At 71.2% G+C, this 57,671-nt stretch carries 50 protein-coding genes and 1 pseudogene (1 of these 51 running past the window's edge); 33 read left to right on the top strand and 18 right to left on the bottom strand.

The window, feature by feature from the left end; genetic code table 11:
* The 5 genes from dnaK to EG812_RS19290 all read left to right on the top strand — a co-directional run.
* Window positions 1-1,812, top strand: the 3' portion of a protein-coding gene (gene dnaK, locus EG812_RS19310; RefSeq protein WP_013730815.1) for a molecular chaperone DnaK. 72 nt of this gene lie to the left of the window's left edge; only the last 1,812 of its 1,884 coding nucleotides appear in the window; its start codon lies beyond the left edge, outside the window; its stop codon occupies window positions 1,810-1,812.
* A gap of 46 nt (window positions 1,813-1,858) precedes the next feature.
* The gene (grpE, locus tag EG812_RS19305) at window positions 1,859-2,635 is read left to right on the top strand and encodes a nucleotide exchange factor GrpE (protein WP_013730816.1); all 777 of its coding nucleotides are present in this window, start codon (window positions 1,859-1,861) and stop codon (window positions 2,633-2,635) included.
* Window positions 2,636-2,720: 85 nt separating this feature from the next.
* Entirely contained in the window at window positions 2,721-3,908 is a 1,188-nt protein-coding gene (gene dnaJ, locus EG812_RS19300; RefSeq protein ID WP_013730817.1) for a molecular chaperone DnaJ, read from the top strand.
* A 29-nt stretch (window positions 3,909-3,937) separates the two neighbouring features.
* Complete coding sequence (locus tag EG812_RS19295; protein WP_013730818.1) at window positions 3,938-4,375, top strand: heat shock protein transcriptional repressor HspR; 438 nt, start codon at window positions 3,938-3,940, stop codon at window positions 4,373-4,375.
* Between the two features lie 211 nt (window positions 4,376-4,586).
* The gene (locus EG812_RS19290; protein WP_013730819.1) at window positions 4,587-4,859 is read left to right on the top strand and encodes a hypothetical protein; all 273 of its coding nucleotides are present in this window, start codon (window positions 4,587-4,589) and stop codon (window positions 4,857-4,859) included.
* Between the two features lie 106 nt (window positions 4,860-4,965).
* Here the strand turns inward: EG812_RS19290 and EG812_RS19285 are convergent, their stop codons facing one another.
* Complete coding sequence (locus EG812_RS19285; RefSeq protein ID WP_126712391.1) at window positions 4,966-5,394, bottom strand: hypothetical protein; 429 nt, start codon at window positions 5,392-5,394, stop codon at window positions 4,966-4,968.
* A gap of 269 nt (window positions 5,395-5,663) precedes the next feature.
* Between EG812_RS19285 and EG812_RS19280 the strand changes: the two genes are divergently transcribed.
* From EG812_RS19280 to EG812_RS19245, 8 genes are all read left to right on the top strand, one after another.
* Window positions 5,664-6,785 (top strand): hypothetical protein, encoded by a 1,122-nt coding sequence (locus tag EG812_RS19280; protein WP_126712390.1) that lies wholly within the window; start codon window positions 5,664-5,666, stop codon window positions 6,783-6,785.
* A gap of 100 nt (window positions 6,786-6,885) precedes the next feature.
* Window positions 6,886-9,477 (top strand): ATP-dependent chaperone ClpB, encoded by a 2,592-nt coding sequence (clpB, locus tag EG812_RS19275; protein ID WP_126712389.1) that lies wholly within the window; start codon window positions 6,886-6,888, stop codon window positions 9,475-9,477.
* A gap of 142 nt (window positions 9,478-9,619) precedes the next feature.
* A complete protein-coding gene (locus EG812_RS19270) occupies window positions 9,620-9,997 on the top strand; it encodes a hypothetical protein (RefSeq protein ID WP_126712388.1) in 378 nt (125 codons plus the stop codon).
* A gap of 152 nt (window positions 9,998-10,149) precedes the next feature.
* On the top strand, window positions 10,150-11,058 hold the full coding sequence (locus EG812_RS19265; RefSeq protein ID WP_043719203.1) for a collagen-like protein: 909 nt from the start codon (window positions 10,150-10,152) through the stop codon (window positions 11,056-11,058).
* A 137-nt stretch (window positions 11,059-11,195) separates the two neighbouring features.
* Window positions 11,196-11,858: a hypothetical protein gene (locus tag EG812_RS19260; protein ID WP_126712387.1), complete on the top strand. Its 663-nt coding sequence runs from the start codon at window positions 11,196-11,198 to the stop codon at window positions 11,856-11,858.
* Window positions 11,859-11,872: 14 nt separating this feature from the next.
* A complete protein-coding gene (locus EG812_RS19255) occupies window positions 11,873-12,682 on the top strand; it encodes an SDR family NAD(P)-dependent oxidoreductase (RefSeq protein WP_043722509.1) in 810 nt (269 codons plus the stop codon).
* A gap of 169 nt (window positions 12,683-12,851) precedes the next feature.
* Entirely contained in the window at window positions 12,852-13,382 is a 531-nt protein-coding gene (locus EG812_RS19250; protein ID WP_013730827.1) for an orotate phosphoribosyltransferase, read from the top strand.
* A gap of 57 nt (window positions 13,383-13,439) precedes the next feature.
* On the top strand, window positions 13,440-13,817 hold the full coding sequence (locus tag EG812_RS19245; protein ID WP_007454255.1) for an ArsR/SmtB family transcription factor: 378 nt from the start codon (window positions 13,440-13,442) through the stop codon (window positions 13,815-13,817).
* A gap of 49 nt (window positions 13,818-13,866) precedes the next feature.
* Here EG812_RS19245 and EG812_RS19240 read toward each other — a convergent pair whose 3' ends face one another.
* The 4 genes from EG812_RS19240 to EG812_RS19225 all read right to left on the bottom strand — a co-directional run bounded on the left by EG812_RS19240 (window position 13,867) and on the right by EG812_RS19225 (window position 19,228).
* Window positions 13,867-14,802: a DUF368 domain-containing protein gene (locus tag EG812_RS19240; protein WP_126712386.1), complete on the bottom strand. Its 936-nt coding sequence runs from the start codon at window positions 14,800-14,802 to the stop codon at window positions 13,867-13,869.
* A 119-nt stretch (window positions 14,803-14,921) separates the two neighbouring features.
* Complete coding sequence (locus tag EG812_RS19235; RefSeq protein ID WP_126712385.1) at window positions 14,922-17,447, bottom strand: polynucleotide kinase-phosphatase; 2,526 nt, start codon at window positions 17,445-17,447, stop codon at window positions 14,922-14,924.
* 67 nt (window positions 17,448-17,514) lie between these two features.
* Window positions 17,515-18,936, bottom strand: coding sequence for a 3' terminal RNA ribose 2'-O-methyltransferase Hen1 (locus EG812_RS19230; protein ID WP_126712384.1), 1,422 nt, complete (start codon window positions 18,934-18,936; stop codon window positions 17,515-17,517).
* A 79-nt stretch (window positions 18,937-19,015) separates the two neighbouring features.
* Window positions 19,016-19,228 (bottom strand): hypothetical protein, encoded by a 213-nt coding sequence (locus EG812_RS19225; protein ID WP_013730832.1) that lies wholly within the window; start codon window positions 19,226-19,228, stop codon window positions 19,016-19,018.
* 162 nt (window positions 19,229-19,390) lie between these two features.
* On the opposite strand from EG812_RS19225, the gene EG812_RS19220 reads away from it, so the two are divergent.
* Together EG812_RS19220 and fbaA are read left to right on the top strand one after the other, a co-directional pair.
* Complete coding sequence (locus EG812_RS19220; RefSeq protein WP_043722518.1) at window positions 19,391-19,774, top strand: phage holin family protein; 384 nt, start codon at window positions 19,391-19,393, stop codon at window positions 19,772-19,774.
* A gap of 165 nt (window positions 19,775-19,939) precedes the next feature.
* The gene (gene fbaA, locus EG812_RS19215; protein WP_013730834.1) at window positions 19,940-20,965 is read left to right on the top strand and encodes a class II fructose-bisphosphate aldolase; all 1,026 of its coding nucleotides are present in this window, start codon (window positions 19,940-19,942) and stop codon (window positions 20,963-20,965) included.
* An 81-nt stretch (window positions 20,966-21,046) separates the two neighbouring features.
* Here the strand turns inward: fbaA and EG812_RS19210 are convergent, their stop codons facing one another.
* A complete protein-coding gene (locus EG812_RS19210; RefSeq protein ID WP_013730835.1) occupies window positions 21,047-22,294 on the bottom strand; it encodes an LOG family protein in 1,248 nt (415 codons plus the stop codon).
* A gap of 369 nt (window positions 22,295-22,663) precedes the next feature.
* Here EG812_RS19210 and EG812_RS19205 point away from each other — a divergent pair, with 369 nt between their 5' ends.
* Complete coding sequence (locus EG812_RS19205; RefSeq protein ID WP_013730836.1) at window positions 22,664-23,092, top strand: DUF3151 domain-containing protein; 429 nt, start codon at window positions 22,664-22,666, stop codon at window positions 23,090-23,092.
* A 251-nt stretch (window positions 23,093-23,343) separates the two neighbouring features.
* Here EG812_RS19205 and EG812_RS19200 read toward each other — a convergent pair whose 3' ends face one another.
* Window positions 23,344-25,533, bottom strand: coding sequence for a MinD/ParA family ATP-binding protein (locus EG812_RS19200; protein WP_126712383.1), 2,190 nt, complete (start codon window positions 25,531-25,533; stop codon window positions 23,344-23,346).
* A gap of 69 nt (window positions 25,534-25,602) precedes the next feature.
* Window positions 25,603-26,601, bottom strand: coding sequence for a diacylglycerol kinase family protein (locus EG812_RS19195; RefSeq protein WP_013730838.1), 999 nt, complete (start codon window positions 26,599-26,601; stop codon window positions 25,603-25,605).
* Between the two features lie 124 nt (window positions 26,602-26,725).
* Here EG812_RS19195 and EG812_RS19190 point away from each other — a divergent pair, with 124 nt between their 5' ends.
* The 13 genes from EG812_RS19190 (at window position 26,726) to EG812_RS19130 (ending at window position 42,368) form a co-directional block, all read left to right on the top strand.
* A complete protein-coding gene (locus EG812_RS19190) occupies window positions 26,726-28,015 on the top strand; it encodes an adenylosuccinate synthase (protein ID WP_126712382.1) in 1,290 nt (429 codons plus the stop codon).
* 127 nt (window positions 28,016-28,142) lie between these two features.
* Window positions 28,143-29,390, top strand: a complete 1,248-nt coding sequence (gene purD, locus EG812_RS19185) for a phosphoribosylamine--glycine ligase (protein ID WP_126712381.1) — start codon at window positions 28,143-28,145, stop codon at window positions 29,388-29,390.
* Between the two features lie 150 nt (window positions 29,391-29,540).
* Window positions 29,541-30,134, top strand: a complete 594-nt coding sequence (locus EG812_RS19180; protein WP_126712380.1) for a MauE/DoxX family redox-associated membrane protein — start codon at window positions 29,541-29,543, stop codon at window positions 30,132-30,134.
* 392 nt (window positions 30,135-30,526) lie between these two features.
* Window positions 30,527-31,342, top strand: a complete 816-nt coding sequence (locus EG812_RS19175) for a hypothetical protein (RefSeq protein WP_199743910.1) — start codon at window positions 30,527-30,529, stop codon at window positions 31,340-31,342.
* Window positions 31,342-31,854: a hypothetical protein gene (locus EG812_RS19170; protein ID WP_013730843.1), complete on the top strand. Its 513-nt coding sequence runs from the start codon at window positions 31,342-31,344 to the stop codon at window positions 31,852-31,854. Before EG812_RS19175 ends, EG812_RS19170 begins: the two co-directional genes overlap by 1 nt.
* Window positions 31,851-32,405 carry a hypothetical protein gene (locus tag EG812_RS19165; RefSeq protein ID WP_126712379.1) on the top strand — a complete coding sequence of 185 codons (555 nt, stop codon included), beginning with the start codon at window positions 31,851-31,853 and terminating at the stop codon, window positions 32,403-32,405. The genes EG812_RS19170 and EG812_RS19165 overlap by 4 nt, the downstream gene beginning before the upstream one ends.
* Before the next feature lie 2 nt (window positions 32,406-32,407).
* On the top strand, window positions 32,408-32,596 hold the full coding sequence (locus EG812_RS19160) for a hypothetical protein (RefSeq protein ID WP_043719224.1): 189 nt from the start codon (window positions 32,408-32,410) through the stop codon (window positions 32,594-32,596).
* 18 nt (window positions 32,597-32,614) lie between these two features.
* Window positions 32,615-33,172 carry a hypothetical protein gene (locus EG812_RS19155; RefSeq protein WP_126712378.1) on the top strand — a complete coding sequence of 186 codons (558 nt, stop codon included), beginning with the start codon at window positions 32,615-32,617 and terminating at the stop codon, window positions 33,170-33,172.
* Window positions 33,173-33,249: 77 nt separating this feature from the next.
* A complete protein-coding gene (locus EG812_RS19150; protein WP_126712377.1) occupies window positions 33,250-33,756 on the top strand; it encodes a SigE family RNA polymerase sigma factor in 507 nt (168 codons plus the stop codon).
* Window positions 33,753-34,370: a hypothetical protein gene (locus tag EG812_RS19145; RefSeq protein WP_126712376.1), complete on the top strand. Its 618-nt coding sequence runs from the start codon at window positions 33,753-33,755 to the stop codon at window positions 34,368-34,370. Before EG812_RS19150 ends, EG812_RS19145 begins: the two co-directional genes overlap by 4 nt.
* 110 nt (window positions 34,371-34,480) lie before the next feature.
* Complete coding sequence (locus EG812_RS19140) at window positions 34,481-35,113, top strand: OB-fold-containig protein (protein WP_126712375.1); 633 nt, start codon at window positions 34,481-34,483, stop codon at window positions 35,111-35,113.
* Window positions 35,114-35,281: 168 nt separating this feature from the next.
* The gene (locus EG812_RS19135; RefSeq protein WP_013730850.1) at window positions 35,282-37,303 is read left to right on the top strand and encodes a flotillin family protein; all 2,022 of its coding nucleotides are present in this window, start codon (window positions 35,282-35,284) and stop codon (window positions 37,301-37,303) included.
* A complete protein-coding gene (locus EG812_RS19130; protein ID WP_199743909.1) occupies window positions 37,296-42,368 on the top strand; it encodes a DNA repair ATPase in 5,073 nt (1,690 codons plus the stop codon). The genes EG812_RS19135 and EG812_RS19130 overlap by 8 nt, the downstream gene beginning before the upstream one ends.
* Before the next feature lie 149 nt (window positions 42,369-42,517).
* On the opposite strand, the gene EG812_RS19125 is transcribed toward EG812_RS19130, so the two are convergent.
* From EG812_RS19125 to EG812_RS19115, 3 genes are all read right to left on the bottom strand, one after another.
* Window positions 42,518-44,083, bottom strand: a complete 1,566-nt coding sequence (locus tag EG812_RS19125; RefSeq protein ID WP_126712374.1) for an AMP-binding protein — start codon at window positions 44,081-44,083, stop codon at window positions 42,518-42,520.
* Between the two features lie 206 nt (window positions 44,084-44,289).
* Window positions 44,290-45,504, bottom strand: a complete 1,215-nt coding sequence (locus tag EG812_RS19120; RefSeq protein ID WP_126712373.1) for an acyl-CoA dehydrogenase family protein — start codon at window positions 45,502-45,504, stop codon at window positions 44,290-44,292.
* Between the two features lies 1 nt (window position 45,505).
* On the bottom strand, window positions 45,506-45,958 hold the full coding sequence (locus EG812_RS19115) for an SCP2 sterol-binding domain-containing protein (RefSeq protein ID WP_126712372.1): 453 nt from the start codon (window positions 45,956-45,958) through the stop codon (window positions 45,506-45,508).
* A 65-nt stretch (window positions 45,959-46,023) separates the two neighbouring features.
* On the opposite strand from EG812_RS19115, the gene EG812_RS19110 reads away from it, so the two are divergent.
* Complete coding sequence (locus tag EG812_RS19110; protein ID WP_126712371.1) at window positions 46,024-46,662, top strand: TetR/AcrR family transcriptional regulator; 639 nt, start codon at window positions 46,024-46,026, stop codon at window positions 46,660-46,662.
* Between the two features lie 45 nt (window positions 46,663-46,707).
* On the opposite strand, the gene EG812_RS19105 is transcribed toward EG812_RS19110, so the two are convergent.
* The 7 genes and pseudogenes from EG812_RS19105 to EG812_RS19075 form a co-directional block, all read right to left on the bottom strand.
* Complete coding sequence (locus EG812_RS19105) at window positions 46,708-47,337, bottom strand: DedA family protein (protein WP_126712370.1); 630 nt, start codon at window positions 47,335-47,337, stop codon at window positions 46,708-46,710.
* 25 nt (window positions 47,338-47,362) lie between these two features.
* Window positions 47,363-48,677, bottom strand: a pseudogene (locus tag EG812_RS19100) (adenylosuccinate synthetase).
* Window positions 48,678-48,685: 8 nt separating this feature from the next.
* Window positions 48,686-49,648 carry a hypothetical protein gene (locus tag EG812_RS19095; RefSeq protein WP_043719232.1) on the bottom strand — a complete coding sequence of 321 codons (963 nt, stop codon included), beginning with the start codon at window positions 49,646-49,648 and terminating at the stop codon, window positions 48,686-48,688.
* Between the two features lie 10 nt (window positions 49,649-49,658).
* Window positions 49,659-50,633: a protein kinase family protein gene (locus tag EG812_RS19090; protein ID WP_013730859.1), complete on the bottom strand. Its 975-nt coding sequence runs from the start codon at window positions 50,631-50,633 to the stop codon at window positions 49,659-49,661.
* Window positions 50,630-51,385 (bottom strand): NUDIX hydrolase, encoded by a 756-nt coding sequence (locus tag EG812_RS19085; protein WP_013730860.1) that lies wholly within the window; start codon window positions 51,383-51,385, stop codon window positions 50,630-50,632. Before EG812_RS19085 ends, EG812_RS19090 begins: the two co-directional genes overlap by 4 nt.
* Window positions 51,386-51,468: 83 nt before the next feature.
* The gene (locus EG812_RS19080; protein WP_233579551.1) at window positions 51,469-52,590 is read right to left on the bottom strand and encodes a MaoC/PaaZ C-terminal domain-containing protein; all 1,122 of its coding nucleotides are present in this window, start codon (window positions 52,588-52,590) and stop codon (window positions 51,469-51,471) included.
* Window positions 52,590-53,963 (bottom strand): 3-oxoacyl-ACP reductase, encoded by a 1,374-nt coding sequence (locus EG812_RS19075; protein ID WP_126712368.1) that lies wholly within the window; start codon window positions 53,961-53,963, stop codon window positions 52,590-52,592. Before EG812_RS19075 ends, EG812_RS19080 begins: the two co-directional genes overlap by 1 nt.
* Window positions 53,964-54,017: 54 nt before the next feature.
* On the opposite strand from EG812_RS19075, the gene EG812_RS19070 reads away from it, so the two are divergent.
* The 3 genes from EG812_RS19070 to purB all read left to right on the top strand — a co-directional run bounded on the left by EG812_RS19070 (window position 54,018) and on the right by purB (window position 57,628).
* Window positions 54,018-55,310, top strand: coding sequence for an acetyl-CoA C-acetyltransferase (locus EG812_RS19070; RefSeq protein WP_126712367.1), 1,293 nt, complete (start codon window positions 54,018-54,020; stop codon window positions 55,308-55,310).
* Window positions 55,311-55,437: 127 nt separating this feature from the next.
* Window positions 55,438-56,061, top strand: coding sequence for a hypothetical protein (locus EG812_RS29105; RefSeq protein ID WP_158632523.1), 624 nt, complete (start codon window positions 55,438-55,440; stop codon window positions 56,059-56,061).
* 142 nt (window positions 56,062-56,203) lie between these two features.
* Complete coding sequence (gene purB / locus EG812_RS19060) at window positions 56,204-57,628, top strand: adenylosuccinate lyase (protein ID WP_126712365.1); 1,425 nt, start codon at window positions 56,204-56,206, stop codon at window positions 57,626-57,628.
* The last annotated feature ends 43 nt before the right edge of the window (window positions 57,629-57,671 follow it).

Here is a 57,671-nt window from a genome sequence, read left to right as displayed (position 1 = left end):
ACCGTCATCGCCAACGCTGAGGGCTCGCGGACGACCCCTTCGATCGTCGCGTTCGCCCGCAACGGCGAGGTGCTCGTCGGTGAGGTCGCCAAGCGCCAGGCGGTGACGAACCCGGACCGGACGATCCGTTCGGTCAAGCGGGAGATCGGCACCAACTGGTCCGTCGACATCGACGGCAAGAAGTACACCCCGCAGGAGATCTCGGCCCGGACGCTGATGAAGCTCAAGCGGGACGCCGAGGCCTACCTGGGCGAGCAGATCACCGATGCGGTGATCACCGTCCCGGCGTACTTCAACGACGGCCAGCGTCAGGCCACCAAGGAGGCAGGTGAGATCGCCGGCTTCAACGTGCTGCGGATCGTCAACGAGCCGACCGCGGCAGCCCTGGCGTACGGGCTGGACAAGGGCTCCAAGGAGCAGACGGTCCTGGTCTTCGACCTCGGTGGTGGCACCTTCGACGTGTCGCTGCTGGAGTTGGCCGAGGGCGTCATCGAGGTCAAGTCGACAAGCGGTGACAACCTGCTCGGCGGTGACGACTGGGACCAGCGGATCATGGATCACCTGGTCAAGACCTTCCGTGGCGAGCACGGCATCGACCTGTCGCAGGACAAGATGGCGATGCAGCGGCTCAAGGAGGCGGCCGAGAAGGCCAAGATCGAGCTGTCCGCCGCCACCACCACCAACATCAACCTGCCGTACATCACCGCCGGTGCGGCCGGTCCGCTGCACCTGGACGTGACGCTGAGCCGGGCCGAGTTCCAGCGCATGACGCAGGACCTGCTGGACCGCTGCAAGGTCCCGTTCGAGCAGGCCGTCAAGGACGCCGGGATCAAGGTCTCCGACGTCGACCACGTGATCCTGGTCGGCGGCTCGACCCGGATGCCGGCCGTGACCGACCTGGTCAAGCAGCTCACCGGCCGGGACCCGAACAAGGGCGTCAACCCGGACGAGGTCGTCGCCGTCGGCGCCGCCCTGCAGGCCGGCGTGCTCAAGGGTGAGGTCAAGGACGTCCTGCTGCTCGACGTGACCCCGCTGAGCCTGGGCATCGAGACCAAGGGCGGCATCTTCACCAAGCTGATCGAGCGCAACACCACCATCCCGACCAAGCGCTCGGAGGTGTTCACCACCGCCGACGACAACCAGCCCTCGGTGCTGATCCAGGTCTTCCAGGGCGAGCGCGACATCGCCGCGTACAACAAGAAGCTCGGCACCTTCGAGCTGACCGGTCTTCCGCCGGCCCCGCGTGGCGTGCCGCAGATCGAGGTCACCTTCGACATCGACGCGAACGGCATCGTCAACGTCCACGCGAAGGACCTGGGCACCGGCAAGGAGCAGAAGATGACCATCACCGGCGGTTCCTCGCTGCCGAAGGATGACATCGAGCGGATGCGCCGGGACGCCGAGGAGCACGCGGAGGAGGACAAGCGTCGTCGCGACGAGGCGGAGGCCCGCAACGTGGCCGAGGCCCTGCAGTGGCAGACCGAGAAGTTCCTCGCCGAGAACGGCGACAAGCTCCCCGCCGAGAACCGCGAGAAGCTCAACGAGGCCCTCGGTGAGCTGCGTGGTGCCCTCGGTGGCAGCGACATCGATAAGATCAAGTCGGCGCACGAGCGGCTGGCGCAGGTCTCCCAGGAGGCGGGCTCGCTGCTCTACGCCCAGCAGGGTGAGCAGGCTGAGGCGGGCGGCGCTGCTGGTGGTGCCGGTGCCGGTGCCGGTGGTGCGGCCGGTGCGGCCGGCGCTGGTCAGGCCGGCGGGCGGCCCGGTGCCGACGACGTGGTCGACGCGGAAATCGTCGACGAGGACAAGAAGTGACGGTCCGGACGACGCAGGCTCACGGGCAGAGGGATGAGGTAGTCGTATGACGGAGCAGCCACGAGCCGCTGACCCGGGTGACACCGGGTCGGCGCCGGGTGGCTCGGCGTCGGAGCCGGCCGCCGGCGATGCGCCGCGGGTCGTCATCCGCAACAACCGCAAGATCAGCCAAACCTCCGAGCCGGAGGGCGCGGCTGCCGACGCCGGGTCGGACGTTCCGGCCGAGGGCCTGGTCGAGGATGCCGAGGTGGTGGTCGACGCCATCCAGGTCGAGGCCGCCGCGTTGAGCGAACCGGCCACCGACGGGCCACCGGTGGTGGACTCTCCGGCGAGTCCGGTCGGCGAGTCCACGGCCGAGAAGGGGTCGGACGGGGCGGCCGGCGGGCTCGGTGCCGAGTTGGCGGCGCTGCGCTCCGATCTCGACGAGCGCACCCGGGACCTGCAGCGGGTCACGGCCGAGTACGCCAACTACCGCAAGCGGGTCGAGCGTGACCGCGCGCTGGTCACCGAGCAGGCGACCGGCTCCGTGCTGGCCGCGCTGCTGCCGATTTTGGACGACCTGGACCGGGCCCGGGAGCACGGTGATCTGGTCGGTCCGTTCGGTTCGGTGGCCGAGCAGCTGATCGCTGCGTTGGGCAAGTTCGGCCTGACTCCCTTCGGTGAGCAGGGCGACCCGTTCGACCCGACGCGGCACGAGGCGGTGGCCCACCAGACCTCGCCCGACGTCACCGAACCGACCTGCGTGCAGGTGATGCGACGGGGTTACCAGATGGGCGAGCGACTGCTGCGGCCGGCGATGGTCGCGGTGGCCGATCCGGAATAGTGCGCGACGGTGACCGGGGGCGTCTCCTCCGCCGTTTGACGGCGGACGGGACGGCCCCGGCCCGGCAGTGGGGAGGAGGTGGACGTTGAGTTCCAAGGACTGGATCGAGAAGGACTACTACGCGGTCCTGGGCGTGGCGAAGACCGCCTCCGCTGATGAGATCAAAAAGGCGTACCGGAAGCTGGCCCGGGAGTCGCACCCGGACCACAACCCCGGTGACCCCAAGGCTGAGGAGCGCTTCAAGGCGGTCTCCGAGGCGTACGCGGTGCTGGGCGACGACACCAAGCGCCGTGAGTACGACGAGATGCGGTCGCTGTTCGGCTCGGGCGCGTTCCGCCGGGGCGCCCGCCAGCCTGGCCAGCCCGGCGGGATGCCCTTCGACGTCTCCGACCTGTTCGGCGGGGGAACTCCCGGCGGAGGTGGTCGGTTCGCCGGCGGCAACATCTCCGACCTGTTCAGTTCGATCTTCACGGGCGGCCAGGGTGGCGGCGCCGGGGGCGGTGCGCCCGGTCCGGCGCGCGGCCGGGACGTCGAGACCGAGGTGGCGCTCGACTTCGACGACGCGGTGCGGGGCGTGACCCTGCCGCTCACGCTGCGGGCCCCCGGGGTCTGCGACACCTGCCACGGCAACGGTGCCAAGCCGGGCACCCAGCCGAGGGCCTGTCCGGTCTGCCACGGTGCCGGGGTGACCACCCGCAACCAGGGTGCCTTCAGCTTCTCCGAGCCGTGCCGCAACTGTCAGAGCGTCGGCACCGTCGTCGACGAGAAGTGCCCGGAGTGCCAGGGCACCGGCGGCGTCACCAAGACCCGTACGCTCAACGTCCGCTTCCCGGCGGGGGTGGCCGACGGCCAGCGGATCCGGCTGGCCGGCCGGGGCGAGCCGGGCACCCGCGGCGGCCCGGCAGGTGACCTGTTCGTGCACGTCAAGGTCCGGCCCGACGACCTGTTCGGGCGCACCGGCGACGACCTCACCCTGACCGTCCCGATCACCTTCACCGAGGCGGTACTCGGCACGGATCTGCGGGTACCGACCCTCGACGGCGCGGTGACCCTGCGGGTGCCGCCGGGTACGCCGAGCGGGCGGGTGCTGCGGGCTCGGGGCAAGGGAGTGGGTCGCCGGGACGGGCAGACCGGCGATCTGCTCGTCACGCTGGACGTGGTGGTGCCCGCCGGGATCTCCGACGAGGCGCGGACGGCCCTGGAGACGTTCGCGGCGCACACCCCGCCGGCGGCTCGGGAACATCTCGACGCCCGGGTGCGTCGGTTCAGTTGACTCGGTGAAGCGGTGCGGAGGTGAGCGGCATGGACGGGTTCGTCGGTTCGGATGACCCCGCCTACGAGGCCAAGGTGCTGATGATCTCGGTTGCGGCGCGGATGGCGGGGATGCACCCGCAGACGCTGCGTCAGTACGACCGGCTGGGCCTGGTGCAGGCCGGCCGGGCAGCAGGCGGCGGGCGGCGGTACAGCGTCCGGGACGTGGTGCTGCTGCGCGAGGTGCAGCGTCTCAGCCAGGACGACGGGGTGAACCTCGCCGGGATCAAGCGGATCATCGGCCTGGAACGGCTGTTGGAGCAGGCGCAGCAGCGGGTCGCCCAGTTGGAGGCCGAGCTGGAGGCCGCGTACCGGCGGATGGCCGAACTGGAGTCGCTGGCCCGCTTCCCCGGTCGCGATCTGGTGCCGACCAACCAGACCTCCACCGCCTTGGTGGTCTGGCGTCCCCGCCGCAACCCCGACCGCTGACCATCAATTCGAAGATCGCGCTCGATCACGGATCGGGTGGCTCTGCACGACCGCCGGGCCACTCGATCCGTGATCGAGCGCGATCACTTTTCTGGGCGGGTGGAATTCGTTTCGGACCTGTTTCGGCAAATCCGAGCGGGAGACAGGTTGTCTTCGTTAGCCTCCACGTTAATGGTCTAACTGTCCCAATCCGGACTCGGCGGGGGGAGCCATGGCGGATTCGGCGAAGAAGGTGGCCGAAGCGGCGGAGCACCGGCTCGACAACCTGGCCGAGGACGTACGGGAACGGTTCAACCGGCTCACCAAGGGCCGCTTCTCCGACCAGGTCAAGTCCGGCCGCTTCGGCGGCGACACCAACAGGCCCGGCGACCGGAATGCCAGCGGCAGCCGGAGCGTTCGGCCTGTGCAGAGCGGTCGTGGCGGTCACGGCGCCGGCCAGGCGCGCACCGACCAGCATCGACGCGAGCGAGGCGGATCGCGCTGACGATCCGCCGACGTGCGGGCCGGGAGCCACGGGGGGTCCCGGCTCGTTCGCGTGAGCTCACCTCACCGACTCGACCGGCCACCCAGCTGCCCCGCCCTGAGCAGGCTCAGAGTCGGCGGCCCTCGCGGACGAGGCCGCCCTCACACCACTCGCGGTAGACGAACAGCTCCGGACGGGTCAGCAACACCCGGCTGTTGTGCGCCCAGGTGCGCATCATGTCGTCACCGTTGCGCTCGGCCTGGTCCACCAGTTTGCGGAAGCGCCGCCGAGGATGCGCCCGGAAGTCCGTCCGGATCCCGTCCGCGGCGTAGATGTAGAGGCAGTGCAGGGCGAACCGTCGCGCCGGACAGGTCGGGTCCATGGCCAGGTCGAACAGCGTCATCACCAGCCGGTCGCCGGAGACCAGCAGGTCCCAGTCCGGTGGCATGGAGGTCAACGGCACCGAATCGGGGTTGTAGGCCCACGACCGCAACTCCGCCGGGGACGGGTCGACGGGGTTGGCGAAGCCGTGGAACGTTGACTCCTGCACGCTCACCGGCCAACCTTCCGCTCTGCCCGCGGGGGCGTCGTCCGCTCTCCGCGAACCCTGGCTGCTGGGGCGACACGGTAACGCGGTACCCGTCAGTACGGGTAGCCCCTCCCGGAAGCAAATCTCCGCCCGTTGGCCGGGCCGCATCCTCCGGACGGCCGACCCGCGGTAGCCGATGGCCGGACTCCGTCATCATGTCGTGGCGTACCCCGACGCCTGGTAGGGCGGCCTGACGCAACGAACAGGGCTCGGGCTACTTCCGTGACGGAGGCTGAATGACTACCCGCCGACATCGTTGGATGGCGATGGCCGCCCTGGTGCCGACGCTGGCGGGCTGCTCGATCGGAGACATCCGCCGCCCGCCGCCCACGCCGACCCCGGTGCCGTCGAGTGCGGCGCCGTCGAGTCCGCCGCAGATCGCGGAGGTCCGCGGGAGTCGGCTCGCGGTACCGCGACAGTACGACCGGCCGTACGTCGAGTTCGTCGACGCCTACCGCGGTTACGCCCTCTTCGGCTCCTGCGACGGCCAGCCACCCGGCCGGAACTGTCCCGCCCTGCTCTGGTCCACCGGCGACGGGGGACGTTCCTGGCAGCGGCTGCGGCATCCGAAGCCGGTGGCGGACAACCAGCAGATGTACACCGCGCCGGGACTGCTGGCCCTGTGGGCCGAACCGTACGGCTGGTGGACGTCCACCGACGACGGCCGGACCTTCCGGCACAGCCCGGGTGAGGTCGCGCCCCCGCAGTGGCGGGCCACCCAGGGCAGGTTCCAGATCAGCGAGAAGACGGGCAAGGTCGGCCGCTGGACCGGCCGGACGCTGCGTCCGCTGGCCACCCAACCGCCGCTGCCCGCGCTGAACGCGGTGGTGCTGGGTGACGCGTGGCTGGTGCGGAACGGTACGAGGTACGAGGGGCCGCTGGTGGCGGCCGGGGCGGGCGAGGACGGCCGGCCGTACGCGGCGATCTCCTGGGACGAGGGGCGCAGCTGGGAGCCGACCACGCTGCCCGCACCCGACGGCGAGGTGTGGCTGTTGCGGGTGGAGTCGGTGGCCGGCGAACTCTGGCTGATCGGTGAGCGGCCGGACCGGATCAGCTTTCCGGCGCTGTGGCGACTCGAAGGCGCCTCCTGGCAGCGGGTACGCGCCGAGGGGCAGCCGGGAGCCGGCCGAGCCGTTCCGCTGGGCGCCGGGGTGGTGGCGGTGGTCAGCTCACGGGGCGCGGGAGCGCTGCTCGGCGGCCGGTACGTCGACCTGCCCCGCTGGCCGTTGACCGATCGGCACCACCTGCGACGGCTGCCTGACGGCACTCTGTTCGCCGGTACGTCGGAGACCATCCTGCTCGGCATCGGTCACCTCGGTGACCGCACCTGGGTGGAAGTGGCGCTGGAGACGGACTGACTCGCATTGCCGTGGGGTAGGTCACACCGCTAGGGTTGAGCGGAATAGACTCAACTCTGGTTCTGTCGGTACCAGTGGACACGCCGATCCAGGGGAGCCCATGAACACCGAACGCCTCACCACCCGCAGCCGCGAGACCATCACCGGCGCCGTCGCCTTGGCCAACCAGCGCGGGCACGCCACCGTGGAGCCGTGGCACCTGCTGCTGTCGTTGCTCGACACCGAGGGTTCGACCGCTGCCGGCCTGCTGCGCGCCGTCGGGGCCGATCCCGCCGAGCTGCGCCGAGTCACCCAGCGGGCCCTCGACGCGCTGCCCGCCGCCCGGGGTTCCAGCATCGCCGAGCCGACCCTGGCCCGTGAGTTCGTCAACGCCATCGGTGCGGCCGAGCAGATCGCCCGCCCGCTCGGCGACGAGTACACCTCCACCGAGCACCTGCTGGCCGGGCTGGCCCGGGTCGGCGGTGCCGTCTCCGGTGCGCTGAAGGCCGCCGGTGCCACCGAGGAGACGCTTGTCGCCGCCTTTCCGAAGGTGCGGGGTGGGGACCGCCGGGTCACCAGCGCCGACCCGGAGCAGACCTACCAGGCCCTGGCCAAATACGGCGTCGACCTGACCGCGAGCGCCCGCGACGGCAAGATCGACCCGGTGATCGGCCGGGACTCCGAGATCCGTCGGGTGATCCAGGTGCTGTCCCGGCGTACCAAGAACAACCCGGTGCTGATCGGCGAACCGGGTGTCGGCAAGACCGCCATCGTGGAGGGCCTGGCCCAGCGCATCGTCGCCGGAGACGTGCCCGAGTCGCTGCGCGACAAGAAGCTCGTCTCGCTCGACCTCGGCGCGATGGTCGCCGGTGCGTCGTACCGGGGGCAGTTCGAGGAGCGGCTCAAGTCCGTCCTGGAGGAGATCAAGAACTCCGACGGGCAGGTCATCACCTTCCTCGACGAACTGCACACCGTCGTCGGCGCCGGCAAGGGCGAGGGCTCGATGGACGCCGGCAACATGCTCAAACCGATGCTGGCCCGCGGTGAGCTGCGGATGGTCGGTGCGACCACGCTCGACGAGTACCGCGAGCACATCGAGAAGGACCCGGCCCTGGAGCGTCGCTTCCAGCCGGTGCTGGTCGGCGAGCCCACCGTCGAGGACACCATCGGCATCCTGCGCGGGCTCAAGGAACGCTACGAGGTGCATCACGGCGTACGCATCACCGACGCCGCACTGGTCGCCGCCGCCGCGCTCTCCGACCGGTACATCACCGACCGGTTCCTGCCGGACAAGGCGATCGACCTGGTCGACGAGTCGGCGTCCCGGCTCCGGATGGAGATCGACTCCCGGCCGGTCGAGGTGGACGAGATCGAGCGGGCGGTTCGCCGGCTGGAGATCGAGGAGATGGCGCTGGCCAAGGAGCCGGACGCCGCCTCCGCCGAGCGCCTCGAACGGCTGCGCAAGGAGTTGGCCGACAAGCGCGAGCAGCTCACCGCCCTGTCCGAGCGGTGGAAGCTGGAGAAGACCCACATCACCAAGCTCTCCACCGCCAAGGAGGAGTTGGAGCGCCTCGGTGGCGAGGCCGAGCGGGCCGAGCGCGACGGCGAGCTGGAACGCGCCGCCGAGCTGCGCTACGGCCGCATCCCCGCACTGAACAACGAGCTGAAGCAGGCGGCGGAGGAGCTGGCCCGGCTCCAGGCCGACGGCGCGATGCTCAAGGAGGAGGTCGGCGCCGACGACATCGCCGCCGTGGTGGCTTCCTGGACCGGCATCCCCGCCGGCCGACTGCTGGAGGGCGAGACCGCCAAGCTGCTGCGGATGGAGGATTCGCTGCGCAAGCGGGTCGTCGGCCAGGCCGAGGCCGTCGGCGCGGTCTCCGACGCGGTACGCCGCGCCCGGGCCGGCGTCGCCGACCCGGACCGCCCGACCGGCAGCTTCCTCTTCCTCGGCCCGACCGGCGTCGGCAAGACCGAGCTGGCCAAGGCGCTCGCCGGGTTCCTCTTCGACGACGAGCGGGCGATGGTCCGCATCGACATGAGCGAGTACGGCGAGAAGCACTCCGTGGCCCGGCTGGTCGGTGCACCGCCCGGCTACGTCGGGTACGAGGAGGGTGGCCAGCTCACCGAGGCGGTACGCCGCCGGCCGTACTCGGTGATCCTGCTCGACGAGGTGGAGAAGGCCCACCCGGACGTCTTCGACGTCCTGCTCCAGGTGCTGGACGACGGCCGGCTCACCGACGGTCAGGGGCGTACGGTCGACTTCCGCAACGCCATCCTGATCCTCACCTCGAACCTGGGATCGTCGGTGATCAGCGACCTGACCCTCGCCGAGGAACAGCGGCGTGAGGGTGTGCTCGCGGTGGTCCGGTCGCACTTCAAGCCGGAGTTCCTCAACCGGCTCGACGACATCGTGGTCTTCGCCGCCCTCCAGGGCGACGACCTGCGGGCCATCGTGGACATCCAGATCGCCCGGCTGCGCCGCCGGCTCGCGGACCGCCGGTTGACGCTTGACGTCACCGACGCCGCCCGCACCTGGCTCGCCGAGCACGGCTACGACCCGATCTACGGTGCCCGGCCGCTGCGTCGGTTGGTCCAGTCCGCGATCGGTGACCAGCTCGCCAAGGCGCTGCTCGCCGGCAAGATTCGAGACGGCGACACCGTACGGGTCGACCTCGCCGACACCAAGGACGGCCTGTCGGTGACGGCCGCCTGACCGCCGAACCACCCGCCACGGGCCCGCGTCCTCGCGACGCGGGCCCGTCGTCGTCAGCGGTACGGACCCGTGGTCGTCAGCGGTACGGGTCGCCCGCGGAACAGGGGGTGCGCCGCCCGTGCGTCCGGGTCAGGATGGAGACATGTTCGCGATGGGACGACAGCACGACGAGTTGGCGGATGCGGCCGCGGCCCTCGCCAACGCCGAGACGGTCACCTTCGGTGGGGTGGGGCTGGCCGGAACCATGTTGCCGGAGACCGAGGCCTACCAACGGATCGAGGAGTTGGCGGCCGACCGCCCCGAAGAGGTACGCGGGCAGCTCGAACGCCTGCTGTCGGCGGGCACACCGGCCGCCCGGGTGTACGCGGCCACTCTCCTGGAACGGCTCGATCCGGCAGCCGGACAGGCGGTCTGGGTCGGGCTGCGCGCCGATTCCGCACAGCTGCAGACCGCCACCGGGTGCGTGCTGGACAGCACTACCGTCGGTGCGTACGCCGCCGACCGGCTCGCCGAATCCTGAGCCCGTCGGTGGTCGGATCGCGCCGGAGCATGGATTCATCTCGACTGATCGACCGCCGTTGCCGCAGGTGACGCGCGGTGCGGCTGGCACCTCAGGCGTGCCGAACTGGTCGGGTGCCGATACGGTGAAGCGCGTTCCCGAGAAGGAGAGAGATGGCTGATCCTCAGAGCACTCCGACCCGGTCTCGGCCGGGTGTGGTAACCCTATCCACCTATTTGCTGTGGTTGTTCGCGATCTGCCAGCTGATCAGCGCGATCATCACCCTGGCCACCATCGGCGCCGTCCGCGACGCGATGGAGGAAGCCCTGCAGGGCAGCAGCGCCGAAGGGCTGGAGGGGATCGCCGACCTGACGGTCGCCGTCGGTGTCGGCACCTCCATCTTCATGCTGGCGGCGGCGCTGGCACTGGCCGGTCTGGGCCTGGTGAACCTGCGGGGCAAGAACGGTTCGCGGATCGCCACCTGGATCGTCGGCGGCATCCTGTTCTGCTGCAACGGGTTCAACATGCTGGGCAGCCTGGGCGGTGGCCTCGCCACGCCGAGCGACACCAGCGGGGACATGCCCAGCGCGGAGGAGATCCAGCGCCGGGTCGAGGAGGCGCTGCCCTCCTGGGCGACTCCGGTCAGCATCCTGCTCGGCGTGATCAGCCTGATCTCGCTGCTGGTGGCGCTGATCCTGCTGGCGCTGCCGAAGGCAAACGAGTTCTTCCGCAAGCCGGCGGCGCAGTGGGAGCCGCCGACTCCCGGTGCCACCTACCCCGGCTACCCGGCCCAGCCGGGTTATCCGGCTCAGCCGGGCTACCCAGGCCAACCCGGCCAGCAGGGTTACCCGGGCCAGCCGGGCTACCCCGGCCAGTCCGGTGAACCCGGCTATCCGGCGACGCCCGGCCAGTCCGCTGAGCCCGGCTATCCGGCGACGCCCGGCCAGCCGCCGCAACAGTCCGGTGAGCCCGGCTACCCGCCGATCCCGGGACAGACGTCCTCGGGCCCGTCGGGCGAGCAGGGCGGCCAGAATCCGCCGGGGCAACCGGGCGATCAGCCGCCCAGCGGCAACTCCAACTGATCGAGGCTGATCGGCTGGTTGAGGCCCCGGTCCGGCCCGGACGGCCCGCGCCGGGGCCTCGACACGCCCGAACCGAGGCGACTGTGACGGTCCCTCCGAGTAGGTTGCTTCCCGAACGCCTACCGGAGGGACTCGTCGTGTCGTACCCCGAACAGGTGCCGGTCGGTCGGCCTGGCGCGGTCCGGCTCGCTGTGGCGGTGCTGGCGGTGATGGCGCTCGGTGCCCTCGGCTACGCGCTGGCGGGCCTGATCGCGTTCGGCGGCATCGGCGACCGGCTGCGTGCCGCGGCCGCCGGCAGTTCGCAGAGCGGCAGTGAGATCGACGCGATGGCCACCCTCCTGCGGACCTCGGTCCTGCTGTCGACGGTGGTGAGTGTGCTGGCCGGGTTCCTTCTCGCCGGTCTTGCGCTCGGTGTGGCGGCAGGCCGATCCGGTGCCCGGTTGGGCACCTGGGTGGTCGCCGGCTTCGGTGTGTCGTTCGGCTGCTGCGGCCTGCTGGTTCAGCTCATCCAGTACGTCACACCCTTGAATCTCCGCAACGACCCGTCCCTCACCGAACTGTTCGGTCTGGCCGCGGACGGCTACCCGTCCTGGTGGATTCCGCTCACCGTGACCCTTTCGGTCGCCCAGGTGCTCGGTTACCTTGTGGTAGCCGTACTGCTGGCCCTGCCGTCGGTCGGTCCCTGGTTCCGCCGCCGCTCGGCACCCGCGGCGACGCCGCCTCAGCCGGGCGGGGCACCGCCGTACCAGCCTTATCCGCCGCCCGGGGCAGCGCCGCCGCCCTCTTACCCGCCGAGGTGAGCAGTTCCGTGACGTTGCCGTCCGACCAGCCGACCGCCGGTCGCTGGGCGCTGATCACCGGAGCGACCGCAGGCATCGGAGCGGCCTTCGCCGGTCGACTGGCCGCCGACGGGTGGCACCTGGTGCTGGTGGCCCGGGACGGGACCCGGCTCGCTGCTCAGGCCGCCGAGCTGACCGGCCGGTACGGCGTGGAGACCGAGACGATTGCCGCCGATCTGTCCACTGACGACGGCTGTGCGCAGGTGGAGCAACGAGTCGCCGCGACCCCGCCCGTCGAGTTGCTGGTCAACAATGCGGGGATCAGTCTGAACACGCCGTTCCTGCGATCGTCGGTGGCGGACGAGATCCGGTTGCTCCGGCTCAACGTGCACGCCGTCATGCGGCTCACCCTTGCTGCGCTGGTCACGATGACCGAACGGCGGAACGGGGCAGTGATTAATGTCTCCTCCGTCGCCGGGTTCGGCGCGCTCATGCCCGGATCGACGTACTCGGCGAGCAAGGCGTGGGTCACCAACTTCAGTGAGTCGGTGGGCCAATCCGCGCGCCCGTTCGGCGTACGGGTGATGGCGCTCTGCCCCGGCTACACGCGTACCGAATTTCATCAGCGAGCCGGCATCGACATGTCGAAAACCCCGGAATGGATGTGGCTCAACGCCGCCGACGTGGTCGACGAAGCCTTACGTGACCTGGGAAAAGGCAAGTTCGTCAGCGTTCCGTCCTGGAAGTACAAGCTGGCCGTGGCGGGCCTGCGGCACGCGCCGCGTGGCCTGCTCGACCGGGTCGCCCGGGACACCCGTGGCCGCATCGGCCGGGACCGCGGCTGACTGACGCAGCTCGGTGGTCCGGAAACGACCGCCCCGAGGGTGGATCACTCGAATCACGGTGACGGCTAACCGAGTGTAATGGGCATCGTCATTCATCGGTCGCCCGGACGGGTAGCCGCAGGTAGCCCGCGCACGCGGCGCACAGGTGTGCGCAGTACCCTCTACCCCCATGGGGGACCACGACGACCTGCGTAAATTCATCTCTGACCTGGCTGTGGTCCACGGCCGGGTGGTGCTCTCCTCGGGGCGGGAGGCCGACTGGTATGTCGACCTCAGGCGCGTCACGCTCCATCACCGGGCGGCCCCGTTGGTCGGCCGGGTGATGCGGGACCTGACCGCCGACTGGTCGTACGACGCAGTGGGTGGCCTGACATTGGGAGCTGACCCGATCGCCCTGTCGATGCTGCACGCCACCGGGCGTCCGTTGGACGCTTTCGTGGTGCGCAAAACCGGCAAGGCGCACGGACTTCAGCGACGGATCGAAGGCCCTGATGTGGCCGGTCGTCGGGTGCTGGCGGTGGAGGACACCTCCACCACAGGTGGAAGTGTGTTGACCGCCGTCGAGGCTCTTCGCGAGGCCGGGGCCGATGTCGTGGGGGTGGCCGTTATCGTTGATCGTGGTGCCGGCGATGCGGTGCGAGCCGCCGGATTGCCCTATCGGGCGGCCTATACGTTGGCTGACCTCGGCCTTGTGGCGTAAAAGTTTGCCGATTCGGATCTGCTGATATGCAGGCGGATCGATGCTGCTGGTGGAAGGATGGAATACGTGGGAACTGCGTTGGCCGAAATGACTATGCCTCAGATCTCGCCGCTTGCCGGTGAGCCGATCGAACGCGCCGACGCCGAGCGGCTGGCGGGGGTCCTCAAGGCCCTTGCCGACCCCGCTCGGCTGCGGCTGCTCAGCCTGATCCAGTCGGCGCCCGAGGGCGAGGCGTGCGTGTGCGATCTGACCGCACCGCTCGGCCTCTCCCAGCCGACGGTCAGTCACCACCTCCGTATCCTCACCGAGGCCGGCTTGCTGGAGCGGGAGAAGCGCGGTGTGTGGGCCTACTACCGACTGGTCCCGAGCGCGATCGCCACGATCGCCGACCTGCTGACCCCGCCGCGTAAGCGGGCCACCAAGAAGGCTCGCTGACTCGCAGCCGTCTGGTGGCTGCCCACGGGTAGCCACCAGACGGCGGGTGTCAGTGCCGTTGAGGTGTCTCGTACGCCTCCTCGGTGAGATCCTGGGCGGCGCGACGCAACCGTCGACGTTCGGCGACGACCATCGCCGTGACCACGGCGATGCCGACCAGGAACAGCGCGGTGATGGGCAGGATATTGTCGCCCGGCGCGTGGAGGGTCCGCTCGTCGGACTGCCACGGCCATAGTGCCCGAAGGCTGCCCAGCAGGGCACCGGACATGACCGCGAGAGTCATCCGGCGGTGCTCCTCCAGCAGCCACTGAAGCAGCTTGACGAAGAGCGACAGGCCGATCACCATGCCGGTCGCGAAGATCGCCAGGTAGCCGAAGTCGCGGTCGTTCAACGCGGTGATCGTCGGCTCGTACAGGCCGACGGTCAGCAGCAGGAACGACCCGGACACCCCGGGCATCACCAGGGCACAGACCGCGATGGCCGCTGCCATCAGCACGATCAGCGGATGCGGGTCGAGAGTGGCCTGCGGCAGGCCGGTCAGCGCGAACGCGCCCACCGCGGCGAGGACGAGGGCCGCGATCTCCTTGCGCCGCCACGGTGCGCCCACCATCGACACCGGTACCAGCACCGAGGCGAGCACCAGCCCGAGGAAGAGCCCTCGGGTCTGCTCCGGATAGTCGGTGAGCAACGGTTCGAGGGTCTTCGCGGCGATCAGCAGGCCCGGCAGCATGCCGATCAGCAGCGGGATGACCACCTCCCAGTGCACCTGGCGAAGCTGCTGCCTGGCGCGGATTCCGCCGCGCCCACGCGGCAGGTCCGACGCGGCGTACCGGATCGCGCTCACCACGTGGCCGGCGGAGGCGATGACCCGTTCGTACACGCCGGTGACCAGTGCGATCGTTCCGCCACTGATCCCTGGTACCGCCTCGGCCACACCGATGGCAGCGCCACGTACCCCGTGCCCCAACCGTTCGCCAAATGCCACGAAGAATCCGTCCTGTCGGTCGCCCGGCCTGACCGAATGGCCTCCGGCGCGGCCACCCAGGCTACCGGTACGTGATCCGACGGCCTGGGCCGGTCACCGTCGAGGGTCGGCCGACCGGGTCACAGTCGAGGGTCGACCGGCTCGGACTCGCAGGCCAGAATCGCGAAGACCAGCTCGTGTCGGCGCCACAGCGGTGCACCATCGGCCAGGGCGTCCAGCGCCGCCAGGCCGAGCCCGTGCTCGCGCAGGGCCAGCCCCCGCTTGCGACCCAGCGACCGGCTCCGCAGCGCGGCCAGTCGGGCCGGCTCGGTGTAGCTCGGGCCGTAGATGATCCGCAGATACTCCCGCCCCCGGCACTTGATGCCCGGCTGGAGCAGGGAACCCCGCTCGCTGCGGGCCGCCGGACCGGCGTACGGCTTGACGACCATGCCTTCACCGCCGTCCGCGGTCAACGCCAGCCACCAGTCGGTGGCTTCGCGTACCGCATCGGCGTCGGACAGGTCGACCACCTGACGACGGGTGGTGGTGAAGAACTCCGGATCCGCCGCGCAGAGCCGGTCGGCCAGGGCGAGGTGCCAGCCGTGATCCCGGTCGGCATAGCTCGCCTTCCGCCCCGCCAGCACCGCGAACGGTGCCAGGGTCACGCCACGCAGACCGTCCGTCGGGCGTACGTACGCGCGATAGGCCGCCGTGTAGGCGAGCAGGTCGGCACGCTGACCGGCCACCCGATCGCGCAGAACACCGACGTCCAGCCCACGGGCGGCCGCCACGTCCAACACCGCCAACGCTGCCGGCAGGGCCGTGCGGCCGGCCGCGCCGACGCTCGCGTACTGCTCGCGGATCAGGCCACCGGCCTTGGCCGACCAGGGCAGCAGCTCGCAGTCGAGCAGCAACCAGTCGGTGTCCAACTCCTCCCAGAGCCCGGCGGCGGAGACCGCCGTGCGGACCCGGGCGAGCAGTTCGGTGTCCAGCGGGTCACCGAAGAAGGGCCGACCGGTGCGGGTGTGCACCACCCCGCCACCGGGACCGAACGGGCCGCCGTCGGCCTCCCGGCAGACCAGCACGACCGCGCGGGAGCCCATGTGCTTCTCCTCGCAGACCACCCGGTCCACCCCGGCCGCCCGGTAGTCGGCGAAAGCTTCCGCCGGGTGCTCCAGGTAACCGTCCAACTTCGAGGTCGAGCACGGTGCCATGGTGGGCGGCAGCCAGGCCAGCCAGCGCGGGTCGACCGCGAAGCGGCTCATCACCTCCAACGCGGCGGCGGCGTTCTCCGCCGGCACGGTGAGCGAGCCGTACGGGTGCTCCACGTGCCGCCGGCCGACCACGTCGGTCAACTCCAGCACCTCGTCCGGCCGGGCCGGTACGGCGGTCAGCGGGCGGACCGGGGCGTACCACTCACGCTCCGCCGGCACCGCCACCAGCTCCCGTTCCGGGTAGCGCAGCGCGGTCAGCCGCCCGCCGAACACGCAGCCGGTGTCGATGCAGATGGTGTTGTTGACCCACTCCGGCTCCGGGGTGGGGGTGTGACCGTAGACCACCGTCGCTGCGCCCCGGTACTCCCGCGCCCACGGGTAGCGCACCGGCAGGCCGTACTCGTCGGTCTCGCCGGTGGTCTCGCCGTACAGCGCGAACGCGCGTACCCGGCCGGACGCCCGCCCCTGGTACTCCTCCTTCAGCCCGGCGTGCGCCACCACCAACCGGCCGCCGTCGAGCACGTAGTGGCTGACCAGGCCGTCGACGAAGGTCGTCACCTCGGCGCTGAATTCGTCCGGCTCGGCGGCCAACTGCTCAAGCGTCTCCGCCAGACCGTGGGCCACCTTCACGTTGCGCCCGCGCAGCTTGCGCAGCAGCTTCTGCTCGTGGTTGCCCGGCACGCAGAGCGCGTGCCCGGCCGCGACCATGCCCATCACCAGGCGGAGCACGCCCGGTGAGTCCGGGCCGCGGTCCACCAGGTCACCGACGAACACGGCGGTACGCCCCGCCGGGTGCGTGGCGTCCACCGCCCGGCCCGCCTCGTCGCGGTGCAGCTGCCAGCCCAGCCGACCGAGCAGCGACTCCAGTTCGGCGCGGCAGCCGTGCACGTCACCGACGATGTCGAACGGCCCGGTCAGCTCCCGCCGGTCGTTGAACAGCCGCTCGAAGCGGATCTGCGCGGCGTCGATCTCGTCGACGCCCCGCAGCACGTGCACCTTGCGGAAGCCCTCCCGGGCCAGCTGCGCGTACGTCCGGCGCAGGTCGCGGGACATCCGGGCGAGCACCTGCTTGCCGAAGGTGCGGTCGGCCCGGGCCTCGGTACGCGCCCAGGCCAGCGCCTCCGGCACGTCCAGCACGATGGCCACCGGCAGGACGTCGTGTTCGCGGGCCACCCGGACCAGGGCGGCCCGGGCGTGCGGCTGGAGGTTTGTCGCGTCGACCACGGTCAGCCGACCGGCCCGCAGCCGCTTGCCCGCCACGTAGTGCAACGCGTCGAAGGCGTCTGCGGAGGCGGACTGGTCGTTCTCGTCGTCGGCGACCATCGCCCGGAAGGCGTCGGACGAGAGCACCTGACTGGGCGCGAAGTGCCGGCGGGCGAACGTGGACTTGCCGGACCCGGAGACGCCGACCAGCGCCACCAGCGCCAGCTCCGGAACACCCAGTACAGCCACCACGCCTCCTTGAAAGGAAGGGCCCCTTATTAACGCCTCCGGTAGAGCAGGGGCCCCTTGTTAACACTCAGGTTCGGGTGAACACGGCCAACTGCGTCGGCGCGCCGACCTGCGGGTCGTCGTCGCCGACGCCGCGTACGACGGCGGAGTAGCCGTACGTCGCACTGACCCGGTCGACCCACTCGGCGAACTCGGCACGGGTCCACTCGAAGCGGTGGTCGGAGTGCCGGAACGCGCCCGCCGCGAGACCCTCGTACCGGACGTTGTGCTCGACGTTGGGCGTGGTCAGCACGACCGTGGTCGGTCGGGCGTAACCGAAGACCGCGTCCTCCAGCGCCGGCAGGCGCGGCGGATCGAGATGCTCGATGACCTCCATCAGCACGGCGGCGTCGTACCCGCGCAGCCGCTCGTCCCGGTAGGTCAGCGCGGACTGGTGCAGGGTGACCCGGTTGCGCTGCCGCTCGGGCAGCCGGTCGAGTCGGATCCGGCGAGCGGCCAGGCTGAGTGCCTGGGTGGAGACGTCGGTGCCGACGATCTCGGTGAACCGGCGGTCCCCGATCAACGTGGCCAGCAGCGCACCGCCGCCGCAGCCCAGGTCAAGTACGCGCTGGGCACCGGCCTCGACCAGCGCGGTGTGCACCGCCTCCCGGCGTCGGGCGGCCAGTGACGCCCGAGGTGCCTGGGCCGGCCGGTCCGCCACGCCGTCGTCGACACCCGGCTCGTCGGTGGGGCACTGTGCGGCCAGCCGCTCCAACGCCTGACCGGCAAGTGCCCGCCGGTGGGCCAGGTAGCGACGCACGATCAGCCCCCGCTCCGGGTGGCCGGCGAGCCAACCGGCACCGACCCGTAGCAGCTTGTCCACCTCGTCCGGGGCCACCCAGTAGTGCTTGGCGTCGTCCAGCACGGGCAGCATGACGTACAGGTGGTTGAGGGCGTCGGCGACCCGGAGGGTGCCGGTGAGAGTGAGGTCGATGTAGCGGCTCTCGCCCCACTGCGGGTGCTGCTCGTCGAGCGTGATGGCGGTGGCGGTCACCGTCCAGCCGAGCGGGCCGAACAGCCGGGTGGCCACCTCGGCACCGCCCCGGCAGCGCAGCACGGGCACCCGGATCTCCAGCGGGATGCTGGTGGCGGCCAACTCCGGCCGGTCCCGGGACTCGCCGCGCAGCGCCGACCGGTACACCCGGGACAGCGCCGAGGCGAGCAGGCTGGACGCGGCGTACGGCCGGTCGTTGACGTACCGCCCGAGGGTGAAGCTCTCCGGGGTCGCGGTCGGCTGCCGCCCACGGCCCCGGCCCCGCGCGGTGGCCAGCTTTGTCGGGTCGACGTCAAGCAGGAGAGCGGCGGTGCACCGCGCTTCGTCGGCCTGCGGATAGAACACGTGCGCCGTACCGACCGGCACGTCGAAGGCGTGCGTCCGGTCGGGATGCTTGACCAGCAGGTGACCGAGATCGGTCGCCGGTCGGTGCGTCGTGGTCAGGGTCAGCAGCACGGGCCAATGGTGTCAGCTCCGTCGATCTTGCGTCGTCCTGTTTTCGGCCAGCCCTGCAACGCTGCGGCCCCAGCACAGGTCAGCGGTAGTCGTCCTCGTCGGCGGCGACCACCCGGGCCTGCTCCATCGCGTCCCAGTCGTCGACCTCGAAGCCGCGGTGCGGCTCGTCGTCGGCCCGGGTCGGATCGACCACGGCGGCCTGCTCGATCGCGTCGGCCGGCTCAGCCTCCAGATCGCGCTCCTCCGGGCTGAGGTGGTCGCCGGGAGCGAAGTCCTCGTCAGGCTGACCCATTCGATGCCTCCGGGTAGTCGGTGGACGGTACCCACCCACGGTACGGGCTGCGCACGCACCTCGCTGGCAACCGACCTGCCGGGCGCGTGAGGGTACGCCGTGACCGCAGGTCAGTCGGCCGAACCGACCCGCCGGTGGCCGCCCCGATGCCAGGATGTGGTCGTGGGCTTCCTCATCCGACTGGCGACCACCGCCGTGGCACTGTGGGTCACCACGCTTATCGTGCCCGGAGTCGAGGTGACCGGACGCAGCGGCTACGACACCGCCTTCACCCTGCTCATCGTGGCGTTGATCTTCGGGGTGATCAATGCGGTGCTCAAGCCGCTGATCAAGGTGGTGGGCTGCGTCTTCTACCTGGTGACTCTCGGCCTGTTCGCGTTGGTGGTCAACGCGTTGTTGTTCCTGTTGACCGACTGGGTCGCCGGGGTGCTGAAACTGCCGTTCCATGTGAACGGTTTCTGGGCGGCCTTCTGGGGCGCCATCGTGATGGCAGTGGTCACCTGGCTGATCAGCGTCATCGTGCCCGACTCGACGGACCGGCGGTGAGCGCTCGGCGCGCTGGGCCGGTTGTGCCCGGCTGCACGAGCTACGGGATACTGCCCGCGGAGGACAGCGCGGTCCGGCGTGCCCAGTGGTATCAGGCGCCGTAAACCGGCACGCAAGGAGAACAGCGGCCGCACGGCCGACAGCGGCAAGTAAGGAGCGTTCGACATGCCCATCGCTTCCCCCGAGGCTTACGCCGAGATGCTGGACCGCGCCAAGGCGGGCCGGTACGCGTACCCGGCGATCAACGTGACGTCGTCGCAGACGCTCAACGCGGCGCTCAAGGGCTTCGCCGACGCGGAGAGCGACGGCATCATCCAGGTCTCCACCGGCGGCGCCGAGTACCTCTCCGGCCCTTCGATCAAGGACATGGTCACCGGCGCGGTGGCGTTCGCCGCGTACGCGCACGAGGTGGCCAAGAAGTACCCGGTCAACATCGCGCTGCACACCGACCACTGCCCGAAGGACAAGCTGGACAAGTTCGTCCGGCCGCTGATGGCCATCTCGCAGGAGCGGGTGAAGGCCGGCCAGGAGCCGCTGTTCCAGTCGCACATGTGGGACGGCTCGGCCGTGCCGGTCGCGGAGAACCTGGAGATCGCCGAGCAGCTGCTCGCCGAGGCCGCCAAGGGCAAGATCGTCCTGGAGATCGAGGTCGGCGTCGTCGGTGGTGAAGAGGACGGCGTCGAGAACGCCATCAACGACAAGCTCTACACCACCGTCGAGGATGGCCTGGCCATGGTCGAGGCGCTCGGCCTGGGCGAGAAGGGCCGCTACATGGCGGCGCTGACCTTCGGCAACGTGCACGGCGTCTACAAGCCGGGCAACGTCAAGCTGCGCCCCGAGGTGCTCAAGCACATCCAGGAGGCGGTCGGCGCCAAGTACGGCAAGGAGAAGCCGCTCAGCCTGGTCTTCCACGGTGGCTCCGGCTCGCTGCTGTCCGAGATCCGCGAGGCGCTCGACTACGGCGTGGTGAAGATGAACATCGACACCGACACCCAGTACACCTTCTCGCGCCCGGTGGCGGACCACATGTTCCGCAACTACGACGGCGTACTCAAGGTCGACGGCGAGGTCGGCAACAAGAAGCTGTACGACCCGCGGGTGTGGGGCAAGGCCGCCGAGGCCGGCATGGCCGCCCGCGTGGCGGAGGCCTGCGAGCACCTGCGCTCCACCGGCACCACGATGACCAAGTGACGTACTAGACGTCCCGACGGCGGCGGTCAGGCTCCTTCCCGGAGCCTGACCGCCGTCGCTCTGTTAACAAGGTGCCCTTCCTTACCGCAGCAGCAGGCGGACGGCCTCGTGGGCGTCGTCGGTGAGGTGCACGGTGTCGGAGAGGTCACCGAAGGGCGAGGTCGCCAGCAGCGGACGCAGCAGCGACTCCACCGGCAGTTCCTCGGTCCAGTAGGCACGGTCCAGGAACACGTAGGCGCCGCTGGCCCCGTCGGTGCCGTAGTAGGTCTTGGTGGCCGCCTGGAACACCTCCTGCACGGTGCCGGCCCGGCCGGGAGCGAAGACGATTCCGCCCCGGGCCAGCCGCAGGATGGTGTCCTCCCGGATGGCGTTCGAGAAGTACTTTGCGATCCGGCCGGCGAACAGGTTCGCCGGTTCGTGGCCGTAGAGCCAGGTCGGCACCGCCAGCCCGCCGCAGTGGGCCCAGTCCAGGTCACCGGTGGCCAGTTCGGTCGAGTCGGCCTGGTACGCCGTCGCCGGCTCGGTGCCGTCCGGCGGTGGGGTGACCGAACGGCCGAACAACTCCCGGACGCGAAGTGCCACCGCCGTGTAGCGGTCGTGGTCGCTGAAGTCGGGTGCGGTGGCGAGCAGGTCGATGGCGGCGGTCAGATCCTCGGCCGGGCGGGTCGACAGGTACGCGCCCAGGTTGGCGGCCTCCATCACGCCCGGCCCGCCGCCGGTGACCACCAGCCGGTTCGCCCGCGCCAGCTCTCGGCCGAGCACCGCGGCCATCCGGTACGACCGGCTGCCCCGGCGTACCGCGTGCCCGCCCATCACGCCGACCACCGACTGCGGCCCGTGCGCGGTCAGCCAGGCACGGGTGGCATCGGCGAGCGCGTTGTCCACGCCGTGGTCGTGCAGCCGCTGGCCGAGCGCCTCCCGGACGTCGGGCAGCGCCCCGCCGTGGGCCCGGAAGTGCGCGTACACCCGGGCGTCGTACATCGCCTCGAACCCGCCCTCGGCGAAGCCGGCGGCCAACTCCTCAGGGGTGTAGAGGTGCGGCGGCTGGGTCGGGTAGGGCAGCCCGGAGAACGGCGGCACCACGTTCGCGCCACGCCGGACCAGGTCGGCGCCGACCTGCCGGGAGGCGAAGCGGCAACCGACGAAGAGCGTCCCGGCCACCTCGACGGTGGTGAAGTCGGGGATCGGGTCGAGATCCAGCCGAAGTCCCTGGACGGTGAGACCGACCAGGCTTCCGCTGGCCAGCCGCCGGTCGAACTCGGCCCGGGTCTGAATCTCGTTTGTCCAGGTGTGCGGCTCGATGACGTCCGCGGGGGGTGGAGTCGGCACCTGATCATCCTGCCCCGCCGGCTCAACCCGCGCCGACCTGCCCCGGTCCGGCGTCGACCCGCACGCCGCTGGACGGGAGCGTCGGCGGTGTTGGGGCGAGGGCGTCGACGGCGGTGGGCGGGAGCGTCAGCAGCGGTGGAGGGGTGCCCGGCGGCGGTGGGCGGGAGCGTCAGCAGCGGTGGGCGGGAGCCCGGCGGCCTGGCCGGGCTCCCGCAATCCGGTTCCTGGGGAGGCTCCGGAGATTCAGTTGTAGTGGATTGTTCCAATTGGCGGCATGGGCCGCAGGCGTGACAGACCTCTCGGCCGTTCAGTCAGCCGGCTTGCCGGACCCGCTCGCGTACCGCCGGTCGATGCGGGTTGAATGGGGCGATGCAGAACCTCCTACCTGAGCCACCCGCCACGCTCCTGCCCGCCGACGAGGAGGCCGACGCCGCCCTGACCACGGCGGAGCAGGCCGGCAGCGACGAGGCGTACGCCGAGGCGGCGGCCCGGTTCCCGAGCCACAGCGCCGCCTGGGCCGTGCTGGCCACCCGGGCCTTCGCGCAGGATCAGGCCGTCGCGGCGTACGCGTACGCCCGCACCGGCTACCACCGTGGCCTGGACCAGCTGCGCCGCAACGGTTGGAAGGGGCACGGTCCGGTGCCCTGGTCGCACGAGCCGAACCGGGGCTTCCTGCGCTGCCTGTACGTGCTCTCCCGGGCCGCCGACGAGATCGGCGAGGCCGACGAGGCGGCCCGCTGCGCCCAGTTCCTCCGCGACTGCGACCCGGCCGCCGCCGACGCCCTCGCCAGCAACTGACCCTCAACCCCGGGTAGCCCCTCACCGCAGCGACCCGCCTGCCCCGAGGGCCGCAGTGACCTGCCGGCCCTGAGGGCCGCGGTGACGCCGCCCACCAGCATGATCGCGCTCGATCCCGGATCGAGTGGTCTCCCTCGCGTTGGAAGCCACTCGATCCCGGATCGAGCGCGCCGCGTCCCCGCCCACGCGGGTCCCCGCTCGCGCGGGTCCCCGCTCGCGCGGGTCCCCGCTCGCGCGGGTCCCCGCTCGGGCTACAGGCCCTCGGCCACGGCGGCGGCGATCTTGAGCCAGGCGTCGCGGGTGGCCGCTGACAGGCCGGCGTATCGGATGGGCTCGCCGGTGTCGATGAGCCGCTCGTACGGCGCCAGCAGCACCGCCCGGGTACGCGCGGCGAAGTGCTCCTGGATCGCCGGCAGGTCGATCTCCTTGCGCGACGGCGGCATCGAGACGACCGTGACCGCCTGCCGGACCAGCCGTTGCCGTCCGCTCTGCTCCAGGTGGTCGAGCATCCGGGCGGCGGTCTCGGCCGAGTCGTTACGGGCCGACATGGTGACCACCAGTTGGTCGGTGGCGTCCATCGCCGCCTGCCAGTTCTGTGCCCGGACGTTGTTGCCGGTGTCCACGAAGATCAACTTGTAGAACCGGCTGACCACCTCGCGGATCTCACCGAAGGCCGCCGCGGTGAGCATCTCGCCCCCGGTGGCCGACTCGTCCGAGGCGAGTACGTCGAACATCCCCTCGCCCTGCGAACGGACGTACTGCGACAGGTCGCCGACCCGGCCGTGCGCACCGTGGAACTGACCCAGATCGCGCAGCAGGTCCCGCACCGTACGGGAGTGGAAGTCCTGCTGGGCGCGCATGCCGAGGGTGCCCTGGGTCTCGTTGTTGTCCCAGGCCAGCACGTAACCGCCACGCTTCTGCCCGAAGGTCATGGCGAGCAGCAGGATGGCCACCGTCTTGCCGGCACCACCCTTCGGGTTGACCACGGTGACCTGACGCAGCCCGCCGAAGTTGCGGCGCACCATCTCGATGTCGCGCTTGAGTTCGAGTTCGTGCCGGCCCGGTGGCAGCTTCACCAGGCCCGTCTTGTTGACCACTGCGCGTACGCCCATCGTCGCGACCGGGTCGGTGGGGCGCACCTGCCGCCGTCGCGCGAAGTCCTCCGCGGTGGGTGCACCGCCGGTCTCCTGCGTCCAGCCCTGATCCGCGTACCCGGTCCGGGGCGCGGTCTCCGTCGGCTGGTACGGCACCGGCGGTGACACCGCCGGCGGGCCCTGCTGCTGCCAGGGGGCCGGTTGCCAGGCCGGCTGCGGCGGGAAGGGCCCGGGTGGTGTTGCGTACGGCGGCGTGACCTGGGGTGCGCCCGGCCCGGGGTGAGGCGCGGCAGGTGCCCTGACGTCGGCCGGCGGCGGCACCGCGGCCGTGAAGGGCCCCGGCTGGAGTACGGGCGTCTCGGGACCAGCCACGACACCCTGCTGAGGTGCGGGAGGGTGCGGTAGCGGCTCGCCGTGCGGTGCGGGAGGGTGCGGCACCGGATCGCCGTGCTGGGGTGTGGCCACACCGTGCTGTGGCACGGGGAAGCTGCCGCGCTGGGGCGGCGGAAAAGCCGCCTGATCCGGTCCAGGCTGCTGGGGTACCGCAGTGCCGGACAGCAGGGTGTCCGGCGGCGCGGACGGCACCGGCGGGAGTGGCTGAGCCGGCCCGGCCCAGGTGGGGCGAGGCACACCGACCGCGGCCTCGGCCCTGCCGCCGTTCTCCGACGGGGTGGCGACACCGGACCGCTGTGGCGGCTGCGCCCACGGTGACTCCATCGGCCGGGTCGTCGAGGTCGCGTCGCCGCTCTCCGCTGCCGCGGAGTCCGCCCCGGCGTCGGGCGCGTCACCCCGCTCCGCCGGCACGTTGTCGCTCACCGCGCGCGGCCCACTGTCCCGGCTCGGCGTGAGGGCGGTCGGTGGGTCGAGGGTGAACGGCAGGTCCAGGTTGACCTGACCGGACTCCGGCGGCGGCCCGACCGGGGTCGCTCGTCCGGATGCGGTCGGCGGCACCGAGAACGAGCCGCCGTTACCCGGCCCCCACGCGCTGGCGGCCGGACCCGGATCCGGATCAGCGGAAACGGGCGGTTGCGGCGGGGTGGGCGGCGCCGGTGCCCAGCCGGTGGCGGGCGGCCCACCGCCGGTCAACGACGGGTAGTCGGCGGGCGACGGCGGGACAGCCGGATATCCGCCCGGCGTCGCGGAGTGGGTGGCCGGCGGGTGGTCACCGGGTGACGTCGCCGGTCGACCGCCGGGCGGTGGGGCGACAGGCGGGGCGGGCGGTGGGGCGTCCCACCCCGACGTGCCGAAGCCGTCGATCTGGTCGGGTGGCCAGAGTGGTTCGATGTCCCGTTCCGGCACCCCATGCTGGCCGGGCACGTGCACCCGGTCGGCGTTCTCGTCCACCACGGTTCCTCCCCAGTCCTCCAGCCGAGGATAGGCCCACCGGACGATCTCGGCCGCCGGTGCGGGACGCGGTCAGGGCGTCCAGACCGCCCAGGCGCCCGGCTCGGTCCACCAGGACCGCTTACGGGTCAACTCGCCCTGCACACCGTCGTCCAGGTAGGGCAGCGCGGCCTCGTCGCGAGGCAGCACCGAGGCGGCTCGACCGCGGGCCCGGCGGACCTCCAGGCGTACCCGCCGACGGCCCAGCCGCGACCGGGTGACCACCGGTACGGCCACCGCCACCTCGACCAGCCCGTCGCTCGGGTCCGGGTCGGCGAGCAGGGTGACGTCGTCGAGCCGGGCGTAACCGCCCGCGTTGCCGATCACGCAGGCCAGCAGGGGATCGTCGCCGTCGGAGAGCACGGCGTCGTCCACCTCGACCCGGCCGCGCCAGTGCAGCGGTCGGCCGTCCTCGCTCGCGGCGCCGAGCAGGGCACCGTCCAGCGTGACCGAACCACCGTCGTTGCGCAGCAGGTCGAGCCGTCGGGGCGTGCCGTCGAGCACCGCGGCGGCCACCGCAGCCGGGTCACGCGGCAGGCCGAGCTGCGCGGCCAGGTCACGGTGCGTCGTGCTGCGGGCCGGGTCCAGCGGCAGTACGCCGATCGGCGGCAGGTCCGGCACGGTCCGGTTGCCGGCCAGGTCCGCCGGGCGGCGGCTGGGCGGTGGGGCGTACCGTCGGACCAGTCGGCGCAGCACGGCGCGCAACTGTGCGTCACCGGCGACGGCGACCACCAGGCGGATCTTGGAGTCGGGGTCCGGCCAGGTGAGGCCGTCGGGCCGGGCCGGACCGTCCAGCCGGGCCAGCACGTCGTCGATCTCCGCGTCCGAGCGGGCGGTCACCGCCTCCACCCGGGCGCCTCGGGCGGTCAACGCGTCCGCACAGGCCAACACGGGTACGCGGGGCGTCTCGCAGCGGTCGTCGCGGTCCTTCGTCGCTGCCACATCGCCGCCACAGCAGGCTTCGCCGCTGCCGCACCCGGCCCCGGAAGCGTCCCGCTCCGAGCCCAGAGTGAGCAGCACCACGTCGTACACGGGTAGCTCCTCCTGCTTTGTCTGCGCGACCCCTGCCGGTCGAGCCGTCACTACTTGTTAACCTGACACCCCGGGCTCGCTGACCGGTCGCCATCTGGCACCCGAGCCTTCTGGAGGCGAGAAGATGCCAGCGATCGTGCTCATCGGCGCTCAGTGGGGCGACGAGGGCAAGGGCAAGGTTACCGACCAGCTGGGTGAGCGGGTCGACTACGTCGTCCGCTACTCGGGCGGCAACAACGCCGGCCACACGGTGATCACGCCGGACGGCCAGAAGTACGCCCTGCACCTCATGCCCTCCGGGGCGCTGTCCCCGAACGCCGTGATCGTCATCGGCAACGGTGTGGTGGTCGACCCGAAGGTGCTGCTCAGCGAGATCGACGGCCTCGCCGAGCGGGGCGTCGACGTGTCCCGGCTGCGGATCTCCGGCGACGCGCACCTGATCATGCCGCACCACCGGGCGCTGGACCGGGTGGTGGAGCGCTACCTGGGCAGCTCCCGCATCGGCACCACCGGCCGGGGCATCGGCCCGGCGTACGGCGACAAGGTCGCCCGGATGGGCATCCGGGTGCAGGACCTGCTCGACCCGGGAATCCTGCGCAAGAAGCTGGAACTCGCGCTGCGCGAGAAGAACCAGGTGATGTTCAAGGTCTACAACCGCAAGGCCATCGACCTCGACGCCACCATCGAGGAGTACCTGGAGTACGCGGAGCGGCTGCGGCCGTACATCGCGGAGACCCGGGCGATGCTCTGGGACGCGCTGGACCGCGGCGACACCGTGCTGCTGGAGGGCGCCCAGGCCACCATGCTCGACATGGACCACGGCACCTACCCCTTCGTCACCTCGTCGAACCCGACGGCCGGCGGGGCGTGCGTGGGCGCGGGCATCCCGCCGACCGCGATCACGAAGGTGATCGCGGTGAGCAAGGCGTACACCACCCGGGTCGGCTCGGGCCCCTTCCCGACCGAGCTGTTCGACGACAACGGCGCCCACCTGCGCAAGGTCGGCCACGAGTACGGCACCACCACCGGCCGGGAGCGTCGCTGCGGCTGGTTCGACGCCGTGGTCGCCCGCTACGCCTGCCGCCTCAACGGCGTCACCGACCTGGTGATCACCAAGCTGGACGTGCTGACCGGTCTGGCCACGGTCCCCATCTGCGTCGGGTACGAGATCAACGGTAAGCGTGTCGACGACATGCCGATGACCCAGACCGACTTCCACCACGCCACCCCGATCTACGAAGAGCACGACGGCTGGTGGGAAGACATCACCAAGGCGCGGACCGAGGAAGACCTGCCCGACAACGCGAGGCGCTACATCGCCCGCATCGAGGAACTCTGCAACACCAAGGTCTCAGTGGTGGGCGTAGGCCCCGGCCGCGAAGAAAACGTGACCCGCCACCCCCTCCTCCCTTAGCCCCCTCCGCGCCCGCTGCCGCCGTACGCAGAGTTGATCAGGAGGTTCTGGTCGCGGACGGCCGGATCTGAGACGCAAACGTCTTGATCAACAGGGGTGGGGGTGGGGGTGGGTAGGATGCCGGGTCGTGCGGGTTTTGTTGTTGGGTGGCGGGGGGCGGGAGCATGCGCTCGCGCTGCGGCTTGCCGAGGATGCGTCCGTTTCCGAGTTGATCTGCGCGCCGGGTAACCCGGGGATCGCGGGGGTCGCCCAGCAGCGGTCGGTGGACATCGTCGATCCGGGTGCCGTCGCGGCGCTCGCCGTCGAGGTGGCGGCGGACCTGGTGGTGATCGGGCCGGAAGCGCCGCTGGTCGCCGGGGTCGCCGACGCGGTACGCGCCAAGGGCATCCCGGTCTTCGGACCGAGCGCCGAGGCGGCCCGGCTGGAAGGGTCGAAGACGTTCGCCAAGGACGTGATGACCGCCGCCGGTGTGCCCACCGCTCGGGCGTACACCTGCACCGAGGCCGAGGGCGTCGGTAAGGCGCTCGACGAGTTCGGCCCGCCGTACGTGGTGAAGAACGACGGGCTCGCGGCCGGCAAGGGCGTCGTCGTCACCGACGACCGGGCGGTGGCGCTGGAGCACGCACAGGAGTGCGGCCGGGTGGTGATCGAGGAGTACCTCGACGGCCCCGAGGTGTCACTGTTCGTGGTGACCGACGGCGAGGCGGCGGTGCCGCTGCTGCCGGCGCAGGACTTCAAGCGGGTCGGCGACGGCGACACCGGCCCGAACACCGGCGGCATGGGGGCGTACGCTCCGCTGCCCTGGGCCCCGGCCGGTCTGGTCGACGAGGTCATGCGCGACGTGGTGTACCCGACGCTTACCGAGATGCGTCGCCGGGGCACCCCGTTCTCCGGTCTGCTCTACGTCGGGTTGGCGATCACCGCCAAGGGTCCTCGGGTGATCGAGTTCAACGCCCGTTTCGGTGACCCGGAGACCCAGGTGGTGCTGGCTCTGCTGGAGACTCCGCTGGCCGGGCTGCTGCACGCCGCCGCCACCGGCACGCTGGCCGACCACCCGCCGCTGCGCTGGCGCGCCGGTGCCGCCGTGACCGTCGTGGTCGCGGCCGAGGGCTACCCGGCCACGCCGCGTACCGGTGACGTGATCACCGGGGCGGACCGTCCGGGGATCATCCACGCCGGCACCCGCCGGGCCGCCGACGGCGCGTTGCTCTCCGCCGGCGGCCGGGTCCTCTGCGGTACGGCCACCGGCGCGGACCTGGCCGCCGCACGCGATGCCGCCTACCAGTTGGTACGCGAGGTGACGCTGGAGGGCTCGCACCACCGCTCCGACATCGCCGCTGTCGCGATCGACGGGGGAGTCGTCGTCCCCCGCTGACCGCCGCTAACACCGGTTCGCCAGGTTGGTGCGGGCGGCAGCACGTCGCTGCACACCGCCGGTTCACTTCACGACCGTCGGTGGCGCCCCGACACCCTCCATGCCCACCTGGACCTGTGGATCTGGTGCCAGTCGGACCGAGGAGGCACGGTGAGTGGGTTCTCGACGCTGGTGACCGTGGTGGCTCTGGGTGGTGCGGTGCTGCTGTTCGTGGCCGGTGTCGGTCATGCCGCCCGCCCGCACCGGGTCCGGGCGCTGCTGGCCCGGCAGGCGCTGCTGCCGTCCGTCGTCCGGATCTGGACCGGTCGGCTGCTGGGTGCCACCGAGGTCGGTGTCGCCGTTGTGGTCCTTGGCGTCGTGCTGCTCGTACCGCACTTGTCGACGGTCGGATACGCCCTGCTCGCGGTCACCTACGCCGTCCTGGCGGGCTACGCCGAGGTGCTTCGACGGCGTCGCCCCGGTACACCCTGCGGCTGCCTGGCGGGTGGCCGATCCACCGGGCTCCCGGTGGTGATCCGCGCACTGATCTTCGCCGCAGCCGCCACCACAGCAGCCGCAACAGCCGCCGCCGTGGCCGGGTTGGTCGGCACGGCGGCAGAGGGTGGTGCGGTGATCCGACCGGGACTCGAACTGTGGTTGGCCGCCGCCGTGACGGCGGCAGCCGGGTGGTTGGTGCCGGAGTTGGTCAGCGGCGGAGCGGTCGCCGACAGCTCGGGAACGGGGACTTCGACCTCTGCGCGCTGAAGTTCGGCACTCCGCAGCGGCCATCCGTAGACCGTCGCCGCAGCGGCCACGGTCAGGGCGACGACCACCGCGAGCACGAGCGCGATCCGGGCGAGCGGGCGACGAGACCGTACGAAGCGCAATGCCTGACCTGGACGCAACGCTGGTGTCCCTTCGGTGGGAGTGCTCGTCGGCATCCGGCCGACGACCAGGCATGCCCCTGCAACGGTCGACGTCAGCGGGCGGGTGATCGTCCGAGCACCGCGCTGTGGTTTCGCTCTCACCCGCGAAAAACGGCGAAGCGCCAGGAACATTGAAAGATCAGGTCGAGTCGACCTCGTCGGCGGTTATCCACCGAATTTCAGCGGCTCGCATTGGCGATATGGATGCTCGGGGGCGGATAGCCCGAAGCGGTGCCCGAGTTCACGGCGCGTACGGGCAATGCCCATATGCCACACAGGACGCTGGTCGGCCGGCGCTGTTGCTACGGTCTGGCCACCAGGGAGGGAGATCAAGTGCCCGGTCAGAGTCTTGAGTTGGTAGCACCCAGTGCCGCGGTGGTGAATGTCGAGCTTGCCGAACTTCCTCGGGTCACCAGCGTCGCGGCCCACGTCCGTTTCGCCAGCGGTGCCTACGGGCGCGGATTCCAGATCGGGCCTCGCGGATATCACGAATTCGCCTGCACCTACATGGTTGCCGCGAATCCGGTCGACCGCCTCCTCGTTCACGGCCGCGAGGTCGTCGTGTCGGAGTCGCTCGACAAGCACACCTCGGTCGCCACGCTGATCGGTGACTACCACGAGCTGATGACGGTGTTCGGCGGGCCGGCGCCGCGCCGCGAGCGGCTTGTCGAACTCTTCGCCACGCTGGAGATCGCCGACCAGGTGCGTGGAATGGTGGTACGGCCCAGACGAGAGACGCTGCTGGGCACGATGAGCGAGCACATCGCGCTGTTCGCCGAAGGGCTCGGGTCGTTGTCGATCCCGGGGCCCGCCCACGCAGCCAGCCTTCAGCCGCGCCATCAGGGCGCCCGAACGATGTTCGGTGAGGTGTGGCGCTCGCCGCTGCCCGGCGTCACGTCGGCCGCCCAGCTGACCGACTACACGTACACCCTCGGTTTTCCGTCCGCGATGGCGGAGGTGGTCTTCGCCGACGCCGACGACGCGGTGACGGATGCCGACAAGCTCGCCTGGCTGGAGCAGATCAACATTTCCTGGACGGTCGGCTGATGTCGCCGTCGGTGGCGTTGACCATCCTGAACTGGATCGCCATCCTCATCCTGTTCCTGGCGGTCGGGGCGCTCCTACGGGAGGTCCGGATGCTCCGCGCGCTGGTGGTCCGCGAGGTCAGCTACTCGTCTGCCGGGCCCGACCTGGTGCTGGGGGCCACGGTGACGGACGGCGCGGATCGCGTCGTGCTCGCCTCGGACACCGGGTGCCCGTTGTGTGGTGCCGTGACGGCGCGACTGGCCGAACTGGCCGACGCGGCGGGAATCCGCCCGGTCCTGCTCACCTACGAGGACGTCGAGCAGTGGCCGGAGGCCGTCCGGCAGGAGTTCGACGTGGTGTCGGACCGGGACGAGTGGCAGAAGATCGCCCATCTGAGCCCGCCGGTGCTGATGGCCGTCCGGGCCGACGGCCGGGTTGTCGATCTCACGCTGCCGGTCGACGTCGGGTCGGCCGAGCGGCAGTTCGACCTGGTGCGGAAGAAGATCCTGCACCGCGAGGGGAGTGCGTCATGACATTGACGTTCGAGCAGATTCCCGACCTGTCCGTCGCCGCGCCCGACGCGCCGCGGAGCAGGGCGCTGACCAGACTGCGGGTGCAGCCGCAGCGCCGAACGGTCCTGCGCGGGATCGCGTTCAGCGCGCTCGCGGTGGGTGGTTTCGTGGCGTCCGCCACCTCTCGCTTCTCGTCACCGGCCCACGCCGAGACCGGACCCGGCGGCCTGACCGGCTGGGATCGCAACGACTGCAAGGACGCGTTCCCGAACGGCTACTCGCCACAGAAGGACAACGTGGGCTCGCACACCGCCAGGGCTGCTGCCTGCTTCGGCGGCGCGTACCGGGGCAGCACCTACTGCGCCTCGGGATGGCATCGCTCCGGCACGGTGCGGGACGAGCCGGTCACCTACACCTACAAGCCGGTCTCGAACTCCTGCGGCGCGACGACGAAGAAGAACGCGTGGCGGTGGACCACTCCCGACGGTGTCTGGTGGCGCTGCTCGGACGGCAACACCACGGTTTCGGCCGGCGGCACGACGAACACCTATTTCACCATCTGCCGGTACTGACCGTGCCCGGGTCCCGAAGTGCCGTGCTGCGGCGGCGGTTCTGGCATCCGTACACCGGCATGGGGTTGGTGGTCGGCCTGGGCGTGATCGTGGCGGCAGCCGGCCTTCGGTACGACGGATGGTGGCCCACGGCCTTGCTCGTGGCGGGCCTGGCGCTGACGGCCGGCTTCGCCACCAGCGGCTCCACTTGAAGCAGGAACTCAGCCGCCGTGCTGAGCTCGCCGGTCTGGCGAGGTCTCCCTGCTCTCTACTTCTGCCTCGGGCTCGTCGCCGGCGGCGTCGTCATCGCGGCGGCCCTGCTGCTTGTCGGCTCCCTGCTGCGAGCTCCGCTTCCGCCGCCGGTGCGGATCGGGATCGTGCTGGTCGCCGCCCTGGTGGTGACCCTGCGTGAACTCGGCGTGCTGCGCTTCCCGCTGCCGGAGAACAAGCGTCTGGTGCCGGAGAGCGTCTTCCGGCTGGGACGGTTCGCGGGGCCCTTCCAGTTCGGCCTGGAGATGGGCACCGGGGTGCGGACGTACCTGCCCAGCGGGCTGGCGTACCTGACCGCGGTGGTGCTGCTGCTCTTCGCCACGCCGCTGACGGCCGTCGCCGCCGGTGTCGGATTCGGTCTGGGCCGGTCGCTGATGACCACGTCGGCGCTGCACTTCGACGACTCCGGGGGCTGGAACCTGGAGTGGGGCCACCGGTCGACGGCTGTCACCAGGGTGCTCCTGGTCGGCTACCTGGCCGCGTTGGCGGTGCTGGTCTCGTCACTGCTGCCGGCGTGAGCATCTCCGGTCGGTCGACCGGATCGCCTGCAACAGATCGCCGTGCCCGCGGCGTACTAGTGGCGAGGGGAGGTGGGATGGAAGCCGACGAGTTCGAGATGTTCGTGCGCCAGTCCACACCGGCGTTGCGGCGGTACGCGCGTGCGGTCGCTGCTGATTTTGATCAGGCGGAGGATCTTCTCCAGGAGACCTACGTGCGGATGGCCGGTGCGTGGCACCGCCTGCTGACCGAGGGCAACCCGATCGGGTACGCGAAGACCGTGATGGTCCGACTGCACATCAGCTGGATGCGTACGCTCGTCCGCCGGGCCCGGATCGTCGCACCCGTACGCCCGTTGGTCGCCGACGGTGGGCTCGGCCGCGTCGACGACCACGACCAACTCCGCCGGATGCTTGCCGACCTCCCTCCCCTGCAGCGGGTGGTGCTCGTCCTGTCCTATCTGGACGACATGACCGACGAGGCGATCGCCGAAGCCATCGGACGGCGCCCGGCCACGGTCCGTTCGCTGCGTCATCGGGCCCTCGGTGCGATCCGCGCCGGGCTGCCCACCCACGCCGGTGCCGATCGGAAGGTAGCGGGATGAGCGACGTGCAGCAGGCCCTTCTTGAGGTCTGGAACTCCGACCCCGACCACTATCCGGCCGGCCCCGACCCGCTGCCGGGTGTGCGTGCCCGTCTGCGTCGGCGTCGCCGTGCGCAGACCGCCGGTGTCGGGCTGGCCCTGTCCGCCGTGGTCGGCATCGGGGCGGTCGGTGTCATGGTCGCCGAGCGCAGCGCGGTGCCGCCGACCGGCCCGACCTCCGCCAGCCCGGCCGATTCCGCCGGCCCGGTCGCCCCCGATCTGCGGGGACTGCCGCCCTACCTGGGGGCGGTCGATGCCACCGAGGCGGTGCTCAAGTCGCAACAACCGCAGCTGGTGCCGACCGGAACCCGGGCGGCGTACGAGGGCAGCGGCCCGGTGACCCGGGTCATCGCGGTGTTCGACTTCACCGCACCGACCGGCCTGCCCGGAACGCCCCGCGAGGTCACCGTGCCGAGCGGCGCCCAGGTGCTGACGACGGACGACCCGGTGACGTCGACGGCCTACCTGACGGCGTGGCGGACGGATGGCAGCTCCCTGTTCCTGGCCGTGACCGCTGCCGAAGCCGAGGTACGGTCCGCGACGATCGACGCACTGATCGAGGCCAACCTCGGCTGATCTGCCCGATCCGGCCGGTGGCAATGGGTCGATCGGCCGCAGTGAGCATTGACATACCGTGTCACGATCATCGTGGTCGGGCCCTCGCCGACCACGGGGAGGAGGACGCGGTGACCGGTTTTCTCGGCGCGGCACTCAGTTTTCCCACCGTGCTGTTCAGCTTCCTGCTGGTGGTGGTCGTCGGCTACTGGCTGCTGGTGTTGACCGGTGTGCTGGATCTGGGTGAGGACCTGGACGTCGACGGTGGGGCCGGTACGTTCCTCGCCGGCCTCGGCCTCGGCGGCGTGCCCAGCGCCATCATCTTCTCCCTGCTCGTCGCCGTCGCCTGGTTCGTCAGCCTGGCCGGCACCGCGCTGCTCGACGGTCTGGGCTTCGGTTCCGGCACCCGGGTGCTCGTCTCGATCGGCGTCCTGCTGGCTGCCGCGTTCTGCGCGTGGCTGGTGACCCGGTTGGTGGCCATACCGCTGGGGCGGCTCTTCCCGGCCGAGTCGGACGCCACGAGGCACGCCTTCGTCGGGCGCCTGTGTGTCGTGCGGACCGGCACGGTCACCGCCGACTTCGGTCAGGCCGAGGTGACCGCGCCCGACGGCTCGTCGGCGGTGGTGCAGGTCCGGCAGCCGGGCGAGGAGAAGATGCCCGCCGGCAGTTCCGCACTGATCTACGACTACGACACCGAAGGCGAGTTCTTCTGGGTGATGCCCGCCGGGCCCGCCTTCGATCCGCTGAGACATTCCGCCACGTAGCCCGCCCGGTGAAGCCGCGCCGCCCGCGGATCACCCTGACTTGCCCTCTGGGGCAGCCGCCCCCATCACCGGCCTGTCCCACGCTGCCCCTGAGACGTCTCGAAAGGAGGATGCGCGGGCGTCCCCTGCGGCTTCTGCCGTCGGCGTCGACCGCCTGCGCGCCCAACCATGGAAGTCATCACCACCGGAATCGGTGTACTCCTCGCCGTCGTCCTGCTCGTCGCGCTCGGCGTGGTGTTCATGGTCAGTCGGTTGTTCCGCAAGGTCGAGCAGGGCAAGGCGCTGATCGTCTCCAAGGTCCGGCGGGTCGACGTGACCTTCACCGGCGCGGTCGTGATGCCCGTGCTGCACAAGGCCGAGATCATGGACATCTCGGTCAAGACGATCGACATCGAACGGACCGGCAACGAGGGTCTGATCTGCCGCGACAACATCCGGGCCGACATCCGGATCACCTTCTTCGTCCGGGTCAACAAGACCGTCGAGGACGTCATCAAGGTGGCGCAGGCGATCGGCACCGCGCGGGCCAGCGACCGGGAGACGTTGCAGGAGCTGTTCAACGCGAAGTTCTCCGAGGCGCTCAAGACGGTGGGTAAGCAGCTCGACTTCGTCGACCTCTACACCAAGCGTGACGAGTTCCGCGACCAGATCATCCGGGTGATCGGCACCGACCTCAACGGCTACAGCCTGGAGGACGCGGCGATCGACTTCCTGGAGCAGACGCCGATGTCGCAGCTCGACCCGGCGAACATCCTGGACGCCCAGGGCATCCGGAAGATCACCGAGCTGACCACGCAGGAGAACGTCCGGACCAACGAGTTCCGGCGCAGCGAGGAGAAGGAGATCACCCGCCAGAACGTCGACGCCAAGGAAGCGATTCTTGAGCTGGAGCGACGGCAGGCGGACGCCGAGGCCAAGCAGCAGCGCGAGATCGAGACCGTACGGGCTCGCGAGCAGGCCGAGATCACCCGGGTACGTGCCGAGGAGCGGCTGCGCGCCGAGACCGCGAACATCCGTACCGACGAGCAGTTGGGCATCCAGCACGAGAACCGGGCCCGCGAGATCGCGGTGGCCGAGAAGAACCGCGAGCGGGTCATCGCCATCGAGACCGAGCGGATCGAGAAGGACCGCCTGCTGGAGGTCATCGGCCGGGACCGCGAGACCGAGCTGAGCACGATCGCCAAGAACAAGGAGGTCGAGGCCGAGAAGCGGGCCATCGCCGAGGTGATCCGGGAGCGGATCGCGGTGGAGAAGACCGTGGCCGAGCAGGAGGAGAACATCAAGCGGCTGCGGGTGGTCGAGGAGGCCGAGCGGACCCGCCAGGCAGTGATCATCCAGGCCGAGGCCGAGGCGCAGGAGAACCTGGTCAAGGACATCAAGGCGGCGGAGGCAGCCGAGGCGGCCGCCAAGCACAAGGCCCGCGAGGAACTGGTGCTGGCCGAGGCCCGGCAGCAGGCCGCCGAACTGGACACCCGGGCGAAGATCCGGCTGGCCGAGGGCATCCAGGCCGAGACCGCTGCGGCCGGCCTGGCCGAGGTGCAGGTCCAGGAGCGCAGCGCCGAGGCGATCGAGAAGGTCGGCCGCGCGGAGGTTGCGGTGGAGCGGGAGAAGTTGCTGGCCGCCGCCGACGCGGTACGCGAGAAGCTGAAGGGTGAGGCCGAGGGTCTCACCGAGAAGGCCGCCGCGATGGCCGCGCTGGACGACGCCACCCGGGAGCACGAGGAGTACCGGCTGCGCCTGGAGTTGGAGAAGGAGGTCCGCCTCGCCGGGCTGGACACCCAGCGGCAGGTCGCCGAGGCACAGGCCAAGCTGGTCTCCACCGGCCTGGAGAAGGCGAACATCGACATCGTCGGCGGGGACAGCGTCTTCTTCGACCGGCTGCTCAGCTCGATCTCGTTCGGCAAGAGTGTGGACGGTTTCGTGGCCCACTCGGACGTGGCGCAGAACCTGACCAAGCCCTGGTTGGACGGCAGCGCCAGCTTCACCGACGACCTGACCCGGATGATCGGCTCGCTGAACAGCGCCGACGTGCAGAACCTCACCCTGTCGGCCTTCCTGGCGCAGCAGATGCGCGCCGGTGGCGCCGACCAGGGCAAGCTCCAGGAGCTGCTGAAGGCCGCACAGCGCCTGGGGGTGGCGGAGACTCCGGTCGCCGCCCTGACCGGCTCCAGGCAGCGTGCCGGTGAGTGAGCCGACCGCCGGTTCGGCCGCTGGGCGTACGTCCAGCGGCCGGCCGGGCCCGGCGCCCCTGATCGACGAAGCGGAGGCGGCGGTCCCGACGGCCGGAGCAGACGGGACGACCGGCTCGCCGGGCGCTGCCCCGGGACTGGACGACGGCAGTTACGAGGTGCTGCGCAGGCGACTCGCCACGCAGGCCGCCGAGCTGGCCCGGCGGGCGGAGGCGCTCAACGCCCGACGGCTGGAGGTCTTCGGCAGCACCGAACTGCGGCTGCTGAGCACCGAGCGGATCCGTACCGAGCACAACTGCGTACCCCGGGACATCGTCTCCGTCGGCGGGCTGATGCTGTTCGGCTACAACGTCTTCATCGGGTTGAAGCCGGAGACGAGCGTCGACGACGTCTTCTCCCTGCACCGGTTCGTCCGCGAGCCGGTCACGGACGCCTTCCGGTTCGACGAGGCGGGCCACGACGAACTGCCCGGCCTGCTGCGCCACCCACAGTTCGTCCGCGACTTCTCCGAGCTGTACCGCTACTACCGGCAGGCCCGGCTGCTGCAACTGCGTCGGGTGGACGGCCGACTGCTGGCGGTGTTCCAGACCGGGCCACGCACCGAGGACATCCGGGTGCTGCGCTGGCAGGTCGGCGTCGACGGGGTGCCGGAGTACCTGGACAGCCGGGGCGAGCGGGATCACGTCTTTCCGCCCAGCCACGACTTCGAGTGGATCGAGACCACCCGCGAGGACCACGTCCTCGGCCGGCACCCACACATCTCCATCGGCGGCGAGGTCTTCGTCGAGACGGTGGGTGGCACGCTGACCGTCAAGGTGGAGAACAACACCGAGGTCGGCGAGGGCATCTACAGCGAGCCGGTGGACGAGCCGTTGCAGAGCCTCGCCGACGCCGACGTGCACTGGGCCCGGGTCGGTACGTTGATCCTGATGCGGCTGCGGCCGTACAAGGAGACGCAGTGGCGGCACCTGGTCTTCAACACGATCACCCGTGAGGTGGTCCGGCTCGACGGCATCGGGGTGGCCTGCCAACGGCTGCCCGAGGACCACGGCATCATCTTCCCCGGCGGCTACCACCTCGCCACCGGTGTCACCCGGACCTTCGACGCCGAGGTGGCCGGTCTCGAATTCGAGCGGGTGGTGCGCTCGCCCAACGGCGAGGACGTGCTCTACGTCTTCCACGCCCGCGCCGACGGGCGCTCGCTGCTGCTGCCGTACAACGCGATCCGCAAGGAGGTCGCCGCACCGATCCCGTGCCACGGGTTCTCGCTGTTCGACGACGGCACGCTCGTGGTGTTCCGGGCCGTCTCCGAGGAACCGACGCGGGTCCACCCGATGCAGATCTGGCAGACGCCGTACGTCTCCGACGCGTACGCCGCCGCGCAGCCGGCCGGCACCGGGCCGTTGGAGCGGGTCGGCAACGCTGACCTGGTACGCGGCATCTCCGACTCGCTCTCGGCGGCCCGGATGGTCGAGGGCACCGCCACCGCCGAGGTGTACGAGGCGTTGATCGCCGCCTGTGGCCGGATCGGGGATCACTACCACTGGCTCGGCGAGGAGGAACTCGGCGACCTGGCCACCCCGTTGGCCGGGCTGCGGCGTACCGCCACCGCCGTGCTGGAGGAGCACGAGAAGGTTCGTACGCTCACCGAGCGGGCCCGCGCCGAGGTGGAGGCCAGCGCCGAGCAGATCGCCTCGCTGGCCCGCCGGGCCCGGGGTGAGGCACCCCTGACCGCCGACGACTGGGTGGCCCAGTTGGGTGGCCTGCGGCGCGCCCGGGGACACCTGGAGACGCTGCGCGAGCTGCGCTATGTCGACCACGCCCGGATCGACGAGTTGGCCGGACGGCTGGACGAGGAACTGGCGGTGGCCGGCCGCCGGGCGGTGGAGTTCCTGCGCCGGGACGAGGCGTTCACCGGCTACCAGCAGGAGGTGGACCGGCTCGCCACCAGGGCTGCCGAGATCGGCACGGTGGCCGAGGCCGGCACGGTCGGCGACGAGTTGGCCGCCCGTACCGAGGGCCTGCAGACCATCACCGACGTGGTGGGTGGGCTGGACATCGCCGACGCGACAGTCCGTACCGCGATCCTGGGCCGGGTCGGCGAGGTGCTGGGCGCGGTCAACCGGGCCCGCGCGGTGCTCGACAAGCGCCGTCGTGAGCTGGCCGCGGTGGAGGGACGGGCCGGGTTCGCCGCCGAGTTCGCGCTGCTCGGGCAGGCGGTGGCCGGTGCACTGGCGGCGTCCGACACCGCCGAGCGTTGCGACGAGCAACTCGGCCGGCTGTTGCTGCGGGTGGAGGAGCTGGAGTCGCGGTTCGGCGAGTTCGACGACTTCCTCGCCGAGCTGGCCACCCGGCGTACCGACATCTACGAGGCGTTCTCCAGCCGCAAGCAGGCGCTGCTGGACGAGCGGGCCCGCCGCGCCGACCGGCTGGTCGCCTCCGCCGAGCGGATCATGGTCAGCGTGCACCGGCGGGCCGGGACGCTCGGCTCACTGGACGAGATCAACACCTATTTCGCGGCCGATCCGATGGTCGGCAAGCTGCGTACCGTGGTCGAGGAGCTGCGTACCCTCGGCGACGCGGTGCGGGCCGAGGAGCTGGACGGCCGGGTCCGCGCGGCCCGCCAGGAAGCCGGGCGCGGCCTGCGCGACCGGCTCGACCTGTACGCCGACGGCGGCGAGACGATCCGGCTGGGCCGGCACCGCTTCGCGGTGAACACCCAGCCGATCGACGTGGCGGTGGTGCCGCACGACGGCCGGATGGTCGTCGCGGTGACCGGCACCGACTACCGCGCCCCGGTGCGCGACGAGCAGTTCCAGCAGACCCGCCGGTTCTGGGACCAGCTGCTGGTCTCCGAGTCGCCGCAGGTGTACCGGGCGGAGCACCTGGCCGCCACCATCCTGTCCGCCGCCGAGGCGGGCCGCGACGGGCTCACCCTGGACGCGCTGCACACCGCGGCGGTCGACGGTGACGACCTGCGCGAGCTGGTCCGGCGGATCGCCGAGACCCGCTACGACGAGGGGTACGAACGCGGCGTGCACGACCACGACGCCGCCGAGATCCTGCGGGTGCTGCTGCGCCTGCACGCCGGCGCGGGACTGCTGCGCTACCCACCGGCCGACCGGGCCGCGGCCTGCCTGTTCTGGCGGTACGGCACCGACGAGGCGACCCGGACGGCCTGGACGGCGCGAGCCGCCTCGCTGGCCCGGGCCCGCGAGCGGTTCGGTCGACCCGACGGCGAGGACGCGGCCGACCGGCTCTGCGCCGAACTGGCCACCGCGATCGACGGGTTCCTGCGGGAGACCGGGCTGCCCGTGCCGACCGGCGGGACCGGGCTGGCCGGGGAGTACCTGTTCGCGGAGCTGTCCGTGCCGCCGGTACGGTTCGTCACCGGCAGCGGGGCGCAGACCATGCTGGAACGGTTCCGGCGGGCGCTCGGTGGAGCACAGTCCCGTTCGTCCCGGGAGTTCGACGACGACCTGCGGGCGCTCGGCGGTGACCTGGCCGGCCGGTACCAGCTGGTCGACGCCTGGCTGACCGCGTTCCTCGCCACCGACGACGGCGCGCTGTCCTCCTACGACCTGCCGGAGGCGATCGCCGTCGAGTTGTGCGGCACCGAGCTGCCCCGCTCCGACAGCGCCGCCGCCATGACGGAGACCGTCGGCGGCCTGCTCGGCGCGCACCCGCGCATCGAGGGCTCCACGCTGGACGTCCGGCTCGACGAGATGTTGGCGCGTACCCGTGCCTTCCGCACCGAGCTGATTCCGGCGTACCGCGCCTACCAGCGGCAACGCAACGCGCTTGTGGACGCCGAACGGGACCGGCTGCGGCTGGACGAGTACCGGCCGAAGGTGATGAACGCCTTCGTCCGCAACCGGCTGCTCGACGAGGTGTACCTGCCGCTGATCGGGGACAACCTGGCGCGGCAGCTCGGCGCGACCGGTGACGGCAAGCGGGTCGACCAGTCCGGCCTGCTGCTGCTCATCTCCCCGCCCGGTTACGGCAAGACCACCCTGATGGAGTACGTGGCCAGCCGGCTCGGCCTGGTCTTCGTCAAGGTGAACGGGCCGGCCCTGGGTACGAAGGTCACCTCCCTGGATCCGGCGGAGGCGCCCGACGCCACCGCCCGCCAGGAGGTGGAGAAGATCTCCTTCGCCCTGGAGTTGGGCAACAACGTCCTGCTCTACCTGGACGACATCCAGCACACCAACCCGGAGCTGTTGCAGAAGTTCATCTCCCTCTGCGACGGGCAGCGCCGGATGGAGGGCGTCTGGAACGGCCGTACCCGCACGTACGACCTGCGCGGCAAGCGGTTCGCGGTGTGCATGGCCGGTAACCCGTACACCGAGTCGGGCAAGCGGTTCCGGATCCCGGACATGCTCGCCAACCGGGCCGACGTGTGGAACCTCGGTGACGTGCTCTCCGGCCGGGAGGAGGTCTTCGCGCTCAGCTACATCGAGAACTCGCTGACCGCCAACCCGGTGCTGGCACCGCTGGCCGGGCGGGACCGCGCCGACCTGGAACTGCTGGTCCGGATGGCCCGCGGCGACGACAGCGTACGACCCGATCAGCTGTCGCATCCGTACCCGCCGGTGGAGTTGGAACAGATCGTCTCGGTGCTGCGCAAACTGCTGCGGGTGCAGCAGGTGGTGCTGGCCAACAACCAGGCGTACATCGCCTCGGCGGCGCAGTCCGACGACGCGCGTACCGAGCCGCCGTTCCAGCTCCAGGGCTCGTACCGGAACATGAACAAGCTGGCCGAGCGGGTCGTACCGGTGCTCACCGACGACGAGTTGGAAGCGGTGATCGACGACCACTACCTGGGCGAGGCGCAGACCCTGGCCGCGGGCGCGGAGGCGAACCTGCTCAAACTCGCCGAGCTGCGCGGCCGGCTCACTGGCGAGCAGGCCGCCCGCTGGGCCGAGGTGAAGGACGCCTTCCGACGCACCCGGGCCCTCGGCGGTGCCGGCGACGACCCGGTCGACCGGGCGGTCGGCGCACTCGGTCTGCTCGCCGACCGCGTCAACAGCATCGCCACCGCCCTCACCCGCACCACCGACCGGTAACGCCACCAGGTCGGCCCGTGCAGGTTCAACCCTGCGGACGGCTTGATCATGCTCGATCCAGGATCGAGTGGTCAACCAGCAAGGTGATGCCACTCGATCCTGGATCGTGGTGCCCCGGCGAGGTTCTGCGGCAGGTGGAGTCGGCGCGGTCAGCCGGTGATGTAGTCGCGTAGTTCGCCGGTGAGGACCTTGCCGGTGGCGTTGCGGGGCAGGTACTTGACGAAGACGACGTCGCGGGGCACGGAGAACCGCGCCAGGTAGTGCCGGACGTATTCGCGGACCGCGTCGGCGTCGAGGGTCTCGCCGGGGTACAGGTGGAGGAAGGCGGCGAGCCGCTGACCGTACTCGGGGTCGGGTACGCCGACGACGGCGGCCTCGCGTACCTGCGGGAGTTGGGCGAGCAGGTGTTCCACCTCGGCGGGGAAGACGTTCTCCCCGCCGGAGACGATCATGTCGTCGGCTCGGCCGTCGACGAAGAGGCGACCGTCGGCGTCGAGTCGGCCCAGGTCGCCGGTGTCCAGCAGGCCGTCGTGGCGTTCCCGGTCGGCCCCGGAGGTGTACCCCTCGAAGAGCATCTCGTTGCCGACGAAGACCCGGCCGACCTGACCGGTGGGGACCGGTCGACCGTCGTCGTCGAGGATCGCCAGCCGGGTGCCGTGCGGCGGACGGCCGGCGGTGGTGGGTGCCTGGCGCAGGTCGGCGGGGACGGCGATGGAGGCCCAGGACGCCTCGGTGGAGCCGTACAGGTTGTAGAGCACGTTGCCGTACCGGTCCATGAAGGCCGAGGGCAGGCCGCCGGGCAGCGCCGATCCGCTGACCGCCACGATCTTCAGGGGCGGCCGGGGGTCCGGCGGTGGCACCTCCATCAGGCGTTGCAGCATCACCGGCACCGCGAACAGTGCCTGGCAGCGGTGTCGTACCAGGGCGTCCAGGGTGGCGGCCGGGTCGAAGCGGCGGTGCAGCACGATGGTGGCCCGCAGCGCGAGGCAGACCTGCAGGGCCGCGTACCCCCAGGTGTGGAAGACCGGCGCGGCGATCATCACCCGGTCGCGGACGTGCAGCGGGATCCGGTCGATGATGGCGACCAGCGGGCCGAACCCGGTGGGGGTGGGGCGACGGGCGCCCTTCGGCGTCCCGGTGGTGCCGGAGGTCAGCACGATGATCCGCCCGTCCCGTTCGGGTGGATCCAGTTGGCCGGGGAGGGCGGTGCGGATCAGGTCCTCCCGCGCCCGTTCGTCGACGCGGTGCAGGTCGGCCGGTAGCCCGAGGAGCCGTTCGGCGAACTCGTCGTCGTGCACCAGGACGCGTAGCCGCTGTTCCTCGGCCACAGTGGTCAGCTGTGCGGGGGAGAGGCCGGTGTTGATCAGCACCGCGTCCGCGCCGAGCAGGGTGGCGGCGACGATGGTCTCGACCAGGCCCGGATGGTTGCGGCCGAACACGCCGATCCGGTCGCCGGCCGCCACACCCAGTCCGGCGCGGAGCGCGCGGGCCAGTCGCAGGCTGCGCTCCAGCAGGTCGGCGTAGGTCAGCTCGGTGCCCTGGTCGTCGATGATCGCGATCCGGTCGGGGTCGCGGGCGGCGGCCTGGCGAAGTTCACCGGCCAGGCTCCAGCCCCAGGTGCGTAGTGCGTTGAGCTGGGAGGCGACCCGGATCGGGCGACCCGGGGCGAGCAGGCCACGCCGGGTCAGCGTGGCGACGATGAATGGCAGCTCCACGACCGCGTACCTCCTTCGGTTGCTCGCCCGGAAGGCTCGAAGCCCTTTCGATCATGCATCGGGAGCCAGCCGGCCGCCACGCGGCGCCCGCCGCCCCACGCCCGCTTCGGCCCCCCACTCAGCGTCGGTCGGCACCCGGTGAAGGGGTACCGGCCGGCGGCACCGCCGCGACCGTGAGGTCTGCGGCGGTGGCCGGGCCGGGCTCGTCAGCGGATCTGCATGCCGGAGATCGCCCGGGAGATGACCAGGCGCTGGATCTCCGAGGTGCCTTCGAAGATGGTGTAGATCTTGGCGTCCCGGTACCACCGCTCCACCGGGTGGTCACGCAGGAAGCCGGCCCCGCCGAGCAGTTGGACGGCCTTCTCGGTGACCGAGACGGCGACCTCGCCGGCTTTGAGCTTCGACATCGAGCCCTCGCCGGCGGTGAACGGCCGGTTGTTGCGCCCCATCCAGGAGGCCCGCCAGACCAGCAGCCGAGCCGCGTCGATCTCCATCTTCATGTCCGCGAGGGTGAACGCGACCGCCTGGTTGGTGATGATCGGCCGGCCGAACTGGACCCGGTCCTTGGCGTAGTCGAGGGCGTACTCGTAGGCGGCCCGGGCGACGCCGAGCGCCTGGGCGCCGACGGTGGGCCGGGACAGCTCGAAGGTCCGCATCGCGGCCTGGCCGGAGGCGCGTTTGCCGGCGCGGGCGCGGGCCAGCCGCTCGTCCAGCGTCTCCTTGCCGCCGAGCAGGCAGCGACCCGGGACGCGGACGTCGTCGAGGAAGACGTCGGCGGTGTGCGAGGCCCGCAGGCCCAGCTTGCGCAGCTTGCGGGTGGCGCTGAGCCCGGGGGTGCCCGGCGGTACGACGAACGCGGCCTGGCCGCGCGAGCCCAGTTCCGGGTCGACCGAGGCGACCACCACGTGCACCCCGGCGATCCCGCCGTTTGTGGCGTACGCCTTCTGCCCGCGCAGCACCCACTCGTCGGTGGCTTCGTCGTAGCTGGCCCGGGTGCGCATCGCGCCGACGTCCGAACCGGCCTCCGGCTCGCTGGAACAGAAGGCGGCGACGGCCGGGGAGTCGACGTCGCCGAAGCACTGCGGCACCCATTCGACCAACTGGTCGGGGGTGCCGGTGCCGTAGATCGCGGCGACCGCGAGCCCGGTGCCGAAGATGCTCAGGCCGATGCCGGCGTCACCCCAGAAGAGTTCTTCGCTGGCGATCGGCAGGGACAGGCCGGTCGGGTCGGCCCAGCAGGTGGCGAGGAACTCGAAGCCGTACAGCCCGACCTTCGCCGCCTCCTGGATCAGCGGCCAGGGAGTCTCCTCGCGGGCGTCCCACTCGGCCGCGGCCGGGCGCACGACCTCGGCGGCGAAGCCGTGCACCCAGTCCCGCAGATCCCGCTGTTCCTCGTTCAGGTCGAGCGAGAACTCGACCATCTCAGGCCTTGGGGATGTCGAAGAGGTTCGCGATGTTGGCAGCGAGGCCCAGGTCGCCCTTTGCCTTGAGCTTGCCGGTCATGAACATCATGACCGGGTTGGCGCCACCGGAGACGACCTTGAGGAAGTCGACCGGGCCCAGGGTCAGGCTCAGCCGCGGGTCGTGCTGCGGGGTCTCGTTGACCGTGCAGGCACCGTCGGCGACGACCACCTCGTAGGTGTCGGTGCCGCCGTCGGGGGCACCGGTGATGTTCCAGTGGATGACCGCGTTGGTCGAGCCGGCCCGGTCGGCCCGGAACAGCTGCGGCATCCGGCCGAAGACCTCACCGAGGATCTTGCCGCGCAGCTCGCCCGACATCACCTCGTTGAGCTTGCTGTCCGGCGTGGACTTGACGAGCTGAGCGAACTCCTTCGGGCCGACGTTGGCAAAGTTGGCCGGGTCGAAGTCAGTCATGGAAGCACCTCTCGGGCAGTGGTTACTCAGGCGTAACCTTACGTGTGAGTAGGTATGCTGGCAAGGTGTCCACCAGGCCCACCTTCAAGCGCTTACCCAGGGCCGTCCGTGAGCAACAGATGCTCGACGCGGCCGTCCGGGTCTTCTCCCGCCATGGGTACCACGGTGCCAGCATGGACGAGGTCGCGGAGCGTGCCGGCATCTCCAAACCCATGGTCTACGCCTATCTCGGCACCAAGGAAGAGCTCTTCATCGCCTGCCTGCACCGGGAGGCGACCCGGATGATGGAGGCGATCGCCGGGGCCGCCGTGCCCGGCCTGCCGGCCGACGAGCGGCTCTGGCACGGGCTGCGGGCGTTCTTCGGGTTCGTCGGCGCACACCGCGACGGCTGGGCGGTGCTCTACCGGCAGGCGCGCGCCGAACGGGCGTTCGCCGACGAACTGGCCGGGATGCGGGCGAGGATCGTCGAGGTGGTCGTCGGGATGCTCGACCACGCACTGCGCGCCGAAGGGCGCGAGGTGGCCGAAACCGAACTGGAAGTGGTCGCGTACGCCCTGGTGGGCGCTACCGAGTCGCTCGGTGACTGGCTTGCCGACCACCCGGAGGCCGACCCGGAGAAGACCGCCACCCGGATGATGAACGTCGCCTGGCTCGGCGCGGGACAACTCCTGCACGGCGTCACCTGGCATCCGCCCGAGCGGTAAGGAAGGGCACCTTATTAACGCCTGGTGTAGAGGAAGGGCCCCCTCTTAACATTCGTGGTCTACACCGCGGGCAGCCCGACGGTGAGCGCGGTGCCGCAGCCAGCGGATCAACTCCAGCCCCAGGGTGATCACGAGCGACAGACCGATTCCCGCCAGGATCCCGTGCAGCGGGTGACGTTCGAAGGCGAGCCCGCCGAAGACACCGAGCAGCACACAGTAGAAGGCCCAGGTGACCGAGCCGATCAGGTCGAACAGGAGGAACGACCGCAGCGGGTAGCGGACCGCTCCCATGGTCAGGGTGACCGCCGTACGCCCGCCGGGGACGTAGCGGGCGGCGACCAGGATCATGCCGCCGCGTCGGTCCACGGCGCGTCGGGCCCACTCCGATCCGGCCCGGCGGCGGCTGTCGACCGGCGAGTGGTCGAGCTTGCGCGATCCGCCGCCGCGCCCCACGGCGTACGAGAGGTGGTCGCCGGCCGCGGCGCCGAGCGTGGCCACCACGAGCAGCAGCGCGAGGTTCGGCTCACCGCCGGTGGCGAGCACGGTGGCCGTGATGACCGCCGCCTCGGCCGGCACCAGCGGGAAGATCGCGTCGACCGTGGTGAGCCCGAACAGCAGCAGGTACACCCAGGGCGAGGTGAGGGTCTGCCGGAGCAGGTCGATCGCGGCTTCCATGACTCCATGCTCGGGGCACCGACCGTTAAGAAGGGGCCCTTCCTCTACACCAGGCGTTAATAAGGTGCCCTTCCTTACACCCTCGCGAGCAGGTTTTTGTCGGCGGCGGTGGGGCCGTGGGAGGTGAGTACGACGGGTGCGCCGAGCGCCTCGGTCACCGCCTGCGGCCAGTCGGTCGGTGAGTCGTCGTCGTACACCGGGCGGGCGCGCAGCAGCCGGGCGGTCAGTGCGGCCTGCCGGTCGAGATCGCCGGGCGGGCCGGGCAGCAGCCGGTCCAGCCCTTCGTAACGACGGCAGATGCGCAGGTCGAGGCCGCGTTCGGCGAGATCCAGGTGGGTCAGCGCCAGGCCGTCGACCCCACCGGCGGCCGCCAGGGCGTACGCGTGCGCGACCGCGTCGAAGTGACCGAACCGGAAGCGCCCCTGCCACGGGTTGGTCGGGTTGTGCGGATCGGTCAGCGGCAGGGTCGGATCCTCGGTGACCAGCGGTCCCGGCCCGTGTCGGGTGGTGACCGTCCGCAGCACACCGAGCCGGCTCGCCGCCCCCGCCTGCCCGGCCTCGGTCAGCAGCGCCTCGGCGTTGGCGAAGGTGGTGGTGCTCCACGTCGTGTACGGGTGGAAGCCGTGCCACTCGTCCAGCAGCACCCCCTGCGCGCCCTCGAACACGCACGGCCCGGCCCGCAGCGCCCCCGCCAACCAGGAGCGGTCGACGACCGCCACCCGCTCGGCGAAGGCGGTGAAGGCCGGCAGGCAGTCGTCGACGGGCGGTGCGTCCAGCGGGCCGAGTTCGGCGGTGAGCCGGTCCCGCAGCGCGGTCAACCGGCGGCGTAGCCGCTTCGGGCTGCGGCAGTCGGCCACCCGGGGCGCCTCGTCGGGGTGGGCGAGACCGTACGCGACGGCCTCACCCACCCCCAGCCCGCAGGAGCCGTGCCGGTCGGCTCCCCGGGACAACTCCCGCGCCCGGTTGGCGGCCCGGTGGTACGGGGTGGCCAGCAGCGCCTCCCCGTCCACGGTCAGCCGGTCGAGCGCGTCGGGCACCCCGACGTCGGCGAGGTGGTCGGCCTCGGCGGCCAGTGCCAGCGGGTCGACGACGACGTGCCGGGACAGGTGCGTCCACACGCCGGGGTGGAACGTGCCCGCGCCGAACTGGGCGAAGGTGTGGTGCCGCCCGTCGCGCAGGACGACATTGTGCGCCGCCTGCGCGCCCCCGTTGAAGCGGACCACGGTGTGCACCGGCCGGGTCGCGCAGAGCCAGTCCACGACCGTGCCCTTCCCGGCGTCGCCGTACCCGAGGTCGACCACGATGGTGTGTTCGTCGTCCAGCCCGTCCCGGCCCGTCATCAGCCCGTTCACAGCCGCACGACTCCGCCACGGCCGGTCCCGGTGGCCGGCAGCCGGGACGTCTCGGTACGTCGGCCGGTGTTGCCGATGCGGGCCAGCGCCTTCGACACGGTGCCGGTGGCCGTCGAGCCCGCCCGGTCCAGGTCGCGCAGGCCGGTGTCGAGGTCGATGGCCTGCTCGCCGAGGCCGACGGTGAGCGCGATGGTCTCGCAGACCGCGTCCAGGTCGTCGAGTTCCAGGGCGTTCTGGCCGAGCAGCCCGCGCCAGAAGTCGAGCACCTTGCGGTTACCGGCGTAGTGGCTGCCGGCGGGGAGCAGGTAGTAGGTGTCCCAGCGCCGGGTCACCTCGTCGACGATCTGCTGCACCGGCATGTCCTTGCGCAGGTCGCCGCCGATCCACCGACTCACCTCGGCCGACTTCACCTTCGAGTACGCCAGTTCGTCGCCGATGATGAACAGGTAGCCGCGGCGGCCACGCTTCTCCCAGCTGTCGGTGACGGTGTGCCGGGCCATGAAGTAGAGCGCGAGCTCGTACGACTCCATCATCTGGCCGCCACCGCCGCCCTCCAGCACGATCCGGCCGAGGTCGTCGTCCATCCGGTTGTCGGACTCGAACTGGCCCACCTGCAACGGGACCCGGTCACAGGTGGCGTCGCCGATCGCGCCGAACATGATCTGCGGGTCGCGGGCGTACCCCTGGCGCAGCAGCAGACCCAGCAGCTGCGGCAGCTTGGCCTGGAGCGTACGGGGCACGTGTCCCATCGAGCCGGTCACGTCGAAGAGCACGGCGACCGGGGTCGACTGCGGGTGCTCGGCGGAGTCGCGGCTCTCCCGCACCGAATCGCGCGGGTCCAGCGCCGGGTGCACCTTCCGGGCCCCGCTGTCGCTGTAGGCGAACGCGCTGGTGCCGGTGGCCCGGCGGTACCGGTCGGCGGCGTCGTACACGTCGGTGGACCACATTCCGCTGCCCATGGCAGCCTCCTTAGGGGTTGAGGGTGAAGGGTCGGAAGGTGCGGGGGCCGTAGAGGCGTTCCAGCACCTCGTCGAGTTCGCCGAGCAGTCGCCAGGCGTCGTCGGGGCGGGCGGCCAACTGAGGCTGCTGGCAGCCATTGACGAAGGCGCGCAGCTCGGCCGGCGCGTGCCGCCCCATCAGCCAGTCCATGCAGCGCACCGCCATGGCGATGTCGGTGCCCGGTCCGGCGGGGTGGCGACCGGTGACCTCGGGCGGGTACCAGTCCTGGTAGTCGGGGACCAGCGCCGGCACGACGCCGCCGGTGTCCGTGGAGAAGCACCAGTCGACCAGGACGACGCCGTGCGCGTCCGGCTCGATCAGCACGTGCGGCGGCAGCACCGCGCCGTGCACCAGGCCCGCCCGGTGGGCCAGGCCGAGCGCCACCAGCAGCCGCCGCCACATCCAGGCCACGTCCCGGGCGTCCAGCCCGTCCGGGTACGCCCGCCGCACCTCGACCAGGCTGTGCAGGCGGGGGGCGGTGGCGATGACGTTGATCCGCCGTTCCGCTCCGGTGGCCGCGTCCCGGTGGGCGAAGCTGTCGACCAGCCGGGGCACGTACGGCAGCCAGCGCGGATCACCGTGCTCGGCGAGCCGGCGCAGCGCGCGTTCCTCCTGGAGCATCAGGTCGTTGTCGTTGGCGGCACGGGGCAGCTTGAGCAGCCGGTCGTCGCCGACGTCGTACAGGTCGGCGAGGTCACCGCAGTGCGCCGGCCGGCCACAGCGGTAGCCGTTCAGCTCGGTTACGTGGCGGCTCCGCCAGCGGGTGGTCACCTCGACGAAGGCTGCGGTGGCCTCGGCCTGGAGGCCGGGCCCGGCCAGGCTGAGCCGGTCGGGGTGCAGAGCGGCGACCAGTTCCCGGTAGCGGCGTTCCGGTGCGTCGACACCGAACAGTTCCTCGTCGTCGCGGGCCGCGCCGACCAGCCGGATCGCTTCGGCGGTGGTCATCGCACCGCCTCCTCGCGGGCCGGACGCAGCAGCGCCGGGTGCAGCAGTTGGGCGTCACCGGCCCGGTAGAGCCGCGCCCGCGGGCCGCCTCGGCTGCCGCCGCGTTCGGTGCTCGCACCGGTGCTCTCCACGAAGCCGGGCACCGACAGCACCTTGCGGTGGAAGTTGCCCGCGTGCAGCGGCTGGCCCCAGACCGTCTCGTAGACCGACCGCAGCTCGCCGATGGTGAACTCGGGCCCCAGGAAGCGGGTGGCCAGCGGGGTGTATTCCAGCTTCGACCGGGCCCGCTCCAGCCCGTCGGCGACGATCTGGCGGTGGTCGAAGGCGAGCTCCCGGTTGGCCAGCCCGCTGACCGGCAGCCAGACCGCCTCGTCGGCGTCGGTGCCGGCCGCCGCGTCGGGCAGGTCCGGTGCGAAGGCGAGGTGCGCGACCGAGACGATCCGCATCCTCGGGTCGCGCTCGGGAGCGCCGTAGCTGGCCAACTGCTCCAGGTGTACGCGGCCCAGCCGGTCGTCGCCGAGGCCGGTCTCCTCGGCCAGCTCCCGCCGCGCCGCGCCGGCCAGGTCCTCGTCGGGTCGGACGAAGCCGCCGGGCAGGGCCCAGTGACCCGCGTAGGGCTGCTCGCCGCGGCGGATCAGCAGCAGGTGCAGCGCGCCGTCGCGGATGGTCAGGGCGACCACGTCGACGGTGACCGCGATGGCGGGATAGTCCCGCGGGTCGTACGCGGCGAGGAAGTCCTGCTCGTTCACCATTGGGTCACTCTCACTCCGAGAACATCTCTATGTGAGAACAACTTACCGCGAAAATGAGGGCCGGGCAAGTGCCCGGCCCTCGGTCAGCGGATGGTGCCCACCAGATGAGGTCGTCCCCGCTGGTCATGCAGCGCGAAATCCCAGTCGTCACCCTGTCGGCCGGCGCTGAACGCGACAGTGCTGGGCAGCGACACCGGGAGCTTGAACGCCACCTGCACCGTGTACGCCTCCGGCAGTCGGCTCTCCAGGGCGGCCAGACACCGCGCCTTCGTCCACATGCCGTGTGCGATAGGCCGAGGGAAGCCGAGCAGCCGCGCACCCAGCCGGGAGGTGTGGATCGGGTTGTGGTCGCCGGAGACCCGGGCGTACTCCGTACCGACGCGGGGTTCGACCCGCCACCGGGCGGAAGCGGCCGGCGGCGCGGGCGGCTCCGCCCGGTCGCGCCGCTCACCGTCGCCCGGTGTGCGCTGCCGCCAGAGGTACGTCGACACGCCGTTCCACACCTCCTCCCCGTCGACCGAGCCGACGAGTACGACATCCACCTGCCGCCCCCGGTCGTGCGGGCGCAGGTTCTCCGCCCAGGCGGTGAAGTCCAGCCGGTCCGTGACCGTGATCGGCCGGTGCACGGTGATCCGGTTGCCGATGTGCACCACCCCGGTCGGCGGGATCGGGAACTCCGGCGCGGTGATCAGGCGCAGCGCCAACGGGAAACCCATGACGTGCGGAAAGGTCGCCGGCAGCGTGTCGGCCAACCGGAACCCGCAGACCCGGTCGTAGTCGGCCAGCCGCTGCGGATCCACGGCCACCCCGCCCACCGCCAACTCGACCGCCGGCACGTCGGCACCGCGCCGGCCGCCCAGCCCGGGCAGCGTGCCCAACAACGCCCGCCGGTACAGCGGCCCCGGCGCGGGCAGCCGGGACAGCTCCACCCGCGCCCGAGCCGCCGGCTGCCCGGCCTCGGAGGCGGCAGCGGGCCCCACTACCGACGCGGCGGCGCTGGTCAGGTCCTGCGTGACCCCTGGATCGGGTCCCGCACCGACGCGTGCGGCGGCGCTGCTCAGGTCCTGGGTGGCGTCCAGATCACGGCGTTCGTCGGCGAACGCGGCGGCCAGGATCTCCGGGGTGAGCGCCTCCGTCGGCCCGTCGATCAGCTCGCCGACCGACAGGTCGTCGGAGGGCTCCTCGTGCGGACTGCGCCGGGCCATCACGCCCCCAACAGGCTCTGGCCGCAGACGCGGACCACGTTGCCGCTGATCGCGCCGGACGCCGGCCAGGCCAGCCAACTGATCGTCTCGGCGACGTCCACCGGCAGCCCACCCTGGGCGAGGCTGTTCATCCGGCGACCGGCCTCCCGCACCACGAGCGGAATCCGGGCGGTCAGCCGGGTCTCGATGAACCCGGGCGCGACCGCGTTCACGCTGATCTGCCGCTCGCGCAACGCCGGGGCGAGCGAGTCGACCAGCCCGATCACCCCAGCCTTGCTTGTGGCGTAGTTGGTCTGACCCCGGTTGCCGGCGATCCCGGCGATCGAGGAGACACCGACGATCCGCCCACCGGCCGGAATCAGCTCACGCTCCAGCAGCAGGTCGTTGATCCGCTCCTGACTGGACAGGTTGACGTCGATGACCTGGTTCCAACGGTCGGCGTCCATCCGGCCGAGGGTCTTGTCCCGGGTGATGCCGGCGTTGTGCACCACCACGTCCACCCGCCCGTGCCGGCCGGCCAGATATTCGGCGAGCCGGGTCGGCGCGTCGGCGGCGGTCAGGTCGAGCTGCACCGCGCTCGCACCGATCTCGTTGGCCACCGAGGCCAACTCGTCCCCGGCGGCCGGGACGTCCAGCGCCAGCACTGTCGCGCCGTCGCGGGCCAGCACCCGGGCCAGCGCCGCACCGATCCCCCGGGCCGCCCCGGTCACCAGCACCACCTGCCCGTCGAGCGGGCGGTCCCAGTCCACCGGCGCGGTCGCCTGGCCGGCACCGACCCGGATCACCTGACCCGAGACGTACGCGGACCGGCCGGAGAGCAGGAAGCGCAGGGTCGCCTCCAGGCTGGTCCAGGTGCCCTCGTCGGCCTCGCGGGTGACGTGGACCAGTTGGGCGGTGATGCCCCGGCCGAACTCCTTGCCGATGCTGCGGGTCAGCCCTTCGAGGGCGCGCTGGGCGGTCGCCTCGCGGGTGCCGGCGCACTCGGCCGGCGGAGTGCCCAGCACGATCACCCGGCCGCTGGGCTGCACCGCCCGCGCCTGCGGGTGGAAGAAGTCGTAGAGCTGGCGCAGCCCGGTCGAGTCGGTGATGCCGGTAGCGTCGTAGACGAGGGCGGCGCTGTCGGGCGTACGGCCGGTGGTCGGGTCGGGCACGGCGGTGGCCGGATCGCGCAGGGCGAGCCCGGCGGCGGCCAGGATCCTGCCCACCGGTTCGGTGAGGCGACCACCGGAGGCGGAGCCGAGCAGGACCGGCCCGGGAAGAATGGGCTCGCCGGGGGCGTACCGGCGCAGCCGCGGCGGATCGGGCAGGCCGAGGCGCTTGACCAGCGCCCGACCGGCGCCCGACTGGACGAAGCTCGCGTACCTGTCGCTCATAGGCGTAGCCTACTGGTGAGTAAGGTGCGGGCAACCCTTTCGAGGAGGCGGATCGTGCAGAACGTTCGACGGGTCGCGGTGATCGGCGGTAACCGCATCCCCTTCGCCCGCTCCAACTCCCGCTACGCCAGCGCCAGCAACTCCGACATGCTCGGTGCCGCGCTGGACGGCCTGATCGCCCGCTTCGGCCTGGCCGGGCAGCAGGTCGGCGAGGTGGTCGCCGGTGCGGTGCTGAAGCACTCCAAGGACTTCAACCTCACCCGCGAGGTGGTGCTCGGCTCCAAGCTCGACCCGCGCACCCCCGCGTACGACATCCAGCAGGCCTGTGGCACCGGCCTGGAAGCCGCCATCCTGGTCGCCAACAAGATCGCCCTCGGGCAGATCGAGGTGGGCATCGCCGGTGGCGTCGACACCACCTCCGACGCCCCGCTCGCCATCAACGAGGACCTGCGTCGCACCCTGCTCCAGCTCAACTCCGCCCGGACCCTCGGCGAGCGCCTGAAGATCGCCGCGAAGCTGCGCCCGGCCCAGCCGTTCAAGCCGGAGATCCCGCGCAACGCCGAGCCGCGTACCGGACTGTCCATGGGCGAGCACGCCGCCCAGACAGCGCTGCGCTGGAACGTCGACCGGCAGGCGCAGGACGAGTTGGCGCTACGGTCGCACCAGCGCCTCGCCGCCGCGTACGACCGGGGGTTCTTCGACGACCTGATGACCCCCTACCTGGGGCTCACCCGCGACCAGAACCTCCGCGCCGACACCACGCTGGAGAAGCTCGCCACGCTCAAGCCGGTCTTCGGCGCGAAGGGCCCGGACGCCGAGCGGGCCACCCTGACCGCCGGCAACTCCTCCCCGCTGACCGACGGCGCCTCCACCGTGCTGCTGGCCAGCGAGCAGTGGGCCGCCGAGCACAACCTGCCGGTGCTGGCCTGGTTCTCCTGGTCGGAGACGGCCGCGGTGGACTTCGTCCACGGTGACGAGGGCCTGCTGATGGCCCCCACCTACGCGGTGCCCCGGCTGCTCGCCCGAGCCGGCCTGACCTTGCAGGACTTCGACTACTACGAGATCCACGAGGCGTTCGCCGCACAGGTGCTGGCCACCCTCGCCGCCTGGGAGTCGAAGGAGTTCTGCGCCGAGCGGCTGGGCCTGGACGAGCCGCTGGGCGCGATCGACACCGACAAGCTCAACGTCAACGGCTCCTCGCTGGCGGCCGGGCACCCGTTCGCCGCCACCGGCGGACGGATCGTCGCCACCCTGGCCAAGCTGCTGGCCCAGAAGGGCAGCGGTCGCGGGCTCATCTCGATCTGCGCCGCCGGCGGCCAGGGCGTGACCGCCATCCTGGAACGCTGATCGATCGCTGCCCGCCAGGGTTGTTGACCTCCGACTCCGACCTGGTCGGAGCTATTGGCAGACATCTCTACTGTGGACCACAGCCTGCGCCCCGGAGCCACCGGCGGCGCGCTACCAAGGAGTGGTCATGACTGGTCAAGCCGCCCTGCTCCGCACCTCCATCGTCGCCCTGACCGCTGCGCTCGTGGCCAGTGGCTGCACGTCCGCTGACACCGGCCCGGAGTCCGCTTCCAACGCGGCCCCCGGCGCACCCGCACCTGCCGAGCCGACCCCCGACGCCGAGCCGACCCCCGCTGCCACGCCCGCCGCAGTCGATGCCAGCAAGGGCGGTTCCACCGACGGTGGTGCGACCGGAGGCGGCTCCACCGGCGGTGGCTCGACCGGGGGTGGCTCGACCGGCGGGGGACAGTCCGGGACCAAGGCGGGTAACGGGCCGACCATCACCTACTTCCGGGTTGCCCAGAAGCCCTCCTGCCCGGCCGGTACGAACGTCAACCCGATCCCCGGCACGCCGGTCGTCCTGGAGTGGAAGGTCGCCAACGTCGACTCCGTCGCCCTCTCCGTCGACGGCGGAGGGATTTACGCCGACAACTACCCGCCCACCGGCAGCGAAACGCTGACCTTCCCCTGCGAGGGAGCCGGGGGCGACACGCAACGGCACACCTACCAGCTGACCGTCCGCAACTCTCACGGCAAGCAGACGAAGACCCTGGCGGTGACCGCGACCGTGAATGACGTGCCGGAGGTCTGACCCGCGGGCCGGCGGTGGCGTGCTTCGTCCGCGCCAGTAGTTCGACAAGCACCTGCCCCGCCGTGCGTTCTCACCCCTGAGCGGGGCTCGTCACGGTGAGGGGCGGTCGAGGGCTTGCTGGTGGGTGCCGGAGAATGGGCGGGTGACGACGATCCCGAACGTGCTCGCCAACCGGTACGCCTCGCCCGAACTGGTCGCCCTCTGGTCTCCGGAGGAGAAGATCCGGCTGGAGCGGCGGCTCTGGCTCGCCGTGCTCCAGGCCCAGCGGGACCTCGGCGTCTCGGTGCCCGACGGGGTGGTCGAGGCGTACGAGCGGGTGTTGGACGACGTCGACCTGGACTCGATCGCGGAGCGGGAGCGGGTGACCCGCCACGACGTCAAGGCGCGGATCGAGGAGTTCAACGCCCTCGCCGGGCACGAGCACGTGCACAAGGGCATGACCTCGCGGGACCTCACCGAGAACGTCGAGCAGCTTCAGGTACGCCGCTCGCTGGAGCTGATCCGGGACCGGGTGGTGGCGACGCTGGCCCGGCTGGCCTGGCACGCCCACGAGTACGCCGACGTGGTGATGGCCGGCCGGTCGCACAACGTCGCGGCGCAGGCCACCACGCTGGGCAAGCGCTTCGCGTCGGCCGCCGAGGAACTGATCATCGCGTACGAGCGGCTGACGGATCTGATCTCGTGGTACCCGCTGCGGGGCATCAAGGGCCCGGTGGGTACCGCGGCCGACCAGCTGGATCTGCTCGACGGCGACGCCGAGAAGGTGGCCGAGTTGGAGCGGCGGGTCGCCGAGCACCTCGGCTTCAGCCGGGTGCTGGACAGCGTCGGGCAGGTCTACCCGCGTTCGATCGACCTGGCGGTGATCTCCGCGCTGGCGCAGGTGGCGTCGGCCCCCTCATCGCTGGCCACCACGATCCGGCTGATGGTCGGTCAGGAGTTGGCCACCGAGGGCTTCAAGCCCGGCCAGGTCGGCTCCAGCGCGATGCCGCACAAGATGAACACCCGATCGTCGGAGCGGGTCAACGGCTTCGCGGTGATCATCCGTGGGTACCTGTCGATGGTCGGTGAGCTGGCCGGCGACCAGTGGAACGAGGGCGACGTCTCCTGCTCGGTGGTGCGCCGAGTGGCCCTGCCCGACGCCTTCTTCGCCGCCGACGGGCTGTTCCAGACCTTCCTCACCGTGCTTGACGAGTTCGGTGCGTACCCGGCGGTGATCAACCGGGAGTTGGAGCGCTTCCTGCCCTTCCTGGCCACCACCAAGATCCTGGTGGCTGCCGTCCGCCGAGGCGTCGGCCGGGAAACCGCCCACGAGGCGATCAAGGAACACGCGGTCGCCGTGGCCCTGGCCATGCGCGAGCAGGGCAGCCCCGACAACGACCTCTTCGACCGCCTGGCCGCCGACCCTCGCCTGGGCCTGTCCCGCCCCGAGATCGACGCCCTGGTAGCCAACCGCGCCGCCTTCGTCGGTGCCGCCCCCGCCCAGATCCAGGCGGTAACCACCCGCATCTCCAAGATCGTCCAGTCCCACCCCCAAGCCGCCACCTACACCCCACCCCCCATCCTCTAACCCCTCCCCTCCCCTCCCCCCCCCCCCCCCCCCCCCCCCCCCC

The sequence above is a fragment of the Verrucosispora sp. FIM060022 genome, assembly GCF_003977705.1.
In the GTDB taxonomy this organism is placed as follows: domain Bacteria; phylum Actinomycetota; class Actinomycetes; order Mycobacteriales; family Micromonosporaceae; genus Micromonospora; species Micromonospora gifhornensis.
The sequence above is the reverse complement of the archived record's forward strand: the minus strand, read 5'-3'. Positions and strand labels throughout refer to the sequence as shown.

Coding starts and splice junctions, on each gene's coding strand:
- EG812_RS19290 (WP_013730819.1), top strand. CDS start 4,587: ATGGCGGATTCGGCGAAGAAGGTGGCCGAAGCGGCGGAGCACCGGCTC.
- EG812_RS19190 (WP_126712382.1), top strand. CDS start 26,726: ATGCCAGCGATCGTGCTCATCGGCGCTCAGTGGGGCGACGAGGGCAAG.
- EG812_RS19135 (WP_013730850.1), top strand. CDS start 35,282: ATGGAAGTCATCACCACCGGAATCGGTGTACTCCTCGCCGTCGTCCTG.
- EG812_RS19075 (WP_126712368.1), bottom strand. CDS start 53,963: ATGAGCGACAGGTACGCGAGCTTCGTCCAGTCGGGCGCCGGTCGGGCG.
- grpE (WP_013730816.1), top strand. CDS start 1,859: ATGACGGAGCAGCCACGAGCCGCTGACCCGGGTGACACCGGGTCGGCG.
- EG812_RS19105 (WP_126712370.1), bottom strand. CDS start 47,337: ATGGAAGCCGCGATCGACCTGCTCCGGCAGACCCTCACCTCGCCCTGG.
- EG812_RS19205 (WP_013730836.1), top strand. CDS start 22,664: ATGCAGAACCTCCTACCTGAGCCACCCGCCACGCTCCTGCCCGCCGAC.
- EG812_RS19150 (WP_126712377.1), top strand. CDS start 33,250: ATGGAAGCCGACGAGTTCGAGATGTTCGTGCGCCAGTCCACACCGGCG.
- EG812_RS29105 (WP_158632523.1), top strand. CDS start 55,438: ATGACTGGTCAAGCCGCCCTGCTCCGCACCTCCATCGTCGCCCTGACC.
- EG812_RS19145 (WP_126712376.1), top strand. CDS start 33,753: ATGAGCGACGTGCAGCAGGCCCTTCTTGAGGTCTGGAACTCCGACCCC.
- EG812_RS19270 (WP_126712388.1), top strand. CDS start 9,620: ATGTTCGCGATGGGACGACAGCACGACGAGTTGGCGGATGCGGCCGCG.
- EG812_RS19250 (WP_013730827.1), top strand. CDS start 12,852: ATGGGGGACCACGACGACCTGCGTAAATTCATCTCTGACCTGGCTGTG.
- EG812_RS19265 (WP_043719203.1), top strand. CDS start 10,150: ATGGCTGATCCTCAGAGCACTCCGACCCGGTCTCGGCCGGGTGTGGTA.
- EG812_RS19165 (WP_126712379.1), top strand. CDS start 31,851: ATGACATTGACGTTCGAGCAGATTCCCGACCTGTCCGTCGCCGCGCCC.
- fbaA (WP_013730834.1), top strand. CDS start 19,940: ATGCCCATCGCTTCCCCCGAGGCTTACGCCGAGATGCTGGACCGCGCC.
- EG812_RS19245 (WP_007454255.1), top strand. CDS start 13,440: ATGGAATACGTGGGAACTGCGTTGGCCGAAATGACTATGCCTCAGATC.
- EG812_RS19170 (WP_013730843.1), top strand. CDS start 31,342: ATGTCGCCGTCGGTGGCGTTGACCATCCTGAACTGGATCGCCATCCTC.
- EG812_RS19225 (WP_013730832.1), bottom strand. CDS start 19,228: ATGGGTCAGCCTGACGAGGACTTCGCTCCCGGCGACCACCTCAGCCCG.
- clpB (WP_126712389.1), top strand. CDS start 6,886: ATGAACACCGAACGCCTCACCACCCGCAGCCGCGAGACCATCACCGGC.
- EG812_RS19295 (WP_013730818.1), top strand. CDS start 3,938: ATGGACGGGTTCGTCGGTTCGGATGACCCCGCCTACGAGGCCAAGGTG.
- EG812_RS19095 (WP_043719232.1), bottom strand. CDS start 49,648: ATGGGCAGCGGAATGTGGTCCACCGACGTGTACGACGCCGCCGACCGG.
- EG812_RS19280 (WP_126712390.1), top strand. CDS start 5,664: ATGACTACCCGCCGACATCGTTGGATGGCGATGGCCGCCCTGGTGCCG.
- EG812_RS19090 (WP_013730859.1), bottom strand. CDS start 50,633: ATGACCACCGCCGAAGCGATCCGGCTGGTCGGCGCGGCCCGCGACGAC.
- EG812_RS19080 (WP_233579551.1), bottom strand. CDS start 52,590: ATGGCCCGGCGCAGTCCGCACGAGGAGCCCTCCGACGACCTGTCGGTC.
- EG812_RS19120 (WP_126712373.1), bottom strand. CDS start 45,504: ATGGTCGAGTTCTCGCTCGACCTGAACGAGGAACAGCGGGATCTGCGG.
- EG812_RS19085 (WP_013730860.1), bottom strand. CDS start 51,385: ATGGTGAACGAGCAGGACTTCCTCGCCGCGTACGACCCGCGGGACTAT.
- EG812_RS19115 (WP_126712372.1), bottom strand. CDS start 45,958: ATGACTGACTTCGACCCGGCCAACTTTGCCAACGTCGGCCCGAAGGAG.